This is a genomic window from Vibrio sp. E150_011, assembly GCF_053544015.1.
The window spans coordinates 1-57,671 of sequence record NZ_JBHFOL010000004.1 but is presented as its reverse complement, the minus strand read 5'-3'; the positions used below and the strand labels follow the sequence as shown (position 1 = coordinate 57,671).

52 protein-coding genes (1 of these 52 running past the window's edge) are annotated in these 57,671 nt (G+C 44.2%); 29 read left to right on the top strand and 23 right to left on the bottom strand.

Annotated features, from left to right (window positions below; genetic code table 11):
• On the top strand, positions 1-732 hold the 3' portion of the coding sequence (gene malG / locus ACE1OE_RS08565; protein WP_102532462.1) for a maltose ABC transporter permease MalG. The gene continues 159 nt to the left of window position 1, outside the view; the window shows 732 of its 891 coding nt (coding positions 160-891); its start codon lies off the left edge, out of view; it ends in the stop codon at positions 730-732.
• 194 nt (positions 733-926) lie between these two features.
• Here the strand turns inward: malG and ACE1OE_RS08560 are convergent, their stop codons facing one another.
• Positions 927-1,235, bottom strand: coding sequence for a hypothetical protein (locus tag ACE1OE_RS08560; protein ID WP_449210735.1), 309 nt, complete (start codon positions 1,233-1,235; stop codon positions 927-929).
• 312 nt (positions 1,236-1,547) lie between these two features.
• On the opposite strand from ACE1OE_RS08560, the gene ACE1OE_RS08555 reads away from it, so the two are divergent.
• Positions 1,548-2,471 carry a cation transporter gene (locus ACE1OE_RS08555; protein ID WP_102532464.1) on the top strand — a complete coding sequence of 308 codons (924 nt, stop codon included), beginning with the start codon at positions 1,548-1,550 and terminating at the stop codon, positions 2,469-2,471.
• On the opposite strand, the gene ACE1OE_RS08550 is transcribed toward ACE1OE_RS08555, so the two are convergent.
• Both ACE1OE_RS08550 and ACE1OE_RS08545 read right to left on the bottom strand, forming a co-directional pair.
• The gene (locus tag ACE1OE_RS08550; protein ID WP_198593795.1) at positions 2,449-2,712 is read right to left on the bottom strand and encodes a hypothetical protein; all 264 of its coding nucleotides are present in this window, start codon (positions 2,710-2,712) and stop codon (positions 2,449-2,451) included. The two genes, ACE1OE_RS08555 and ACE1OE_RS08550, sit on opposite strands and share 23 nt — an antisense overlap.
• Positions 2,713-2,800: 88 nt before the next feature.
• Positions 2,801-3,709, bottom strand: coding sequence for a LysR family transcriptional regulator (locus ACE1OE_RS08545; protein ID WP_449210908.1), 909 nt, complete (start codon positions 3,707-3,709; stop codon positions 2,801-2,803).
• Positions 3,710-3,862: 153 nt separating this feature from the next.
• Here ACE1OE_RS08545 and ACE1OE_RS08540 point away from each other — a divergent pair, with 153 nt between their 5' ends.
• Complete coding sequence (locus ACE1OE_RS08540) at positions 3,863-5,506, top strand: glycoside hydrolase family 13 protein (RefSeq protein ID WP_449210734.1); 1,644 nt, start codon at positions 3,863-3,865, stop codon at positions 5,504-5,506.
• Positions 5,507-5,621: 115 nt separating this feature from the next.
• Here the strand turns inward: ACE1OE_RS08540 and ACE1OE_RS08535 are convergent, their stop codons facing one another.
• The 5 genes from ACE1OE_RS08535 to ACE1OE_RS08515 form a co-directional block, all read right to left on the bottom strand.
• Positions 5,622-5,780 carry a hypothetical protein gene (locus ACE1OE_RS08535; protein WP_449210733.1) on the bottom strand — a complete coding sequence of 53 codons (159 nt, stop codon included), beginning with the start codon at positions 5,778-5,780 and terminating at the stop codon, positions 5,622-5,624.
• 489 nt (positions 5,781-6,269) lie between these two features.
• Positions 6,270-7,463, bottom strand: coding sequence for a maltose/maltodextrin ABC transporter substrate-binding protein MalE (malE, locus tag ACE1OE_RS08530; protein ID WP_449210732.1), 1,194 nt, complete (start codon positions 7,461-7,463; stop codon positions 6,270-6,272).
• Between the two features lie 200 nt (positions 7,464-7,663).
• On the bottom strand, positions 7,664-9,463 hold the full coding sequence (locus ACE1OE_RS08525; protein WP_449210731.1) for an alpha-amylase family protein: 1,800 nt from the start codon (positions 9,461-9,463) through the stop codon (positions 7,664-7,666).
• Positions 9,464-9,604: 141 nt separating this feature from the next.
• Entirely contained in the window at positions 9,605-10,090 is a 486-nt protein-coding gene (locus ACE1OE_RS08520; RefSeq protein WP_102532282.1) for an acyl-CoA thioesterase, read from the bottom strand.
• A gap of 198 nt (positions 10,091-10,288) precedes the next feature.
• A complete protein-coding gene (locus ACE1OE_RS08515; RefSeq protein ID WP_449210730.1) occupies positions 10,289-11,197 on the bottom strand; it encodes a DMT family transporter in 909 nt (302 codons plus the stop codon).
• Positions 11,198-11,296: 99 nt separating this feature from the next.
• Here ACE1OE_RS08515 and ACE1OE_RS08510 point away from each other — a divergent pair, with 99 nt between their 5' ends.
• Positions 11,297-12,085 carry an AraC family transcriptional regulator gene (locus tag ACE1OE_RS08510; RefSeq protein ID WP_102532284.1) on the top strand — a complete coding sequence of 263 codons (789 nt, stop codon included), beginning with the start codon at positions 11,297-11,299 and terminating at the stop codon, positions 12,083-12,085.
• Positions 12,086-12,215: 130 nt separating this feature from the next.
• Here ACE1OE_RS08510 and ACE1OE_RS08505 read toward each other — a convergent pair whose 3' ends face one another.
• From ACE1OE_RS08505 to ACE1OE_RS08485, 5 genes are all read right to left on the bottom strand, one after another.
• Positions 12,216-14,183: a DUF3466 family protein gene (locus tag ACE1OE_RS08505; protein ID WP_449210729.1), complete on the bottom strand. Its 1,968-nt coding sequence runs from the start codon at positions 14,181-14,183 to the stop codon at positions 12,216-12,218.
• Positions 14,184-14,337: 154 nt separating this feature from the next.
• Positions 14,338-14,580, bottom strand: a complete 243-nt coding sequence (locus ACE1OE_RS08500) for a hypothetical protein (RefSeq protein WP_449210728.1) — start codon at positions 14,578-14,580, stop codon at positions 14,338-14,340.
• Positions 14,581-14,839: 259 nt separating this feature from the next.
• Entirely contained in the window at positions 14,840-15,226 is a 387-nt protein-coding gene (locus ACE1OE_RS08495; protein WP_449210727.1) for an MmcQ/YjbR family DNA-binding protein, read from the bottom strand.
• A 70-nt stretch (positions 15,227-15,296) separates the two neighbouring features.
• Complete coding sequence (locus tag ACE1OE_RS08490) at positions 15,297-16,007, bottom strand: response regulator (RefSeq protein WP_449210726.1); 711 nt, start codon at positions 16,005-16,007, stop codon at positions 15,297-15,299.
• The gene (locus ACE1OE_RS08485; RefSeq protein ID WP_449210725.1) at positions 16,000-17,436 is read right to left on the bottom strand and encodes an ATP-binding protein; all 1,437 of its coding nucleotides are present in this window, start codon (positions 17,434-17,436) and stop codon (positions 16,000-16,002) included. Before ACE1OE_RS08485 ends, ACE1OE_RS08490 begins: the two co-directional genes overlap by 8 nt.
• Positions 17,437-17,665: 229 nt before the next feature.
• On the opposite strand from ACE1OE_RS08485, the gene ACE1OE_RS08480 reads away from it, so the two are divergent.
• Both ACE1OE_RS08480 and ACE1OE_RS08475 read left to right on the top strand, forming a co-directional pair.
• On the top strand, positions 17,666-18,439 hold the full coding sequence (locus ACE1OE_RS08480) for a hypothetical protein (RefSeq protein WP_449210724.1): 774 nt from the start codon (positions 17,666-17,668) through the stop codon (positions 18,437-18,439).
• Positions 18,420-19,211 (top strand): hypothetical protein, encoded by a 792-nt coding sequence (locus ACE1OE_RS08475; protein ID WP_449210723.1) that lies wholly within the window; start codon positions 18,420-18,422, stop codon positions 19,209-19,211. The genes ACE1OE_RS08480 and ACE1OE_RS08475 overlap by 20 nt, the downstream gene beginning before the upstream one ends.
• A gap of 173 nt (positions 19,212-19,384) precedes the next feature.
• On the opposite strand, the gene ACE1OE_RS08470 is transcribed toward ACE1OE_RS08475, so the two are convergent.
• On the bottom strand, positions 19,385-20,395 hold the full coding sequence (locus ACE1OE_RS08470) for a linear amide C-N hydrolase (RefSeq protein WP_449210722.1): 1,011 nt from the start codon (positions 20,393-20,395) through the stop codon (positions 19,385-19,387).
• Between the two features lie 164 nt (positions 20,396-20,559).
• Here ACE1OE_RS08470 and ACE1OE_RS08465 point away from each other — a divergent pair, with 164 nt between their 5' ends.
• Positions 20,560-21,435: a LysR family transcriptional regulator gene (locus ACE1OE_RS08465; RefSeq protein WP_449210721.1), complete on the top strand. Its 876-nt coding sequence runs from the start codon at positions 20,560-20,562 to the stop codon at positions 21,433-21,435.
• On the opposite strand, the gene ACE1OE_RS08460 is transcribed toward ACE1OE_RS08465, so the two are convergent.
• Positions 21,432-22,322, bottom strand: coding sequence for a LysR family transcriptional regulator (locus ACE1OE_RS08460; RefSeq protein ID WP_449210720.1), 891 nt, complete (start codon positions 22,320-22,322; stop codon positions 21,432-21,434). The two genes, ACE1OE_RS08465 and ACE1OE_RS08460, sit on opposite strands and share 4 nt — an antisense overlap.
• Before the next feature lie 146 nt (positions 22,323-22,468).
• On the opposite strand from ACE1OE_RS08460, the gene ACE1OE_RS08455 reads away from it, so the two are divergent.
• Entirely contained in the window at positions 22,469-23,476 is a 1,008-nt protein-coding gene (locus tag ACE1OE_RS08455) for a linear amide C-N hydrolase (RefSeq protein ID WP_449210719.1), read from the top strand.
• Between the two features lie 88 nt (positions 23,477-23,564).
• On the opposite strand, the gene ACE1OE_RS08450 is transcribed toward ACE1OE_RS08455, so the two are convergent.
• The 3 genes from ACE1OE_RS08450 to ACE1OE_RS08440 form a co-directional block, all read right to left on the bottom strand.
• Positions 23,565-24,458, bottom strand: coding sequence for a DMT family transporter (locus ACE1OE_RS08450; RefSeq protein WP_449210718.1), 894 nt, complete (start codon positions 24,456-24,458; stop codon positions 23,565-23,567).
• Positions 24,459-24,537: 79 nt separating this feature from the next.
• Positions 24,538-25,173: a 3'-5' exonuclease gene (locus tag ACE1OE_RS08445; protein ID WP_449210717.1), complete on the bottom strand. Its 636-nt coding sequence runs from the start codon at positions 25,171-25,173 to the stop codon at positions 24,538-24,540.
• Between the two features lie 172 nt (positions 25,174-25,345).
• A complete protein-coding gene (locus ACE1OE_RS08440; RefSeq protein WP_449210716.1) occupies positions 25,346-26,776 on the bottom strand; it encodes a sodium-dependent transporter in 1,431 nt (476 codons plus the stop codon).
• 701 nt (positions 26,777-27,477) lie between these two features.
• Between ACE1OE_RS08440 and ACE1OE_RS08435 the strand changes: the two genes are divergently transcribed.
• On the top strand, positions 27,478-28,062 hold the full coding sequence (locus tag ACE1OE_RS08435; protein ID WP_449210715.1) for a hypothetical protein: 585 nt from the start codon (positions 27,478-27,480) through the stop codon (positions 28,060-28,062).
• Positions 28,063-28,293: 231 nt separating this feature from the next.
• On the opposite strand, the gene ACE1OE_RS08430 is transcribed toward ACE1OE_RS08435, so the two are convergent.
• Positions 28,294-30,237: an alkaline phosphatase family protein gene (locus tag ACE1OE_RS08430; RefSeq protein WP_449210714.1), complete on the bottom strand. Its 1,944-nt coding sequence runs from the start codon at positions 30,235-30,237 to the stop codon at positions 28,294-28,296.
• 260 nt (positions 30,238-30,497) lie between these two features.
• On the opposite strand from ACE1OE_RS08430, the gene ACE1OE_RS08425 reads away from it, so the two are divergent.
• The 3 genes from ACE1OE_RS08425 (at position 30,498) to ACE1OE_RS08415 (ending at position 33,256) form a co-directional block, all read left to right on the top strand.
• Positions 30,498-31,433 (top strand): LysR family transcriptional regulator, encoded by a 936-nt coding sequence (locus tag ACE1OE_RS08425; protein ID WP_449210713.1) that lies wholly within the window; start codon positions 30,498-30,500, stop codon positions 31,431-31,433.
• Between the two features lie 243 nt (positions 31,434-31,676).
• On the top strand, positions 31,677-32,198 hold the full coding sequence (locus ACE1OE_RS08420; RefSeq protein ID WP_449210712.1) for a TetR/AcrR family transcriptional regulator: 522 nt from the start codon (positions 31,677-31,679) through the stop codon (positions 32,196-32,198).
• Positions 32,198-33,256: an alcohol dehydrogenase family protein gene (locus ACE1OE_RS08415; RefSeq protein WP_449210711.1), complete on the top strand. Its 1,059-nt coding sequence runs from the start codon at positions 32,198-32,200 to the stop codon at positions 33,254-33,256. The genes ACE1OE_RS08420 and ACE1OE_RS08415 overlap by 1 nt, the downstream gene beginning before the upstream one ends.
• Positions 33,257-33,368: 112 nt before the next feature.
• Here ACE1OE_RS08415 and ACE1OE_RS08410 read toward each other — a convergent pair whose 3' ends face one another.
• Positions 33,369-33,788, bottom strand: a complete 420-nt coding sequence (locus tag ACE1OE_RS08410) for a universal stress protein (RefSeq protein WP_102532590.1) — start codon at positions 33,786-33,788, stop codon at positions 33,369-33,371.
• Between the two features lie 597 nt (positions 33,789-34,385).
• Here ACE1OE_RS08410 and ACE1OE_RS08405 point away from each other — a divergent pair.
• A complete protein-coding gene (locus ACE1OE_RS08405) occupies positions 34,386-36,203 on the top strand; it encodes an ATP-binding cassette domain-containing protein (protein WP_449210710.1) in 1,818 nt (605 codons plus the stop codon).
• Between the two features lie 205 nt (positions 36,204-36,408).
• On the opposite strand, the gene ACE1OE_RS08400 is transcribed toward ACE1OE_RS08405, so the two are convergent.
• Positions 36,409-37,854, bottom strand: a complete 1,446-nt coding sequence (locus ACE1OE_RS08400) for a sucrose-specific PTS transporter subunit IIBC (RefSeq protein ID WP_449210907.1) — start codon at positions 37,852-37,854, stop codon at positions 36,409-36,411.
• 287 nt (positions 37,855-38,141) lie between these two features.
• Here ACE1OE_RS08400 and ACE1OE_RS08395 point away from each other — a divergent pair, with 287 nt between their 5' ends.
• The 6 genes from ACE1OE_RS08395 (at position 38,142) to ACE1OE_RS08370 (ending at position 44,923) form a co-directional block, all read left to right on the top strand.
• Positions 38,142-39,131: a LacI family DNA-binding transcriptional regulator gene (locus tag ACE1OE_RS08395; protein ID WP_449210709.1), complete on the top strand. Its 990-nt coding sequence runs from the start codon at positions 38,142-38,144 to the stop codon at positions 39,129-39,131.
• Positions 39,132-39,364: 233 nt separating this feature from the next.
• The gene (locus ACE1OE_RS08390) at positions 39,365-41,032 is read left to right on the top strand and encodes a glycoside hydrolase family 32 protein (protein ID WP_449210708.1); all 1,668 of its coding nucleotides are present in this window, start codon (positions 39,365-39,367) and stop codon (positions 41,030-41,032) included.
• 35 nt (positions 41,033-41,067) lie between these two features.
• Positions 41,068-41,994 carry an aminoimidazole riboside kinase gene (locus tag ACE1OE_RS08385; protein ID WP_449210707.1) on the top strand — a complete coding sequence of 309 codons (927 nt, stop codon included), beginning with the start codon at positions 41,068-41,070 and terminating at the stop codon, positions 41,992-41,994.
• A 667-nt stretch (positions 41,995-42,661) separates the two neighbouring features.
• Positions 42,662-43,585, top strand: coding sequence for a polysaccharide lyase family 7 protein (locus tag ACE1OE_RS08380; protein ID WP_102532540.1), 924 nt, complete (start codon positions 42,662-42,664; stop codon positions 43,583-43,585).
• A 288-nt stretch (positions 43,586-43,873) separates the two neighbouring features.
• Positions 43,874-44,398 carry an acyloxyacyl hydrolase gene (locus ACE1OE_RS08375; protein WP_102532541.1) on the top strand — a complete coding sequence of 175 codons (525 nt, stop codon included), beginning with the start codon at positions 43,874-43,876 and terminating at the stop codon, positions 44,396-44,398.
• A 177-nt stretch (positions 44,399-44,575) separates the two neighbouring features.
• Positions 44,576-44,923, top strand: a complete 348-nt coding sequence (locus tag ACE1OE_RS08370) for a DOPA 4,5-dioxygenase family protein (protein ID WP_102532542.1) — start codon at positions 44,576-44,578, stop codon at positions 44,921-44,923.
• A 171-nt stretch (positions 44,924-45,094) separates the two neighbouring features.
• Here the strand turns inward: ACE1OE_RS08370 and ACE1OE_RS08365 are convergent, their stop codons facing one another.
• Positions 45,095-45,466, bottom strand: a complete 372-nt coding sequence (locus ACE1OE_RS08365; RefSeq protein WP_102532543.1) for a hypothetical protein — start codon at positions 45,464-45,466, stop codon at positions 45,095-45,097.
• A gap of 366 nt (positions 45,467-45,832) precedes the next feature.
• Positions 45,833-47,101, bottom strand: a complete 1,269-nt coding sequence (locus ACE1OE_RS08360) for a DEAD/DEAH box helicase (RefSeq protein ID WP_449210706.1) — start codon at positions 47,099-47,101, stop codon at positions 45,833-45,835.
• A gap of 538 nt (positions 47,102-47,639) precedes the next feature.
• On the opposite strand from ACE1OE_RS08360, the gene ACE1OE_RS08355 reads away from it, so the two are divergent.
• The 10 genes from ACE1OE_RS08355 (at position 47,640) to ACE1OE_RS08310 (ending at position 57,381) form a co-directional block, all read left to right on the top strand.
• The gene (locus ACE1OE_RS08355) at positions 47,640-48,071 is read left to right on the top strand and encodes an Hsp20 family protein (protein ID WP_102532545.1); all 432 of its coding nucleotides are present in this window, start codon (positions 47,640-47,642) and stop codon (positions 48,069-48,071) included.
• Positions 48,072-48,321: 250 nt separating this feature from the next.
• On the top strand, positions 48,322-50,211 hold the full coding sequence (dnaK, locus tag ACE1OE_RS08350; protein WP_449210705.1) for a molecular chaperone DnaK: 1,890 nt from the start codon (positions 48,322-48,324) through the stop codon (positions 50,209-50,211).
• Positions 50,212-50,347: 136 nt separating this feature from the next.
• Positions 50,348-51,283: a DnaJ C-terminal domain-containing protein gene (locus tag ACE1OE_RS08345; protein WP_449210704.1), complete on the top strand. Its 936-nt coding sequence runs from the start codon at positions 50,348-50,350 to the stop codon at positions 51,281-51,283.
• Positions 51,284-51,582: 299 nt separating this feature from the next.
• Positions 51,583-52,125 carry an MAPEG family protein gene (locus ACE1OE_RS08340; protein ID WP_449210703.1) on the top strand — a complete coding sequence of 181 codons (543 nt, stop codon included), beginning with the start codon at positions 51,583-51,585 and terminating at the stop codon, positions 52,123-52,125.
• Positions 52,126-52,325: 200 nt separating this feature from the next.
• Complete coding sequence (locus ACE1OE_RS08335) at positions 52,326-52,778, top strand: DUF302 domain-containing protein (RefSeq protein WP_449210702.1); 453 nt, start codon at positions 52,326-52,328, stop codon at positions 52,776-52,778.
• Between the two features lie 303 nt (positions 52,779-53,081).
• Positions 53,082-54,098: a DUF1254 domain-containing protein gene (locus ACE1OE_RS08330; RefSeq protein ID WP_449210701.1), complete on the top strand. Its 1,017-nt coding sequence runs from the start codon at positions 53,082-53,084 to the stop codon at positions 54,096-54,098.
• Positions 54,099-54,986: 888 nt separating this feature from the next.
• A complete protein-coding gene (locus tag ACE1OE_RS08325) occupies positions 54,987-55,472 on the top strand; it encodes a hypothetical protein (RefSeq protein ID WP_449210700.1) in 486 nt (161 codons plus the stop codon).
• 222 nt (positions 55,473-55,694) lie between these two features.
• A complete protein-coding gene (locus ACE1OE_RS08320; RefSeq protein ID WP_449210699.1) occupies positions 55,695-55,997 on the top strand; it encodes a hypothetical protein in 303 nt (100 codons plus the stop codon).
• A gap of 341 nt (positions 55,998-56,338) precedes the next feature.
• On the top strand, positions 56,339-56,800 hold the full coding sequence (locus ACE1OE_RS08315) for a hypothetical protein (protein WP_449210698.1): 462 nt from the start codon (positions 56,339-56,341) through the stop codon (positions 56,798-56,800).
• A gap of 104 nt (positions 56,801-56,904) precedes the next feature.
• Entirely contained in the window at positions 56,905-57,381 is a 477-nt protein-coding gene (locus tag ACE1OE_RS08310; protein WP_449210697.1) for an Sbal_3080 family lipoprotein, read from the top strand.
• Positions 57,382-57,671: the final 290 nt, after the last annotated feature.

The window sequence follows — 57,671 nt, the reverse complement described above, 5'->3', positions numbered from 1 at the left end:
CCATCATTGGAGCACTGGAAGTTAGCCTTGGGTATTTCGGTTGTTAACGCCGATGGGTCTGTAACCCCACCTCCGTTCCCTGTGTTGTTATGGCTATGGAACTCAATCAAAGTCGCGGGTATTACCTCAATTTTGATTGTGGCACTGTCAACAACGTCAGCTTACGCGTTTGCTCGTATGCGCTTTTCTGGCAAGAACACCATCTTGAAAGCGATGATGATCTTCCAAATGTTCCCAGCCGTATTGGCACTTGTGGCGCTTTACGCTCTGTTTGATAAGTTAGGTCAGTATATTCCGTTCCTTGGTTTGAATACGCATGGTGGCTTGATCTTCTCTTACTTAGGCGGGATAGCACTCCACGTTTGGACGATTAAAGGGTACTTCGAGACCATTGATAATTCACTTGAAGAGGCTGCGGCTTTGGATGGTGCGACACCTTGGCAAGCGTTTAGACTGGTATTGTTACCACTCTCAGTGCCGATTCTAGCGGTGGTATTTATCCTGTCGTTTATCGGGGTAGTAGGTGAAGTACCTGTGGCGTCGTTACTGCTTTCTGATGTAAACTCGTACACATTAGCGGTTGGTATGCAGCAATATTTGTATCCTCAGAACTATCTGTGGGGCGACTTTGCAGCAGCAGCGGTGCTGTCAGCATTACCAATCACAATCGTATTCTTGCTTGCACAGCGTTGGTTAGTGGGTGGACTCACTTCCGGTGGTGTTAAAGGATAATAACGATAAGGGTGATCGCAAGATCACCCGTTTTTGCTTTGATTAGCGTCACATTGGTTTGGCCGCCGACTAGTTAATCAAGCAACGCTGGTGTTACGCGTAGCTGGCTGTTACCAGGATTCCTTACTATCACTATTAACAGTTTTTGTAACCAATGCCCGAGCTTGCTCGGGCATTTTCTTTTTGTGTCACGCTTAATTTAGAATCACGTTGATGTACCTATCGCCTTGGCGTTGGTAATAATGTCCCTCGACATTGGCGTAAGTAAAATTGCCTATTCTGATGTAGGTCGTTTGCCTAGGCATTGACTTGTAATGATAGTGTTTATGCTTTGGCTTCTTTTTCTTCGGTGATGGCTTGTGCTTCTTCACCACAATGACTTCTTTATGGTGCTTGTGCCCGTGCCCATGTCCGTGATGTCCTGAGGGGTGAGCAACGGCACTAAAGTGCGTTAGACTTAATGCCAATGATAAAAGGGTGACCACTGCTTTTGATTTATACATTATTTTACTCTCTGGGAAGTAGTCTCTAAAAAGTAAGGCATTCATCAATCTGGCTTGTCAACATGCCGTGGGGGTTGGTAGGAGCCGTGACAGTTTTTGTCTTGGCTTGTCAGAGATTTAATAAATGTTACCTTTATTCATATTTTGATAATGAATAGCTCAGACAATGAGTGTCATGCTGCTGATAAAAAAGAGCGGCTGTTTGCTTTATATTTCAGCAACTAGTGCATTGTGCTGTAGGTAATATTAGGTCTATATGGTATATATTTTGATAGTGGTGCATGACGCGAAGAATGTATAAAAGGAATTTAAATGATTAAAATTGATGAATCGAAAGCGCTTATTGGTTCGGCAATCGGCGCGAGTGTATTGGCGCTGTGGGGCGGGGTAATGGCCATGATTTCAGGGTCGAGTGCCATCCTCCTAGATGCATCCTTTAATCTGTTGTCCGCTGTGGTTTCGTTTGCGTCATTGCGAATTGCACAACTTGCGCAATCAGGTACGTCACGTCACTATCCTATTGGCTATTATGCCTTTGAACCACTGATTGTGGTGATCAAAGGAATCACCATTTTGATCCTGATTGCTTTTGCGGTAGGCAGTAATATTCCAGTATTACTTTCCGGCGGTCGAGAGCCCGCGATTACGCTAATGGCTATCTATGTGTTTCCGGCGGTGATGATTTGCGGTCTGATGTATTGGGTGTGTCATATAGGGTATAACCAGTCTCGGTCCGATATTTTAAAGGCCGAAAAGAATGCGTGGTTTATTAATGGCGTGATTTCGGGGGCGATTGGGGTGGCATTGATATTGGTTCTATTGCTTCAAGGAACCGCACTCGGGTTCATCGACCGCTATATTGACCAAATCCTCGTCGTGCTGTTTAGTTTGGCGTTTATTGGTGATCCGATAAAGCTCATTAAAAATGGTATGCGGGAATTGACACTAGCAACGCCACCTATCGAGCACACTAAGCCTATCTATCGTGGATTACGTGGATTAGCACAAGAGTACGATATTGAGCTGGTGGATATCTTTATTGCCAAGTTAGGGCGAAAGACTTGGGTCAGTATTTATGTTGACCCAAAAAGAGAGTCCATGACCTTTAAAAGCTATGAACGCTTTGTGGAAGACGTTAAGACTAAAATAGACAAGCCTTACACGACAACGGAGGTGGATGTCATACTCAAACGTTCTCCGTTGTCTCAGGGCGCTACAAATTCAGCTCTCGGTTAGAAGGCGCGCACCCTACGTATTGGAGCAGGACATACAAACTCTCTTGCTCTAATGCGACCTTTTGAAATAAATCAGCAAACACACCATCACCACCAAAACAAGTTTGAATATAGTGGTTGATTTCATCTCGATGATAGCCCTCCACATACATCGTTCTCACCCACTGGTACTCAACGGCCTTCAAATCACTGAGGGTTGTTTCACTTAGGGTAATGTCATTTACAGCCAAGGCAGGCTCCATTCAGTTAAATCTTATTCACTGCCGCGATTACATCAAACTTTAATGAAAGAAAAATGACAGATTGGTGACTTAACTTACTCCTGACAATTTAGGTCAAACCCTTAGCGTGCTGTTTTAGGTTGGAGCAAAAGGCACCAACACGGGTTTTAGACTCCCCGATTTTGGTATAAATCCCGATGTTTCCAACTTTGGCGTGGTCGATGTTGATCATCACTAACCCTTGAGAGGTGAGCCATTCATGCGCATGATTACTATAAGGCATCACCGCTGGGGTCATTTTTAACATATCAATACTGGCAGAGACGGAATCGACATCATAAATAATACGCTCATCAAGTTCCGTATTATGCGGTAACCCGTTGGCCAATACGGACTGATGTCTTGGGTGGCTAGGCGTGACTCTTAGTAGTGGATATTGATCGATAGTCTCCATGGCTAGGCCCGTAGATAGTTGTTGAGATTGGGCTAGGGGATGTTGAGATCCTACATAAATCGATTCATAGTCTTGGAATAGCGGCTCAAACATCACTCGGCAGTGTTCAGATAGGTCTAAAACCTCATGGCCAACAAATAAATCTATATCACCTTGCATTAAATGGCTCAGTAACGTCAGGTTATTACCAAACTCCAAATGAAAGGAGCTGGTTGGGTTTTGTTGCTGATAATAGGCAACGGTAGGTTTGACGATGTGCTCCCACCATACCTCACCAGTGCCGATTTTTATCTTACCAAATTGACGTTGCTGCATGTCGTTGAACTGATGTTTTAGTGCGAAGTATTGCTCTTGTTGTTCTTGTGCAAATGACCGAAATTTAACGCCGTAAGCCGTCAATTCGACACCTTTTGATAGCCGATTAAATAAAGGCGCACCAAGCTCAGCCTCCAATTTTTTGATTGCAGAGGTGAGAGAAGGTTGGCTGAGAAAGAGTTCATCCGAGGCACGTTTGATGTTGCCATGCTTTGCCACAGCGAGAAAATATTTTATGGATTTGTTGATGGCCATTGGATCCCTTATTCACGTTGCATTACGCTTAGTGAAATGGCTGATGATATAAATAAAAACTATATTATTATACGAAGATTCTATTTTATTTCCTAGTGATGTATCGCTACAGTGGCATAATCATGACTCATTTAATAAGGCATAACGATGGAACAAAAGTGGTGGTACGACTCGGTGGTGTATCAAATTTACCCAAGAAGCTTTTGTGATTCTAACGGTGATGGTATTGGTGACCTCAATGGTATTCGTTCAAAACTCGATTACTTAGCGCAGTTAGGCATTGATGTTATTTGGTTGTCACCTGTGTATCAGTCTCCTATGGATGACAACGGCTATGACATTTCTGACTATCAAGCGATTGCCCCAGAATTTGGCACGATGGAAGATATGGATGCCTTATTACAAGAAGCCAAGGCTCGAGGCATTCGCATCGTGATGGATCTTGTGGTGAACCATACCTCCGATGAGCACGAATGGTTTAAACAAGCTTGTCGTTCAAAAGCATCACCGTATCGTGATTACTACGTGTGGCGCGATGCTAACGAGGATGGCAGTGCACCGAGTGAGATGGATTCTATTTTCGGAGGCAGTGCATGGCAGTGGCATGAACAGACGCAGCAATATTATTTGCATATGTTCTCCAAAAAGCAGCCGGACTTGAATTGGGAAAACCCTAGGGTGCATCAAGAAGTACATGCAATGATGAACTGGTGGATTGATAAAGGTATAGGCGGCTTTCGTCTTGATGTCATCGATCTGATTGGAAAAGAGATCGATAAAGGTATCACGGGCAATGGTCCTCGCTTACATCCTCTTTTACAGGCCATGAATCACGCGACATTTGGCGACAAAGATCTATTAACCGTCGGTGAAACATGGGATGCCACACCGGACATTGCCAAGTTGTATAGCGGCGAAGACCGCGAAGAGCTATCGATGGTGTTTCAGTTTGAGCACATTACCCTAACGTGGAACCAAGGGGACAAATGGTCGCCGTTACCGCTTGATCTCCCAGCGTTTAAACAGGTTCTGACTAAGTGGCAACTCGCGCTGAAAGACACAGGATGGAATTCGTTATTTTGGAACAATCACGACTTACCACGGGCGGTCTCTAAGTATGGCCATGAGGGAGAGTATCGTATCAAATCCGCGCAGATGCTCGCGACAGTGCTTCATTGTTTAAAAGGCACTCCTTATATTTATCAGGGCGAAGAGATCGGCATGACCAACGTGAAATTTAATTCGTTGGATCAATATCGAGATATTGAGTCACTTAATTTTTACAAGGTGAAAACCGAGTCCGGGGTCTCCCATGAAGAGATGATGCGAGCGCTGCATGAGAACAGTCGAGATAACGCTCGAACCCCAATGCAATGGACTGATCAACCTCATGCGGGGTTTACTTCCGGAACCCCGTGGATCGAAGTGAACCCGAATTTTGTTGATGTAAACGTTCAGGCCGACAGCCAGAGTGATGTCTCAATTTATCAACATTATCGAAGCTTGATTCAGATGCGTCGAGAACACCCGGTCATTGTCCATGGCGACTTTGTTCCGCTGCTACCTGATAACGATAAAGTGTTTGCTTACTTACGCCGTGATGGTGAGCAAGCGCTCATAGTGGTGGCAAACTTCAGCGCTGAGACGGTAGCCATTGACTTGGCGGCAGAGCCACAGTTACATGCGCTGGCCTTAGGGGAAATGCTAAGTCATAACCAAGAGGTGCTGTTTACGTCGTTAGAAGCGATGACATTAGCACCGTATGACTGCTTTGCTGCGAGCTTAGAGTAACCAGCGGTTAGCAGCACGAGATAAAGAAACGAAATAAGAGAAGAGTCATCGGGCTACCGGTGACTCTTCTCTTTATTGAATAGGCGGTCAACTCTGAGTATCAGAATAAGCCGTCCTAATAAGGGTAATCTTGTTCGCTATCTAGCTCACTCTCAGATTCAAATTCATGCAGGCTAGGGGCGTAGGAGCATTCACCAATTTGATGTCTTGGGCAGGTTTGCTCGGCGTCTCTTACTATCATCGGTGTGCGGCACATGGGACAAGTACGATCCATCGTTAACCTCTCATATTCGATTCTGTGATTCTAATAGGGCTGTCTTTTCTGTTTTTGTTTCGGTTTCTTTGGTTGATGCCTTTCATTGACTTGCTGGCATCACCAAGACAGTTTTCTTGTCAAAATAATTCAATGACAGAAACCTGTTGGAACGTGTGATTTTTAAACAACGCCTAAATTTATAGGTAAGATCAGGGCAAAGATCAAAGGTGAGAGTGTAAGAAAATGCGACGCTGTGAGCCGCTGGGAATAAATGGAATAATGATGTAGTGGACGGTCTCACTATGACAAATTATGACTTTGCGTGACATAAAAATGCAAAAAAAGATGGGGGGCTTAGACTGGGTTTTATTGGGTTTTATTGGGTTTTATTGGGTTTATAATATTAAATGTATAAAATCAATTGGTTGAAACTTAATGTTGCATGGCTCTAAAAGCATCGCCTCAGAATGTGAATGTTAAATATTCCGAGGCGAGACCAAATTGGTATTAACGTAAAATTTGTTTCTCAGCAGAGGCTAGTGCTTCGTTGACCGTTTGCTTCTCGTTGAGCGCATTTTCAATAGCGGCACCCTCAGATATCCAATAAGTCATCATTTGTGGAATCGCTGGCATCACTTCACCGTTCTCAGCGTTGGTCATGGTCGACTTAATTCGGCTGTCTGCTTCTAGCTCATTTTGGTAGTTCTTGAGCGTCACTGCACCTAATGGTTTATCACTGTTCACGGTTTTGAGTGCTTCATTAGTAAATAAATAGTTCTCAATAAACTCGACAGCGAGATCTTCATTCGGGCTGGCTGAACTGATACCTGCACTGAGAATACCTACGAAAGGATTTGATTTTTTCTCGTCCAAAGTCGGGAAGGTGGCTACGCCGTAATTAATGCCTGTTTTATCGAGATTTCCCCATGACCAAGGGCCATTAATGGTCATCGCAACGTCGCCTTTAGCAAAGGCCGTTTCAGCGTTGGCATAATCCATGCCTGGGTCAACAATGCCTTGTTTCTTCATATTCAACAAAAATGCTAGGTTATGTTGAGCCTGTTTATTATTGATGCCTAAATCGCTGGCGTCGTGACCCGTTGATGTTTTCTTAAAGGAATAGCTGCCCGCAGAAACCAGTGGCCACGTGAAGTAGGCATTTTTGACGTCCCACATAATGGTTTGCTTGCCAAGTTTTTGCATATCGGCGTGAATCTGAGGCAATTGTTCCCAAGACGTAGGAGGCTCGGGTAGTAGGTCTTTGTTATAAATAAGCGAGACCGACTCAATCGCCATTGGATAACCAATGAGCTTGCCATCATAAGTAACCGCATCCCAACTAAAGGAAACCAGTTTGTCTTTAAATTCTTGGCTTGGATTGATGTCTTTTAATAAGCCCGCCTCGGCGTAGCCGCCAAATCGATCGTGGGCCCAAAAAATGATGTCTGGACCATCGCCTGTTGCTGCGACCTGTTGGAACCTCGATTCTAAAGACTCCGGAAATTGAACACTGACTTTAACGCCAGTGTCCGCTTCAAACTGGCGACCGACTTCTGCTAACCCATTGTAGCCTTTGTCACTTCCTATCCATATGAGTAGTTCCCCCTCAGTAATCGCATGAGCTGGTGCAGCCAATAGCGCGGTTAAAGATAGCGACGTTGTTACTGCTAAGGCGGTTAAGGATGTTTTTAGTGTTCTCATTGTACTTATCCTAGTGTTAACTGTTGAGGTCATTGTAGGGAAGTACGGTGGGAGAATAAAATAGAGAAAAATCGACATGTTATAGTTTTTTTCTATTTCATTGTGGCGAGTGTGATACGGTTAACATTCACGATTAACGGGTGAAAAAGAGGGCCGACATCCTATGACGCTGACCCCCTGTATATAGTGACGATATATGCTTAGTTGGTGATGTTTTCCGGGGTGATCTGTAAAAGATACGAACTTAACGGTTTGAGTGTTAGGTCAATATTTCCACCATCATGGGTAACCTTAAGCACAGCTTGAATCGTGTCATCAAGTAAGTCACTCAGCGTATATTGCCCTATGTCTAATTTGAGTTGAGTGATCACACTACCTGGAATATTGAGCCGATGTTGTGTGGATTCATTATGGCTAAAGTTAAGTAAAACAAAGACATGCTCTGATTGATGTTGACGCACATACCCATAGAGTTTACTGGCGAGCGCCCCATGACGTTCGTCTTGCTCAAGCTCCAAAGACGTGCTCGTCCCAAGGAAGGCATTGTGAGTCAGGACAACGTTCATTAGTCGCGCGTAGTAAGCGCGGAGTCTGCATTCTTGCTCACTGGATGCACCACCATCGAAGGCGCCATTGTTCATCCAACGTTGGTGGGTTGGCACTCCGATATAATCAAATATAGAGGTTCTAGAGGGCTGTCCAAAGCCTGCGTTTTCGGCACCAGGTTCACCGACTTCTTGGCCGAAATAGATCATGGTGGGTGCGTGACTAATGGTCGCAGAGAGTGTCATTGCGGGTATGGCAACCCAAGGGTCACCCACAAACTCTGGAGACGCGATTCGTTGTTCATCATGGTTATCTAGGAAATGCAGCATATGCGGCTGAATGTCGTGTAAATCTTTTTGAATTCTCGTGATGTCACTCGTGTGACCATGACCTTGCATAATGCCTTTTAACGTATCGTAGAGATCGACTTTATCGTAAAGCGCATCCATCTTACCTAATTGGATATAGTCCCGATATAAATCAGGTTGGTAGACTTCAGCTAATAGAAAAGCATCAGGATTCGCCGTTTTGATTGAGGCATTCATGAAACTCCAAAACTCAACCGGAACCATTTCAGCCATGTCATAGCGAAAGCCGTCAACCCCTTGAGACAACCAATATAAAGCGATATCCCGAAATTTCACCCATGAGTCGGGGATGACTTTGTCTTGCCAAAACGCAAGGTGCTCGTCATGATTTTTATAACGATACGCTTCAGGAAGAGCGGCGAAGTCTTTAGTGCCATCAGGGCGAATACCGTAGTTGATCTTTACCGTTTCATACCAATCATCGGCATTGGGCTTTGCTAAACGCGACCCGTTACCTGTCCATTTAGCGGGATACTCGATGAAGGGGCTGGCAAGCGTCTCATGAGGACTCCCACCTAAAGGCGTAAGATGTGGAGGGAGCTCGGGGAGTATAAATGCCTGATTTGGAATGTAATAAAAATTGTTATCGCGGTGGTATTCAATGTGGTCATGATCATTGGCACCAAAATCCTCGGTGCCTGGGGGATTATTAAGGCCTTGGTAATGACGGGCGATATGGTTCGGCACGATATCAATCATCACCTTAAGCCCTGCCAAGTGAGTTCGCTCGATAAGTGCATGAAATTCTGCGTTTCTGTTGGCGGGGTTATCGGCCAAATCTGGATTAACGGAGTAGTAATCTTTGACCGCGTAGGGTGAGCCGGCTCGGCCTTTAACGACGGAAGGATGGTCGTTGCTGATACCAAAATCGCGATAGTCATTTGTTAGGGCATGGTGGGGGACACCGGTATACCAAACATGGGTCATGCCAAGCTCACGAATGGAATCTAATGCGGTGCTGGTGATGTCGCTGAACTTGCCTACACCATTCTCAGCCATTGTTCCCCATGGCGTGTTGATGGTGTGTTTGTTACCAAACAAGCGAGTAAAGATTTGGTATAGGTGAATATTATTTTTATTGTTCATAGGGTCACTATCTCTTTAACCTTGGTATAGTAAAAAGCTATAAGGTGAGGGTAGTGTAAATGAACAAAGGATGAGGTGAATCATCCTTTGTTCGGATGTCCTAGGGCGTAGAACACCTGAATGTTGAAACCGTTATTACCGTTACTTGAGGTATTTAACGTGGGCTTCCATTTCGTCGCCAATTTGCTTACGCATGTTCATCAGCTTGATGGCCGACTCTCGTAACTCAATGTCTTCTGGTGTTTCAGGAACCCACTCGCGTACAGGGGTTGGCTTGCCAAATTCGTCGACGGCGACCATGATGACAATACAGTGTGTGGTTAGGCGGTTATTGAGTTCTTTTGGGTCACAAGCTTGCACGTCTATCGCAATATGCATGGAGGATGAGCCGGTATAAATGACTCGTGCTGTAACTTCGACTAGGTTACCTACATGAATCGGCTCAACAAAGCGGATGCCGCCAGCATAAGCGGTGATACAATATTTACCACTCCATGCGGCCGAGCACGCATAGGCAGCTAAATCGATCCATTTCATGACGGCGCCGCCGTGTACTTTTCCGCCAAAATTGACGTCACCGGGTTCAGCAAGAAAGCGAAGCGTCGTGTCTCGTTTGCCGCTACTCATTATAAAATCCTTATTATCTTTGGGCATGAAATGAGTATGACAAAATTGTTAACAACAAGCTACAGCGATAACCATTCGCATTATTGTTTTAATGGTTGTTCCGCTTTCTTGAGCTGGTTTCGTTGCATCGTGAAAGTGGTCATGTTTTACCACTTACCACTTACCACTTACCACTTACCACTTACCACTTACCACTACTTAGTGCTTATTTACGGAGAGTTCATTATCGCTAATCGGGACGACAGGTTTGCTGCGCTTGACTTGAGACAAGATGACGCCTGATATCACCATTAATCCACCAATGAGGTGAAACTCAGTGATTGTCTCTCCCAATAGTGTTGCCGCCAATGCTACGGCGATAACCGGCAATAAATTCATGAACATCGCACTGTTCTCAGCACCAATCAAGTCAATCGCTTTCACCCAGCACAATGGCGCGATGAGAGAAGCAAAAAGCCCTGCATAAGCGATTAATGGCAGCGATGCTTGGGTGGGCACAATGTGGTTGCTGGTGAGCAATAGCGGTAACAACAAGATCACCGCGAACACGGCTTGGCTATAGATCAACATCCAGCTTGACAGGTTCATCTTCCAGCGTTTTAGCAGTACACAATAGGTGGCATAAATGATGGCCGCGAGCGCCATTAACCCGTCACCTTGTGTGATACCTTGATTAAAAAAGAACGCGATGTCTCCCTGTCCTAACATGAAAGCGAGTCCGGCTAATGAAATGACGCCCCCGACAATGCTGAGCATTGAGATTCGCTTTTTTAAAAGAGGGACAGAAATAAACACACTGATTAAGGGCACTAACGAGGTGATAAGCGCCATGTTTGATGCGGTTGTGGTGAGTGCCGCGTAGTACCCAAGAGACTGGTTTAGCACCATCCCCAACAGGGCGAGGAAGGCCAGTTTACCACTGTTTTTTCGGATCTCAGGCCAGTATCGTTTTAGCTTTGGTAAGCAAAATGGTGTCATCACCAATACGGCTAAGAACCAGCGATAAAAGCTCATTGCACTAGGTTCAATCGCATCAGCCGCGAGCTTGTTGATAATGGCATTGCCACCCCAAATGAGTACGGTAATAAAAGGAAGCAAATAAACCACTGTGAACCTCGTCGCAATACGTGTGTTGGGGTATAGTGTGACAGGTCGTTATAAATACATATATCTCCATTAGGACATTAATCGCGATAGGAAGACAACTTGAAAAAAAACACCAGAAACCTGCATCCTTCATTGTCGATTGAAAAAATGCCGTCGGATGTATTCATGAACTTTGACGCCTTTCTTTCAAACACTGAAACCCGAGTGCATTGCCACCCGTGGGGTCAAGTACAGCTAATCAGTGGTGGGATTTTAGAGATGGAAGCGCAGGGTACGCGCTTTCTTGCGCCGCCTCACTTAGCGATTTGGGTGCCTGCGGGTGTAATGCACTGCAGTTATAACCGCAGACCATTAGAATACTGTTCACTTAATATCGCGCATGAACTTACGGCTACCTTCCCCCAAAAGACCAGCCTAATTAAAGTGACGCCTATCGTCTCAGCAATCATTGAAGACTTTCGCCACCGCGACATCAACATTGGTGATTCTGAAAAAGATCGTCGCTTAGTTCAGGTGCTACTTGATCAACTCAGTGAGCAAGAAGAGCAACACCATTTCTTGCCAACCAGTAATCATAAGTACCTCGCCCCAATCTTGAGTGCGATGGAAGAAAATCCAACCAATGATCTCTCTTTACACGATTGGGCTGGGCAAGTTCACACCACAGAGCGGACATTAGCTCGCTATTGTCAAAGTGAGCTAGGCATGAGTTTTACTGAGTGGCGTTTGCGTGTGCGATACTTGTATTCAATGGACTTACTGCGTAGTGGTCATTCCGTTAAAGAAGTGGCGTTTACGCTAGGCTACAACCAAGCAAGCCCGTTTATTAGCATGTTCAAAAAGTACGCGGGTCAAACGCCAGAGCAATACAAAAGTCGCTTGTTATGATCGAACCCTCTAATGAGAAGGCGAATATTAGCGGGGCAACCGGTATCGATAACCAAGGAGGTTGTCAGCTTCAACAGCCTGATTCACCGTCATTATGCGGCTTAAAAAGGTGACCCGCTAAGAATTAGTATTACTTGTGAAAGGAACGTCGACGATAAGCGATTAGCAAAAATAATGCGACAAGCGTTAATGGGTGAGTGCTTGCGCCTTGCCTGTCTACGGTTGAGGTATCGTCTTCTCGTGATGAGATGTCCGCGCTGCTGGCCCCATTTATTGGGATCAATTTAACGGCAACGACGGTTTCAGTTGTCGTGCCTTCTCCACACGTTGAGAAGTGGTCAGTGGTATCGTAACCGGACGCACATTTTATTGCGGTGGCGGAGATGACGCCCGCGTCGTTAATATCGGATGCGGTGACGATTCGATATGCATTGTTGTCGGCGCTGTATTCTCCGCCGTTGGTTAGATCATCCAACCACCAAGCCTTTGAAGCAAAGACAGACCGACGATCTGAATCACTACCAGTTCCGTTATATGGATAAATAAACCCTCTTCGTCTGCGTTGTTTACCGTCGATTTCTGAGCTGTTTTCTGCATCGACCTCGCCGACAATTTCATTGAACCCATTGATGGCGTTTGCTTCACCACCTGCGCTGCTAAAGAAAATACCTTGCGATTGGTTGGTAAAGTAACTGGCCGTCGGGGTGCTTTGATTCGCATCTGCGATGAACATTCGGTTCGCTGCTGTGCCATTTTCTGGAACGCTACCAAGTCGCTTAGCTTCGCCAATGACTAATAGATTTTTGTTGATGTCTTTGGCAATTGAATTGCTGTAAATATACGTATCATCAGATTCTAGTTTTGCATTGCTAATAAATACCGAATCCCAGGCATTTTCACTGACGGTAAAGTTGTCGGTGTTGATAGGGCGGAATACCGCCGCTTGCATCAACATACTGTCGTCAGCCAACTCAGTATTAAAGCCAACCAGCACTGGAAGCTGGTCGTACTCGCTCCCTGAATGGTCGATGATTGCCGATGCCCTGATGCTTGCTTGCGCAGTGGCATAGCTGTAGCTGTCGTAGCTGGTTTCCCATGATGCGACAGAAAAGCGGGTATCGCCATTATCTTCAAGCGACCAAATAAAAGCCTGGCTCGAAAAGCCGAAGTTTTGACAAGCGCTGTTGATCATAGGCTGATCAAGATCGACACAACCGCTAAGGTCAAGCCCTTCGTAGTACTTGGAAGAGTCTGAGTAATCAAAGGTGGCAACGGCCGCATTGCCCACAACGTAGACTTGGCTGTCACTGCCGCTGGCAGGGTAAACGAATGTATCAAAGGCAAGCGTCCCACCCATCTCTTCAACCATAGCTTGTTCACCTGTCGAATCTGCAAAGGACAGGCTGCTGTTAGCTGAAGGCAGTAAAGTGGTGACCGTTGAGCCGTTTATCACGACTCCGCGACGTCGAAAAGCGAGGGCATAATACCCTTCATAATCAAAGTACCCGCTGCTTGCATTGCCTATTACATTGCCTGAAGTATCGCGCTTCAGTGCTTTAAATTCGATGGTGTCGTCGACAATACTCAATGTCGATGTGTAATTATCAGGGACGACTGCGTCGACACTCAGTGAGGTTTGGGTTTCATCGAAAGAGCGATAGAGTGGCGTGTAACTGGATGAGTAATAAGCCTCTCGCTCGTTTTGCAAGCCCCCGATGTCGTTGTCAGCGTCACCGTACCAACGATTACTTGCCCATGCATCGCACGTGGCATAGCCAAGTTCACTTTCACAATACGATGATAAATCATCATAATCTAAGTAGTAGAAAAACTTGTCCACTCCGAAAGCCACCTCATCATCAATCGGCACGCCTTCTAATCCATTCATACTGTAACCGACTACGGGATGATCATTGGAATCGCAATCTTGTTCAAAACATGAACCTAGGTCTGACGACTGAATACTGGATGTGTAAAACTCAGACGCATAATCGAATGCAGAGGTGTCGACTTCAATAATACGATAGAGCGCTGCAGAGCTTGGGTACGCCACGATAATAAGCGAAGATAAAACGGTAACTGGTAGGCCTTTGATCACAGGTCGTCCTTGATATTAATAAATAAAATTGTGCGCAAATGAAAATAAAATGAAGAAATAAAAATAAAGTGAGCAACTAACGCCAAAAGAAACGGAAACGGCCGTCGTTGATGTTTATACACATCAACGACGGCCAGAATTGGTCACCATAGAGCTAACGTTTTCTTTTGGGCTCTGGCAGTTCACTTTCGGTAAGTGTTCCGTTGCTATCCACATCAAATTGGTCAAAATCCTCGAATAACGGGCCTTTAACTTCGTCTTTAGTCAGTTCGCCATCACCATTAACATCGAGCTCATCAAACGAAGGGGGGCGGCGGTGGTCGCGCTCTTCGCTGGCATGCACGGGTAGTATGCTAGTCGCGAGTAGTAAGGTGGTGGCGAGAAAGATCTTCTTCATAACAGGTTCCTGAATTCAGTGGACATAAAGCCATTGCTCTATTCACCAGTAGTGGTGACGAACACGACCATTATTGATAACTAAATTGGAGGAAGTATGGATAAAATGTGGAGATGGGGAAGAATTGAGAGGGTACAATAAAGCGGTGTGCCGAGGACGTTGTTATTTGTCCTCGGGATACGAGTACCAGCGTCTAATGACTCGTCTGTGTTTTCTACATTGAGTATACGAACCTGACTACTGAGAAAGTGGGTGTGTTTTATTCGGGCTGATTAAGGCCTAAATCTTTCTGCTTTTTTTTCGTAAGCCCAAGTGATACCAAGCGATAAGACTCTTTGAGGTAATAGACAAGCTCGTCTTCTGAGCTAGCGCTACTGTCTTCACATTGAATCCATTTCATTCCGCGAGAAGCGAAATAGGGTGCAGGCCTATAACCGGATTTATCACTTAAAAAGTCGAAATTCAAATCGGACGTTTTAAACGTAAAAGCAGGAGGAGTGTTTTTACCTCGCCATTGTGTTTTTCCTAAGCCACCAATAGCGAATACTTTTCCGCCAACCTTCCAAACATGAGATTGATTCCATTGCATCACATAAGTGGTCGCAGGCAAGCTTTTGCAAAAGTGGTTAAATTCATCGTAAGTCATTTGAATATTCGCCCATTAATGATGATGTACCTACCTTATCTTAATCTTCAGTAAGGAATAGATAAGTGCTTTAAAACTCGAATTTATAGCCGATACCGTAGACAGACTTAATGCAATCACATTGTTTATCGATGGCTTGAAGCTTCTTTCTTAGATTCTTAATATGACTGTCAATGGTGCGGTCAAATACCAACCGATTATCAGGGTATATTTGTGTCATGAGCTGCTCACGGCTATACACAAAGCCTAAATTGTCGTAGAGAAACGCCAGTAATTTAAACTCAGCGGGTGTTAACGGCAAAAGCTGTTGTTGATAGGTGACGGTCATTTTTTCTGGGTTAATGACCAACGCAGGCGTGTTGGATTGTGCCAATTCATCTTGGTCTAGCTCAGTATCTTGCGAGTGGTTGACTGCTTTTGTTCGTCTTAACACATTCTTGACGCGTACTACGACCTCTCTCACACTGTAAGGCTTACAAATATAATCGTCCGCCCCAAGCTCAAGCCCTACCAAGCGATCAATTTCGTCTACGCGTGCTGTTGCCATAATGACAGGGACCTGCGTAAAGGTGCGTAGCTCGCGATAAATATCTAACCCATCTCGATGGGGTAGCATCAGATCCAGAATAATGAGATCGGGATGCGTGCGTTTTACGTGCTCGATCACCTCTGCCCCATCGGTTATTAGCTGTGCCGACATGCCCGATTGTTGTAGATATTCGCAGACGATTTGCCCCAGTGTTGGCTCATCTTCGACAACTAAAATACAAGAGTTATTCATATTTATCTGATTTCTGTTTATTGAATGAAACAGTGACGATGATACCACCAAGTTCGGAAGGTTGGGCTTGGATCTGGCCTTCATGCATGTTGACAATACTGGCACAGATCGACAACCCTAACCCTGCTCCGCCATATTGACGACTGCGAGATTTATCGATGCGGTACAAACGGTCAAATAATCTTGGAAGCGATTCAACATCGACGGTAGGCGCAGAGTCTTCAATATGAAGCTCGATATGATCGGTCATATCGTGTAATGAAATTTGAATCTGGCCGTTTGCATCCGTATAGCGAAAGCTATTTTCTAACAGGTTACCAATTAACTGTGACAGGCTTTTATCATCCCCCCAGACAAAAAGGGGCTGCTGAGGATCATATTGTCGAATTAATGTGAGCCCCTTATCGGCAATTCGATATTCAAAGTTTCGTGCTTGCATATCAATCAAATTTGTTAGGTTGGTATTGGCAAACTTCATGTGAAATGCCCCTGAATCAGACAACGATAGTTGATATAAGTCTTCCACCAATTTTCCTAGAATGCGCACTTGATGATGCATCGAGTCAATGTGTTTGGGCTCCGGCTGACGAATACCATCTTGGATGGCTTCTAGCTCACCTTGTAAAACGGAGAGAGGGGTTCTAAGTTCGTGAGAAATGTCAGTAATCCATTGTTCTCTTGTTTTTTTTTGCTCGCTTAAGCTGGTGGTTAATGAGTTGAAAGCTCGACTTAGCTTGGAGAACTCATCATGCCCGTGTGTGGGTATCTGGTGACTATAATCGCCTTTAGTCAATGCAACCGCGGTCTGATTGAGTTGCTTAAGTGGCATAAGAAAATGACGAACTAACCATATCGCAATGAGAAAAGACCCTAGGCCTGCTAGCGAAATAATCCATGCCATATTTTGCATTTGTTGTGCGTAGAAGCTCTTAACTAATTGGTCATTGATAGTGTTGGGTTGGATGATGTTGAGCCATCCAACGATGTTACCGGATACCATTAAAGGAATGGCGGCTATGGGGGTCTTATTTGATTCCAGCGGAGGCTCGATACCGATCACCCATTGGTGATCTTGGTCAGTGAGGTAAATGCGATGACTCAATGGTCCCGATTTGTTCGTGGTTTTTCTCGGACGGTGATCGTCAAATACCATAAAAGGTCTCGGGCGAGGGATAGGCTCACCCCAAGATGTGAAAATCTCATGCCACAGGAAAGGGTCGGACGCTAAGTCATTCCAGCCGTCTTCCAAGTCATAGTATTGGATGATGTCACTCGCTAGAACCACGGCTTTTTCTTGCTCGGTATCGTTAATGTAGGATTGTAGTCCAGACTTAAAGCTGTAATTGATCATCAACGACATACCGACCACCATGAACAGGCTACCGAACAAAATGGAGATAAATAGCTTTGAAAATATCGTTAACCGCACACTACACCTTTGAATGAATATGGCTTATTACTGTCATTATATGACGTATTTTAGCGCATGAATGTGGAGGAAAAATGGAAGCGTCATAACGGCATGAAAATAATAATAAACAGATTATTTATGAATCACACAATAATTATTCACTAAATCGCTGTTTTTTGCGTTGTGTTAAGGAATGCTGGTGGTATATCGGTATAAAAGAGATAAAGGATGTGACTGTAACTATTATATGGCAATTAAAAAAACACTATTTAACGTATTTCTTATCTTTATCTATACATTGTTGCTGGGCTGTATTTATCACGTGATGACATTTCGTGAAACGTTACGTGACGACGTAGAGTATATAGTTTCAAGCATTGATCACCACCTTAAGTCAGTGGAAGATGAGTTACGGCAATTGCCGATTCCAAAACAATGTGATGAGCCTTACATGACACGACTTCGTCATCAGGTCTTCAGCAGCGTGACGCTGCGAGGCATTGTTGTGGGCGACCCCAATGGGGCATTTCCAAACTTATGCAGTAATTTTGGATCTTATGCGCGCAGAGTAGATGAAAAAGATTGGGACTATTCATCACAAGGGGATCTGCTTTTTGGCAAGGTGAAGTTTTCAAAATATCGCCGTGATAGCTCCTATGCGCTAGCGATAAGAAGGGCGAATGGATTGGTGATAGGACTAGTTAACCCTAGGGCGATTTTAGGGTGGTGGGTGAGCCCTGTCAGCGAAGATATAAATATTACGCTTTTGTTCACAGAGGAGGAAGATATTAAACTAGAGCGTCTTAATTTACCTGTCAACGAAGATACGTATTTATATAGCGAAGAATCAGAAGCTTATCCCTATGAAATATTGGTACATAAATCGACTTCAGAAGTGAAGCATCGCATTGTTACGTTTGGATATCGCTTGTTGGGTTTATTTGTTGTTTTGTACAGCATCGTATTGATTTATTTTGTTATTAGATACCAGGTGCGGAGAGATGATGTCGAAACGTCTTAGTAGTAAAATAGTCATTTCAATTGCAGTCGTTGCTCTTATTGCCATTGTGAGCGCCTTTTATGCACGAGCGAACATAAAAAATGAAATGCAAAACAGTGCGAAACACAGCGTCGAGATGATTGAGCGTAACATTGTCCATATTAGTAATGTTGTGAAAGCCAACCCTTATGATGTGGAATGCTCGACGGCGTTGCAAGCAGAGCTCGCCAATTTGACATATGAGCATGAAGAGGTCAGAGCGTTAGGTTATGTCGAAGATTATTTAAGCTCTTGGCATGGCTGTAGTCTATTTGGTCAAACTCGTAATACGGCAGATTACTGGCAAGGTGATGAGGTCTCGGGCATCTATCTTGGTTGGTCGTTACTGACAAATTACTTTCCTGAGACCTCCTTTGTCATTGCCGTCTCTTCTGATGATGTTTCGAGATTTGGATATGTAAATCCGCGACGATTGGTCGGTTCTTGGATTGAACCTACGTTGGATTTTGCTGACTATACCCTAACCTTAGAAAATCAACCGTCTCGTGTTTACAATCGTGACTCGACACGGCTTGATGCCTATTGGACTTCTTCTACTGTTCATGAGCGTTATCGTTCCGATGCCTATCAGTTTGAGATAGTGGTAACGGCAAGCTATGAAAGTGTCCTTGTTAGAGCGGCCATTTATTTTTTATCTGGTCTCGTGACGCTAGGGTTAGTTAGCTTGACCATATGGGTGTTGAGCACATCGTTTTTTCTCATAAAAACCAAAGATATGCGTGTAGAACTGTAAGCAATATGCGAAGAGCTATAAGTAATACGCGAAGAACTATAAGCCATACACTGTATATTCTGATTAGATTAAAGGCCTAGCTCGAAAGCTAGGCCTTTGCACACTTATTTTCCGTCTGAGATCGCCCTCAGTGTCGTTGCTGCAAGCTTATTGTTACGCTTAAAGGCTCAAACTTACTGTGTCACGGTAACGTCTTGGAACGCAGGTTCAATGCCGTAAATAGTCGTTGAAGTATATTTCACCGTCGAGAAGTCAATCTTATCTAGGTCAACTTTGCGAATTTGTTGATTATCTGCGGTGCGGAAGTAGTAATCTTTGTTCGCGATGTCGACAACGTTACCGTAACCGACCATTTGTGGGTCAGGTGATACCCATTCCCAGTACATCGTACCTGGGACGATTTCCATGTCATTAAGCAGTGCGAATGCTCGTGCAACCCCATTGTCACGAATGTCACCCGCTTTTGGGTTCTGATCCATAGCCGCTAGGACCGTTGCAACGCGAGTGAAGCGACCGTCTGGACCTGAATCGCGCTTGTCGAACGTATCAAGTGTTTCGCTGGTACGTGCGTTCACTTCTTTGATGGCCGCTTTAGCAAGCTCAACTTGAACGGGGTAAGCGGGGTCGTTGGTCATTGTGCCGAGGTCGTTTTCGTAGATCGTTGGGTAACCAGAATCATCAACGTATTCAACCACGATGGCACGTTTTGCGTCGCGGACGGCAAAGTGCATTCCGATTTCTAAATCGTGAGCAACGGCGATCTTTGTTGTCTCTACTTTGGTTTTCTTAAGTATTTTTACCGCTTCATCTACAGACTTAGCGTTGGCTAAGATGAAACCGGTTACCTCAAGGTAGTTGACGTCACCTTCACCTTCAGCGGCGTATTTAGATTCAACTAATGCTAAGGACTCAACGTTGACACCGTGTTCGTTCAAGCCTGAAGAAATCCACTCCGTGTCGCCGTGGCGCATACCAACGAATCCTACATTGCCAGATTTACCATTGATAGCGTACCCTTGAGGTACCGTCATTAGGTGCTCTTGCATAAAATCAGGTGCTTCCATTGAACGGGCAACAAAAGCATTACCATCCATTTCGAACGTTGCGTAAGAGCAAGCGTTAGCGGTTTGAATTGCACCAAACGTTGCTGCAGCCATCGTTAAAGCTAATAGAGTTTTATTCATGTTGATACCTTTTAATTAGTTTAACCAACGCTGCGTGGTCATCGCTGGTTTGCATTAGATGGTGCTAGTATGTCTGTAAAAAATGAACGTAAAAACACACATGATGCACCCTTTGGTTGTTTATAGCATGATGGGCATCTGATGATTAATGACAGGCATTCGACATGGATTTTTCACTTGCTCAAATGGAAGCATTTACTGCGACTTATGAATCTGGCAGCTTTAAAGCCGCCGCTGAACAGCTCAATAAACGCCGCCAAGTCATTACCAAGCTAGTTTGCTCAATGGAAGAGAGCTTCAACATCACTCTTTTTGAGCGTAAAACGAGGCACTTAGAACCTACAGAAGTCGCTCGTAAGCTTTACCCAGTGATGAACCGAACGTTAGTTAATAGCGGTAAAGTGCAAAGCACCATTAGACGTTTTGAACGAAAGGAAACCACACGTTTGAGTGTGGGAATCGATAGTATGTTGGTTTGCCCTGAAGTCATGGCGTGCTTTCGAGCGCTATTGAGTGCGTCCCCTGAATTACAATTAGATATACATACGGGCAGCACAACAGAAATGTTTGATTGGTTGACAGAGAAGAAGGTGGAAGTGGCTCTGCGCTTCTACCCCTTTTCAGTAGAAGGCGAAATGGTAAAGATAACGGCTTTCAATTTTGAAATGATCAATATTGCTTCTTCGCAGCTAGTGAACAACGGCGCTGTGATATCGGAGGATGAAGCGTCACAAATGGCTCAGGTTGTCCCTAAGTTTGTTTATCACTATAACCATCAAAAACAGCACGTCTTTAGCGACAAGCCCATTATCTCAAATAACCTTCAACAGACCCTTTCTATTGTTGAAGAGGGCATGGGTTGGACCGTCGTTCCTAAGTTCATGGTACGGGATCAGCTTGTTAATGGCACCTTTGCTAGTTTTACGATTGAAGGTGCCTCCCCAATTTATTGGTCTGCAGAGCTGATTTATTTAAGTGAGGAGGATCTTAGCTTAGCGGGGGACTTACTCACCCAGCAACTACAAAACCTCAGCTTTTAACGGTTATTGATTTCCTGCTCTAGACCTTGAACGTGTTGAGTAAAAATATCGCCTGCAAGAGTGAGTTTGTCATCGCTTTGGTAGATGATCTCAGCGGTCCAAACAACAGAAACGGACCCTTCAATATAGAATTCAGAAATGTTTTGTTCTGCAATGAGCTTCTTGACGCTAAATCCAGGCACGACTGCCCAGCCAATTTCAGCATTTGCCATCTCAACGGTTGCTTGCAAGTTGTTTGAAATGATAACCCTGTCACTCTGTACATGGCCTTTATCAAGCCCATATTGAAACACAAACTTAGGCACAATCTGGCTCAGGCTCGATAGCTCTTGACCGGTGATAACGGCGCCGCGTGGGATAAGGTTATTATGAGCAATGCAAATGGTGGGAAAATTAAATGCGCTGACGGTGACAAGGTCATCATCTAAGGAAAAAGGTGAAGCCCTAAGTCCCATGTCGGCAGTGCCATCGTGCACCCACTGACTGATCTGCTTGGTGTTGCCTGCTAATACTTCAAGATCAATGGTTGGGATCGCGTCTAATACCGCCTTGTAGCAACGTGTTATTTCAGAGCTCATTAACTGGCTGTCTATTGCCAGCGTAAAACTGGTGGGTAGCTCTTCTTCAAAACTCTCTAGCATCTCAGCGATTTGTTCAGAATCTAACAGTACTCTTTTCGCCAATTTATACAGCTTTTGGGCTTGCTCGGTAGCTTCTAACCGACGTACGTGCCGCTCAAATAGTAAAACCCCACAGCTTTCTTCCATTGTGGCCACTAGTTTTGCAATCGCTTGGCTACGTTTCTCTAAGCGAATCGCCGCACTTTTAAAGCTTCCTGTTTCGTACGTTAGAACAAAAGCTTGTAATTGTGATAATGAAAAATCCATAGGCATCTCTTAATCGTTTTCCTTATTATAGACTACCTAATGTTGTTTATTGCGATTTTATGAATTGATTTTTCGAGTGCATGATAGCTCCATCAAACGACTTAGAGTGATAACACACTCAAACCAAACACCATTCGGAGTATCTCATGAAAAAATCAATCATCGCATTAGCACTTGCTGCTACCACCGCCGTGGGTCTCACTGCCACAGCACAGGCTTGCTCTTACTCTTACATCACCGATGCTAATGGTCATCATTTTATCAGCCGTACTAACGAACTGCCGATGGAAACCGAAGAAAACCTAATTGTGGTCCCACGTGGCCACAAATTCCGTGACTCAACCTCAAAATACGGTTTCGTTGGCATACGCCATGGTGACACTCAAATGATTTCTTCAGGTTTAAATGAACAAGGTGTCAGTATTGAAGCCTTGGGTTTTTGGGCGGCCGAGTACTCAGACACAGAAAAAGGCGATGCAACGTCACTTTCTATTGTGTCGACCATGTTAGGGAACGCGAAATCAACCGATGAAGCGGTTGAGATTGCGAAGTCGCTGACAGTTGTATACGAAGACATGAAGCAATTTAATGGGGTAACGGTTGCTTTCCACTATGCGATTAATGACGGTGAGCGTGCAGTCGTCATTGAACACGTCAATGGCGAAGCCGTGGTTTACGAAAACACGCTCGGTGTAATGACCAACGATCCAAGTTATCCTGAGCAAGAAAAACTGGCTAAGGCGGCCATTGAAAAAGTGAATGATCGCGATTTAGAAACCTTAGCCATCTTTCCTGGTTTTAGTACCAGCTCTGAGGACCGTTTCTCACGAATAGCGGCGTTGAATGCGGCCTACGATAACAATAAACCCGCGAACGACCGTCGTGATGAAGGGATTAACCGAGTATTTTCTATGTTAAATAACATGGAGTTAGTGTCAGGTTCAATGTATTGGGAATTCTTGTCGCCACTCCCACAAATTGTCGCATATGGCAACGTGGTTGACATTGAAGACAAGGCTTACTACTTCCGTACTTACGACAACCCAACCATTCGTAAACTGGATTTAGACACGATTAACTTCGATACCATTACCTACTCAGCAACGCCGATTTATGGTGTGGAAGCAACCTACGCCGAAGTGGCGATTAAATAAACTCGGCCAAAGCCGTAATATCGTTGAAAGCCAGTAAATGCTGGCTTTCAACTTAATATCTTCAAGCCCAATTACCACGCTCTAGGCGCTACTTTCTAGGAAGGGATGCGCTCTTGCCAAAGACGTTAATTAACGCGCCGACAACAATCAAAATGCCACCCGCATAGGTCCACCCTGATGGGCTTTCATTAAATACAATGACGCCAAGAATAATAGAAAAGACAATCTGGACATACGCATAGGCGGAGGCTTTGCCTGCCGCTTGTGTTTGCATGGCCTTAGTTAAGCCGAGTTGGCCAATTTGTGTGAAAATACCAACAAGGATGAGCAAGAACGTCAGTGTCAAATCCGGCATGACAAAGTTATCGCCAATTAGAAGCAACGAAAGCGGGAGCGCAACCAGCGGGAAGTAAAAAATAATGACGGAACTGTCTTCGGTGACGCTCAGTTTTTTAACGATAACGTAAGCGATGGCGCTACCGAATGCACCTAAAATCGCGATGCCAACGTTAAATAGGGGGAGCTCACTACTACCACTCGCGCCAAGTGTCGGGTATACCATAACGTATAAGCCTAACAAGCATAAAAGTATGCAAACAATCGTAGAAAACTGTACGCGCTCCTTTAAAAAGAGAAACGCTAGGAGGGCCGTGAAAACAGGGTGGGTGTATTGCAAAATCGTCGCTTCTGCAAGCGGCAGTGTGGTAATGGAATAGTACACACACATCAAGGCCATGGTGCCTACCATACCCCTAGCCAATAACAGTTTTTTATTGTTTCCCCATATGGAGATGCCCTTACGTTTTACATCGCCATAGCTAATGATCAAAGAAACGAGCGCCCTTGCTGCAACAATTTCAAAAACGGGAAGCCCATAGCTACTGACATATTTTACACAAGCCGACATTAACGCGAAGCCAAGGGCCGACAACACCATAAAGCGCACGCCAATAGGAAACATTTCAGCTAAACGAGAATTCATAGGGTACTCAATGGTTAGTGGTGGATCTGACAAATAACATGGTTAATGGTTAATGGTTAATGGTTAATGGCTAATGGCGTTAAGAGTGAGCGACGGAGTATTTGTCTAAGAAGGCCTTTACCGATGCTTTAGGCGTTTTTGACAGTTTTTGCATCAATGAAAACGTTGGGTTGGTGAATTCATGTTGGGATTGAAGATCGTCTAATAAGACCAGCCATAATGAAGCCGTGACCTCAGCGTCCGCTAACGCTCTGTGAAACACACCGTCGTTGTCGATATTATGATAACGAACAAGGTCACCCAATTTATGAGAGGATGCCTCTTGTGTCAGGCGACGAGATACCAACAACGAACATGCAAAACTACCATCATAGGTTGCTTGAATATTGGCAAGCTCTGCGTCTAAAAAACGTTGATCGAACGAAGCATTATGCGCCACAAGGTTACTGCCTTGGATCCAATCAGAAAACTCAGCCATGACTTCTTCACAGCTTGGTGCATTGACCAGCATACTGTTAGTGATACCCGTGTAGTTTTCAATAAACCCACTAACACGGAACCCCGGATTCATCAGCGATTGAAAACGATCAATGACCTGTCCGTTCTCTAGTTTCACTGCCCCGATTTCAATCGCTCTGTCACCTTGATTTGGTGATAAGCCCGTTGTTTCGAAATCGAGCACAATAACGGAGTCGGCGAGGGGGTTTATTGGCATGGTGCTATCTCTAGTTTACAGTGTGAATAATGCGAAGCAGGCAAGTCTAACGTGTAATGGCAAAGACCAAAAGAGCTAATTAGCGTGGTGGTTTGAATGGTAGTGCATTGCTTGAATAAATAGCATAAAAAAAGGAAGCCTTTTGGCTTCCTTTTTCGGTGTTTCTTTAGAGTTATAGCTTCTTAGAAGCAAACCCTGCTAGCGCGATAATAGCAATACCCATTAGCATGATTGGGCCTTTACCACTATCAAATCCGCTTAAGATACCCGCCATTGCAACAATTGCTACTGCTACAGGGATAACGAACTTAACCAGGTTGTACCAAAGACCAAATAGTGGGAAAGAGACCTTACCATCGTTGGTGATTTCTTTCTCAAGCTCTTCACGAGTCAGTCTCCAACCAGCGAAGATACATACCAACATACCGCCAACGGCAAGGAAGATCTTATCTGTTAGTAAGTCAAAGATGTCAAAGGCTCCGGTATCAAACAGAGTTGGACCTACGCCACCTAGAGATAGAGATGCAAAGACACATAGCACCGCCATTACGGATGCAGCAGACAGTACCGCCACAGAGCGCTTCATGCCTTTCTCATCGATAAGGTAAGACACAACCACTTCTAATAGAGACACAGAAGAGGTTAGAGCGGCAACCGTTAGACCGACGAAGAACAGTAGTGCAAATAGAAGTCCCATGCCGCCCATTTCAGCAAACAGCTGAGGAACAACAACGAAAACAAGACCAGGACCAGCAGCAGGTTCCATGCCCAGGGCAAACATCGCTGGGAACATAGCAACACCCGCAAGGATAGCAACACTGGTATCCATTGCTGTAACCATAGCGGTAGTTTGAACGAGGTTTTCTTTCTTCTTCAAGTAACTGCCGTAGGTAATCATACAACCCATACCAAGGCTGAGAGAGAAGAACGCTTGTCCAAGTGCCGCTAGTACAACACCGCTGTCAACTTTCGAAAAGTCAGGGCTGAATAGGAACTCAACACCGGCCATTGCTCCAGGAAGAGATAAGCCTTTTACTGATACGATGATAAGAATCAAGAATAAGATAGGCATTAAGATCTTGCCTGCCTTCTCGATACCACCAGAGATACCACGACTTACGATAAGAACGTTAAGGAAGAGGTAAACACCCATCCACATCAATGGCTGAAGTGGATCAGTAATGAAAGCACCGAAGCTATCGCCAATTGCATCTGGTGTGCTAAGCAGTCCAGTCGACACTTTTGACACATATGCAAGTGCCCAGCCGCCTACTACTGGGTAGAAACCCATAATCAGCAAGCCACTCAATACACCAATGACACCAACGAAGGTCCAGCGACCATCAGTTGATTTAAAAGCGCCTACAGCTGAACGGCCAGTCTTACGACCAACGGCAAATTCAGTCAACATGACACTAAAGCCAATAAAAATAACGAAAGCAAGGTAAATAGCGATAAAAGCACCACCACCATTTTCACCTGCTGTGTAAGGGAACTTCCAAATGTTTCCTAGACCTACAGCAGATCCTGCTGCGGCCATTACGAAGCCAAGCTTCGAACCCCAATTATCGCGGGGTGCTGCGTTTGTGTTGCTCGTTGCCACGGGTAACTCCAAATTTTGTTTGTTGTGTTTGCTATTCTTGGCGCCGAAAAATGTGTGTGTATTTTTATGTATACACTTTCTAAAGTTTTTGTAGGCGCTACGATCGTGACAAGTAAACCAGTTTGTGATTATAGATGGAAGTGTGAATAGTGCATTTTTCTAAATTTTGTCATCAAAATGTTGTTAAGTGCTGATTTTTTGTTCTCATTTACCTCATGCTTCTAATTTGTTAACAATTGACAGAACCTTGAGTGGTCGGATCTTAATCACGTAGGTGCATATTTTGTGTTGTTGGAAATATACTGTGCGGGAATTTGTTGAGGAAGATTGATAGATCTCACGCAAAGCATTTTGTTAATAATTTGTTATCGTGATGAGTGTATTAGGTGTTTATGATAACTGAAGCAATAGAGTCGGCATGATTTGTTGGTTTTTTATTATGATGATAAAAGTGTTTTTCATTAGGCTGAGCTGTCAATAGGTTAAATGAATAAGGAGTGCTTCTATCTGTAATGTTTTCTTTGCACCTGTAGGGTGCTTGTCATTCATTTTAGCGGGTTGAATAACTGTTTTGACGATTGCCAAGGACGATATAATCGCCCCCTTATCGATAAGTCATGAGGAATACTCGATAGAGGAGGCACTATTGGTTAAGATGGGGCCCTAAACCGAGCCACACTGTATTTGAGAAGATAAACGAAATGAGCAACCTGACTGTAGAACAAGAAAACGCTATCGCGACATTCAAAGCCGCACTGCACCTTCCTAAAGGTGGCTTTCATGTCTTAATTGTGGATCTTTGCCAGCAATACCAACTGCCATTTCAAACTTGTCGCTCTGTACTGAAAAAAGCTCAGAAATCGATAGAATCAAAAATCCGTGACCAGTATGCCGAGCTTGAACCCGCTGACCTTACACAAGCCTGTTGGCTAGCTTTGATTCACCAATCACTTTCTGAGTTAGCAGCACAGACCCAACCACTCATGGTGACAATGACCAGCAGCGAACGCTACACGGCGATAATGAGTGCGATGGAGTCTCCCCATTTAGAGGCTAGTGCTCGCGATGAGCTAATCGATAAACTTATGATGGTCTATGAATTAGACGTATATAAATCATTGGGCGCAATGCTGCATACATCGGCATTATATTGGGAGCTTCGAGATGATCTGTTTGAGATGACGGCTGATCGTTTACAAAAATTTTCTGATTACCCACAACATGTAGAAGCCACTTTACATCTACTTGATCTGGCCGACAGGGTACGATCGCCGTCCGTTAAGTAAGCGATGACTGTGGATTAGAAGCTGATTTGTGGATTAAACGCGTACTTGTGGGTGACGAGCAGTAATCCCCCTTTCTTAATCGATGCCTTAACCAATAGGTACGGATAGCTAGTAGCTAGTAGCTAATAATTAATAGCTAATCACTAATCGAGAGTGTGGTGTTAGCCATAACCACCACACTCTCCATCGATATTGATGCTTACTGAATAATTAGCACCTTGTTGATTTAAGTTACAGCGGTGTTCTCTGAGTTTGTTGTTGTAGCGCGCGTATCTGTGGTACGGATAAGGATTGCTTGAACGTAATCAGGTCAGCAACGCTAATTTCTAGCTCGGTACCACTGTTGTATGTGCCTGTACCGTCTTCACCGACATTAACAGGGTATTCCGTTGCTAATGTTGTAAGATTACTCAAATCAAGTTCTGCAAAGTTCGAAAAGTGATCAGATTCAGGTTCGTAAAGGTATATTCCAGAGGTAGAATCATCGTCTAGATTCATATTAACAACCACGTAGACCCATTCATCATTAGTGAAACTTAATTTACGGGTGTCATTGCGGGTATTTTCATCACTTGCGTTTAACTTTATGGTTGAACCTTCAACCGCCACCGCAAACCCAGGATTGCCACCTGACGCCCATGATTTGTTCGCAATTACGGCTGGATCACCACTTGAATTGGATGCTTTCATCCAAAATGCGTAAGCAAGCTCGTTAACCCCGTTGAGATCATCATCGATTGAAACGTATCCTTCATCGCTGTTTATTACCACGGCTTTATTTTGATTAAATTGGTCGGCATCGTATCTTTCTGATACGGCTTCTTTTGCTTGCCATGTTGCGCTGCGTAAGCTTTCATCAAAGGAATGAAAATTGTCTGAAAGCGCTAGAACGTCATCTAAGTCGACTTCTTGCCCTAGATACACGTTGTTGACGCTGCTGACAGGGGTGCCTACATTACTCACCACTGTATAAAGAACTTGATGTGTACCTTCGCCAATATTGTCAATGCTTACCGTGTCTTCAAATTCAAGTGTCCCTGAAGGTAATTCTGCTAACAGAACGTCGTTGCGATATACCTTAACGTTGGTTGTATTGGAGGATTCTTGCCATTGGATCTGGATGGTTTTTTCTTCGGTACTGGTGTCATCAGTAATGCTAGAAAGAACTTTGTATGCACCTAACTCAGCAACCAACGACGGAGCTGAAAAGGTGTTGCTGTCGGTAAAATCATAATTCAGATAGCTTAAAGCTGTTGGGATTACCGTAGCAATACTTGGGTAGGCCATTAGCTCGTTTTGATCTTGGTCGTCAGTAATATCAATGACGTCTGATGGTGAATAGAAAAACTCATTCATTAGGTTTTCACGATTCGTTCCAATAAACGCTTTTCTTTCTTCGATGGTATCCCCTCCGTGGCCACCGGCTTGAGTATGCCCATGATCGGTAACCAGCAATACCAGCCATTCTTCGTTGAGGTTCTTCTCTCGCCATTCAACCGCATCATAGACAGCGCCAATTTCAGCATCGAGCTTGATCAGTGCTTGTTCATATTCAACGCCCCAACCACAACAATGCCCCGCACCGTCGACATCATCGAGGTGCATAAAGACAAGTCGCTTATCATAACTACTTGTCATTAAGTCATTTGTGACGGTTTGCGCTATGAATTCATCAGCACCAATCCCGTCCGGTCGATAACTACTATCAACTCGTTTGTCGACATAGATGAGATCCTTTGAAATATGACCAGTATTAATGTCGTTCCAAGAGGTGTACGAAGCCGCTTTAGAGTCATTAAATTTTTCATGAGCAAACGCGAATACTGAATTTACAGCAACCGGAGCGCCATTATTTGAGGTAACGTGGTGTTGGTCGTGCCAAACACCAGTCAGGATGGTACTCCAAGATGGACCTGACGCGGATACTTGGTGGCTACCCGTGTTTAGGTATCCGCCTACAAAGGCTTTTGTTGTTGAGAAACGATCAAAGTTGGGTAATGATGGCTTATTGATCTCATCATTTATTTCATCACTAATGTAGTCATAATAAACGCCATCGACACCTAAAATAAGGACCTTTTTCTCTTTGTTAACATCCGATATTGTTTCGGATTCAGAGCCACAGCCAGAAATTATTGCAATTGATGACAGAACTAGAACCGTTTTTTTAAACATGATATATCTCACTTTGTTTGGTGTAGTCCAAATGTAAAGTGAGTCTTTTAAATAAATGTGAAATAGAGAGTTATATTTACTTTACGAATCAACAAGGAACACTTCACCGTTATTGTTATGTCTTATGGGATTTTTATTGTTATGTCTTATGGGATTTTTATTGTTGTTTTTAATATATTTATCGTAACATTTATTTAATTATAGGTAAGTGTGATTTGTGATAATGTCTTTGAAATACAATGAATGTATGAGGATGCATCATGCTTGATAAATGCAACAAGAGAAAAAGCAACCGAGATATTCCTCCACTTGGTTCACTGCGTGTATTTGAAGCCGTTGCTCGGCATGGAAGTTTAAGCAAGGCTGCAGTTGAGCTAAATGTTAGTCGCTCTGCAATAAGTCAACAAATAAAAACGCTAGAGTCATTTGTTGATTCAACATTATTGACAAGAACAGGGAATAATATTGAATTAACAGAGCAAGCTAGATTTTATTTACCTATAGTGACGGAATCATTAGATAATTTACATTCTGGTGCGAGGCAAATTTTTTCTGAAAAAGAAAAAGGGAAAATAACAATTAGAATATCACATTCGTTTTGTTATGCGTGGCTGTTGCCAAGATTGTCTGACTTTAGACGTAGATTTCCACTAATTAATTTTAAATTTATTACAACAACACGTAATTATCCAGAATTTTCTAAAGATATTGATGTGGAGATTATAAATGGATACGGAAATTGGGATCATCCATTAACAGAAAATATCTCAATTAAAGAACAGTGGATCGCAGTCGCAAGCCCAAGCTTTATTCGTCAATATGATTGCACACAGCCTATAGAAATACTTGCGACATATCCAAAGATTCAAACTTACAGCTACAACGAGAGTTGGAAAGACTGGCTGCATTCGATACTTTTTGGTGTTCCGTTTACCGAACCAGAGCTGCAGTTTGACAGCACTCACTTATCTATGGAAGCGGCGATCCAAGGGCATGGCATGCTCATCGCTAAGAGTTTACTTATTGAAGATAGTCTTAAGCAAGGAGACCTAGTGCAGATACACCCTAAAGTTCTAATGAGTAAGAGCAACCACTATTTAGTTTCGAATCCAATGACAGCGAACCGTTACGAGGTCGACATGTTTTGTAAATGGCTGAAAGCTGGCATTCAAGCACAACACCAATTGGCGTCTTGATATGTACTGGCACGGACAAATATCACGGATATATTGGACGGTATTCTACGCCATGCCAATGTCCGCTCAGGGATTGTAAGTAAGTCGTACTAAAATTTTCACACTTCGCTTTTCTCATGTGCTTCGTCACGCTCTCTATTTCTTTGAAGGCATTATTTTGCTATGCCACGAAAAATATTGACACAGGTAGAGCGAACGCTCTACCATTAAGTGGAACAAGTATTCTACTTAATGGTAAATCAGATGCTTAAAGAACAAATAGCCGCGAGTTTGGAAATGGCGTTTAGCCAACACGGGTTTGCAGAGCCCAGCGTTGCTCAACTTAAAGTCGCGTGTAACGTCAGCCTTCGTACCTTGTACAAACACTATCCATCTAAGGAAGCGATGATTGTTGGCGCACTTGAATACCGTCACCAACGTTACCTCTCTTTCTTGCTTGAAGACGCGCCTTTTTCATCAAATGTTGAAGCTACCGTTCACGTTTTTACCAAGCTAGAGCAGTGGATGCAGGCGTACGCGCAACATGGCTGTTTGTCGATGAATGCCATTGCGGCATTTCCTGATAACGCCCTCATTGCTGGTGCGGTAATGAATCATAAGAAAGCCGTGCGTCATTTTCTAGGGCAGCAAAGTAAGCATACTGAGCTGTCTACTGTGCTGTTTCTATTGCACGAAGGAGTGTCGAGTGCGTGGCCAGTCTTGGGGGCAGAGGCCGTGGTGTCAGCCAAAACAACCGTCATACAAATTTTAGAGGAAACCGCTTAATGAACACAATATCAACGACGATGAAAGGGGTGCAACTTATTGGCCATGGTGGTCCGGAAATGCTTAAATATCGCGACGATATTACTGTCCCAACACCCAAACCAAATGAGGTTCTTGTTCGAGTATCGGCGGCTGGCATTAATAATACCGATATCAATACTCGCATTGGTTGGTACTCGAAAAATGCGGGAAATACATCAGATGCAAGTTGGTCGGGTAACGCGCTTGAATTGCCACGAATTCAAGGTGCAGATGTTTGCGGTATGGTGGTAGCGGTGGGTCAAAATGTATCGGAGTCGCGTATTGGTGATAGGGTCATCATCGAGCCGTGTCTATCGGAGGCGAATGGAGCTCTACAAAACCCAGCATGGTATTTTGGGTCAGAGTGTGACGGCGGTTTTGCTGAGTACACAGTCGTGGCTGAAAAGCATGCTTATACGATAAATAGCTCATTGACTGACCGTGAACTTGCTTCGTTTCCTTGTTCCTATTCTACGGCTGAAAACATGCTGACCCGAGCTGGTGTTACATCATCAGACCGTGTACTGATTTCAGGTGCATCCGGCGGGGTAGGTTCGGCGGCGATTCAACTAGCCAAAGCTCGAGGGGCGATGGTTATTGCTATAACTAGCCAAAGTAAGTATCAACAAATCTTAGATCTTGGGGCGGATCAGGTCGTAGAAAGAAACGATGATCTTGTCGAAATATTGGGTGAAAACAGTGTCGATGTGGTTATCGATTTGGTTGCGGGTTCTCAATGGCCGACTTTTTTGCAAGTACTGCGGCCCAAAGGGCGTTACGCGGTGTCAGGGGCGATTGGTGGCGCGATGGTGGAACTGGATGTTCGGACCTTATACCTAAAAGATCTTAGCTTTTTCGGTTGTACCGCACTTGAACCTGAGGTTTTTCAGAACCTAGTCGATTGTATTGAGCAAGGAAAAATTAAACCGCTTGTGGCGCAAACCTTTTTGCTTGAAGACATCGCTCTGGCGCAACAAGTCTTTTTGGACAAAAAGCATACAGGAAAAATTGTGCTGCAAGTCGCTAGTAATGAGTAGCGGTACCATCACTACGTTACGGTTACGAATACGATGCCGGGGTAGAGCGCCTGAAGCGCTGAACTAAAATTAAGGATGAACGTTTTGCGTTCATCCTTATTACGACATTGACCTAGATAGGGACAACAAGTATATCAACCGGTGATTTGTTGATGAGGTGGCGAGAGTAAGACACGATGCGACTCCAAAAATCGTGGTGGTGGCCACAAATTAATAGATCCACTCCATTATCATTAATGGTGGCATTTAGCTTGTCACCTAAATCTCCGGTACCGACTAAAAAGCGCTTAATTGGAAAGTCGGTGTATTGTTGAAATGTCACTAGCATCTCATTGGCGTGAGCATTTAGCGGCTGCCTGTCAGGTTCCGCTTGTATGTCCACTAGGTCAGGATATATCTCCCCATGCGTGCCATCGATGTGGATAAACGATACTTCTGCATCGACGAGTTGGGCAATAGATACTGCCTTATCAATGAGTACATTACTGTCTTCCGACAGTTCTAACGCGACTAAGATATGTTTATATTTCATCACTATGCCCTCATGTTTGACTTCTAATCTAAGGATAGTCTTCAATCTTCAAAAATAATACTGCCAAGATCTCAGAAAGTTGTTAATGGTCAAAAAAACTGCGAATAATCATATTGTGTTGGTTATTGTCGCTTCAAGACGCGTGTCGTTGTCAAGAGTAAGCCCATGGTGATAAGTTCAAGTGTCCGACTGGATTTTGGGGCACTTTGGTATAGAAAAACACAACGTCATAAGCCGACACAACGACTTGCACTCCACTTAAGCCAATGAGGCAAGGGTAGCAGCGCCATATTGACTTCTTCATTCGTTTGTCGATAAGATTGGGTCATCATCTCTTAAGGAATTAACGCCATAATGAAGTACTAACATCTCGATATCCAATGAACATCATATTTTTGGACTCTCGGGGTTAGTGGGCGTTACTTCGTCATATCTATCTTGCACTACGGTATTATTGTGACCTTTGATTCATGCTATGGATCGTCCGGACGTATTTAATCAGCAATACGTCAACACAATAACACCAGCTTAAGTAACGCTCTGCCATTGTAAAAAATGGTGACCCCTTTTACTGATATTCGTAAAAGGAGGGCATTCATGCCTAAACAATCAACAAAAACACGATTTACTGGTAAAGCACTATCTGCTCGTAAAGCGCTATCTACTCGTAAAGCGCTATCTACTCATCAAAAGCCGGCGACTCATAAAACTCGGTCGATTCACAAAGCAAGGCTTATTCACAAAGAAGCACCTGCAGATAAAACATTAGCCGCTCATCAATTGTCATTCCAATTAGAGACAGGGGAGTGGCTGTTCAAAGATCTCAGTTTTAGTCTCAATGACCGGTTTACGGGGCTAGTAGGGCGAAACGGTGTCGGTAAGTCGGTGTTGTTTTCTTTATTGGCTGGCTTACTAGCGCCGACGCAAGGGGTTGTTAATCGCCCAGGGCACCGTCCCAGTGCAACGCCAAATTTAGATGAGATGACCAACCGAGTGAACCTAACTCGCACCGGCGTTGCGGCACGAGAAAGTAAGCTAGGCTATTACTCTCAGTTACCCTCGTCTTTACTCACTCAAACGATCACTGTTGCAGAGTTCTTAGGCATTGAAGAAAAACGTCGAGCCTTACTTGCTATCAGTGAAGGTCGCTATGAACAAGCGCATTTTGACCTAGTGGATGAGGATTGGCATTTAGAAGAGCGCGTAAAGGCTCAGTTGGAAACGTTGAGAATCACGCCTGATCTTGATGCCTTGTGCCATACGCTTAGTGGTGGTCAATTGGCATGCTTGCAGTTACACCAATTGTTTGAATCAAATTCGGCGATCTTATTGCTTGATGAACCGTCCAATCACCTCGATGACTTAGGCCGTGAGTGGTTAATTGAGCAGTGCTTGCAATTTGAGGGGCAAGTCTTTGTCATCACTCATGACCGAAGTTTGTTGCGTCATGTTGATGCAATCTATCGACTGACGAGCCTGGGTATTGACTACTTTAAAGGAAGTTATGACGATTACTTCGCGCAGTCCACTGCTCAATCGGCGGCGTTGAATAAGCAAATATCGCACCTCTCTTCAGAACAAAAGAAACTCGAACGCCAAGCGCAGGTGAATCAGGAAAAAGCACAGCAACGTGAAGCAAAAGGCAATCGACTCAGGAAGTCGGGAAGCCAGCCAAAGATCTTAATGGACGCAATGAAGGATAAAGCGGGGCGGACTAAAGGGGCCGCCGCAATAACTCAGAGAAACCAGCAAGCTCGTAATGCCGAGAAACTGCAGGCATTAAAAGCAAAAAAAGAGCAGCTAAAACCGCAAGCCATGTACCTATCGCCTTCTGATAACGGCAAGAAGCGAACTCTTCTGTCTATTGAGCAGTGCTTGTTGAAGTATGGTTGCGGTAACCTCGTGTCGTTTTCCATGACGCAAGGAGAAAGAGTGCGCTTACAAGGGCAGAATGGCTGCGGTAAATCAACCTTGCTCAAATCCATTGCCAGTGGCGCGGCACCAGAGTCTGGCGATATTCGATGCTATGACAATACGGTGTACCTTGACCAGCATTTCGGGTTGCTGGATAACGAGACCTCGTTGCTGGAAAACCTGCTTAGGCGTAGTGATGGGTTAACCGTTAGCACTGCAAGGGTTTTGCTAGCAGGAATGGGCTTTCGGCGAGACACCGTTCATCGCAAAACCAAGCATCTCAGCGGGGGTGAAAAAATGAAGTTGTCGATGCTGATTGTGAGCCACATTCCTAAAACACCGCTGCTATTGTTAGATGAACCAGATAACCATCTAGATATCGAATCAAAACAGATGCTTGCACACGCTCTCCGTCACTATGAGGGCGCGTTCATTTTAGTGAGTCATGATCATGACTTTGTTGATGAGGTAGGGATCAGTCGGATCATTACCATGGATTGACTCAGGCTAGTGTATTAGATAAGCGACGCAAAAACGGAATGTTCACTTATTGTAGAAAATACGACTACCGAAGCCTGCTATCTCGCTGTTGGTGGAGTATACCTGCGGACACTTTAGTGGCAACCTTGGACGTGAAACCCATAAAGCGAGTTTATCGCGCTTTATGGGTTTTAGGAGGTAAGTGTATTGCGTTTAGACGCGGAGTTTATACCGTTGCAAGCTTGGCTGAGCGCTCTTTCGCATTTTGGCGAGCACCAAGAATAACGGTCAAACCAAAAGCAACAACAAATGCGATGACCATGCCTACGACGTAATAAATCAGGTCGCCAGGGCGAATCGAAATAATACCTGGTAAGCCCGCCGCCCCAAGCGCAGAAGCTTTGACATTAAACATGGTAATAAACGCGCTTGAGATTGCTGCCGCACAAATTGCTGCAATAAATGGATAGCGTAGTTTCAAATTGACACCAAACATTGCAGGTTCCGTAATGCCGAGTAACGCAGTCACGCCAGATGGCATGGCAATGCCCTTCGTTTTGGTATCTTTTGTGGTGAATGCAACGGCGATGGCTGCTCCGCCTTGGGCAATGTTAGACATTGCTGCGATTGGGAAGATAAATGTGCCTCCCGTAATCGCGATATCCGCTAACAGTTGGGTTTCGATAGCAATGAAGCTGTGGTGCATACCCGTGATGACAAAGGGCGCATAGATGAAACCAAATAAAGCACCGCCCACGAAACCGGCTGAGTCGTACAGCCAGTTCAAGCTATCGCCGAGTAAAAAGCCAATATCGCGAGTGAAAGGTCCGACGACCGTGAACGTTAAAAAGCCCGTGATAAAAATAGCCAGCATTGGCGTCAATAAGTTATCAAGTACCGACGGAATGAACTTACGCAGTCCATTTTCTACTTTCGCGAGAATAAATGCCGATACTAGGACGGGCAGAACCGAACCTTGATAGCCCACTTTTTGGATCTCAAAACCAAAGATATTCCAGGTCGGGATCGTGCCAGAGACACTTGCTCCACCGAAGCCCCAGCCATTTAGTAAGTCTGGGTGAACCATCAGCATACCCAGTGCGGCGCCAAGGAATGGGTTGCCACCAAACTTTTTAGACGCAGAAAATGCAAGCAAAACAGGTAGGTAAACAAAAGGGGCATTCGCAAACGTGTTAATCATGCTGGCTAAATCAGCCATACCAGGGTAAGCATCAATCAACGATTGCCCGTCAATGAAGAGTCCCTTAGCGGTGAGCAGATTGAACACACCCATCAACAGGCCACCGGCGACAATCGCCGGAATGATTGGAACAAAAATATCGGATAATCCTTTGACGGCCTTCTGAACGATATTTTGTTTTTGCGCGCCAGCGGAAGCAACTTCACTGGTCGACATGTCACTCATGCCAGTGAGTTTAGCGATCTCAGCGTGTACCTGATTGACAATGCCAGAGCCGAAGATGACCTGATATTGACCTGCGACCTTAAACTGGCCCTTTACACCATCCAAGTTGTCGATGGCGTCTTCTTGAATCAAAGACTCATCTTTTATTGCCAGACGAAGACGCGTGGCGCAGTGGGCGAGGGCGGCGAGGTTATCTTTCCCTCCAATTAACGCTAACAGTTCTTTTGCTACAGCAGGGTAATTCATCATTCACTCCGAATATCTTGTATGTATTTCATTGGTACTGGATGTGGTTATCGTATTGATTATTCTTTTTGGAATAGATAGCCGCTTCTTTTTTTTGGGAACGTTTGCAAAATGGATTTTTCGGCAAAATCGATCGTTAGTCAAAATTTAATGGTTAAAAACATGACAAAGATCGACTTATTTGGCGTCTAACGAGATTGAATGTGATCACAAACCCCTATCTTTCAGGGTTATTAGTTGTCAAACTTGCAATCAATTGCAGGAAAGACAGAAAGGCTGATGAATTCATGGCAAGTCTACACGATGTGGCAAAATTGGCAGGCGTATCGAAGTCCACGGTGTCCCGCGTTGTCAATGATGAGTACGGCGTAAAAGAGAGCACCAAAGTAAAGGTAAAGAAAGCCATTGAAGAGTGCGGTTATTTTGTTAACCAAGTTGCTAAAGATCTGAAATTACAACGAACAAACCTCATTGGTGTCATCGTGCCTACGGTCTCTTCAGGCGCGGTGTCACAAGGCGTTGATGGCTTGAGTCAGGTGTTTGAGCAAGCCGGGAAGTACGTGTTGTTGGCAAACAGCCAGCACAATAATGACAAAGAAGTCGAGTTTATTCGCCTGTTTAATCAGAAGCGAGTCGAAGGCATTATTTTATACGCGACGCACCTTGATAAAGAACTCGTCAAGGTCATCACTCAATCCGATGTGCCCGTCGTATTGGTGGGTCAAGACGGATCGCTGTTCGATATTCCCAGTGTGATTCATGATGACAGTCGTGTTGGGTTTGTTGCAGGGCAACGCTTAGTTGATTCTGGGGCGAAGAATATTGGGTTTATCGGTGTGGCGAGCCAAGATATTGCCGTAGATTCAATGCGTTACCAAGGATTATTACAAGCGACACAGTTTGCAGGTCTAGGTGAACCTTTGTTTCATAGCCGAGGAGAGTTTTCGATCGATTCAGGTTATGAGCAGATGCTATCGATACTCGACACTCATCCAACGGTTGATGGGGTATTTTGTGCCACAGATAGAATTGCTTTGGGTGCCATGAACGCGCTAAAACAAGCCGGTAAAGTTCCCGGCAAAGATGTGAAAGTGCTTGGTGTTGGGGATGACGAACTCAGTAGTATTTGTACCCCATCTTTGTCGACCTTCCATTATTCTTTTGATTCTGCTGGAGAATCTTCTGCGCAGGTACTTTTGGATTTAATCGATGGTAAACAACAGTATATGAGCAAAATGGTGCTCGGATTTAAGAGTGTTGACCGAGAAACATGCTAGTGTTCATGTGACAAATGACATGGATAAGAAGCGAGCGGACCGAATGAGCCGCTAACACGAATACATGAACGCATTTGTGTATTCGTGCCGCCTTGTTTGATCGCGAATCCTTGTGTTTTTACTTGTGTGGTCACAGATTTAATGGGGTTATTCTAAATGAACTTGTAATTTTGGTTCGTTGCAATTAATGTTGCAATCGTTCCCAAGAAATTAATATCTTTGTGAGTGTAACTATGTCGTTAACTGGTTTTATAGAAGTGTGTGGTGGAATAGAGAATGTAACTCGCATTCTTGTTCCTGATGATTGCCTGCTGTTTGAGGTACGCGAACTGGCCTTAATTACGATGCAGGATGATAAACTCTCTTCATCTATCCGCGAATGTATCGGCATTGATACTGCGCTATCACAGCTCGCTTTTAATAAACCAACCTCGTTAAGTGACGCTGATCTTCTCGACGTAGGTAAACGGATTGCGTTGCGTCAAACAGAAATGGCGAGTCATTGTGCCCTGCCAACGGAGTGTGAATATCGACCTCAATGGCATATTGCGCCGCCGCAAGGGTTGCTCAATGATCCCAATGGATTTGTCTTTCATCAAGGTCAATACCATCTGTTTTATCAATGGTCGCCGTATTCGTGTCTGCACAAAGATAAGTATTGGGCACATTTAACCAGCACTGACATGGTGAACTGGCATACTCAACCGCTGGCGTTAACTCCGTCAGACTGGTTTGATTCACACGGCGTATTCTCAGGCCATGCGGTGAGCCATGGTGATGAGTTGATGTTGTTCTACACAGGCAATACTCGTATTGGTGAGCAACGAGACCGCCACACCACACAATGCCTAGCCGTTTCTAAAGATGGCGTGCATTTTGATAAAAAAGGCCCAGTGATTGCCACGCTTCCTCCTGAGGTCACGCCGCACTGCCGAGACCCCAAGGTCATTTATCATAACAACGAGTGGTTAATGCTACTTGGTGCTCAACGAGAAGATTTAATCGGTCGTTTGGCCGTGTACAAATCGAGCAATTTGCATGATTGGTCTTTTCACGATTTATGCGGTGACGAAATGGGGGAGTTCGGTTACATGTGGGAGTGCCCTGACTTATTTGCACTCAATGGGCAATGGCTCGCGGTGATAGGCCCGCAAGGGATTCAATCTTCAAATCCTCACCACACGGTTCCGCATCACAATGGGATTTTTCACGCGCAACTATCTGCAGCGGGTGACATCACGCTGTCTGAGTTTAGCGCACTTGATCATGGCTTTGATTTCTATGCGCCGCAGACGCTAGAAACCCCCGATGGGCGACGCGTTCTGGTTGGATGGATGGGACTGCCTGATGAAGTAAACCAGCCTAGCGTTGTAAACGGATGGGTCCATCAACTTACTGGATTGCGTGAGTTAACTTATCAGGGAGGTCAGCTCATTCAACAGCCAATTCGCGAGCAACAACAACAGCGGCAAGCTCGACAAGAGATGACGCTAACAGACTCGTCCGTTGATCTGCACACCAAGTCATTTGAGTTAAAAGTAGACCTAGCATGGGACAGCGAGCTTGCTCTGTTCAAAGACGACAATAATGAACTGTTGATTACATTAGATAGGGCGACTCGTATCCTACGACTGGATAGAAGCCGTACTTTGCTTAGAGAAGGTGACACGGTGCGTGAGTTGGTGATTCCTGAGCACAGCTTGCACTTAGCAGGGGGGGATATGGCTGACAAGGTGGCACTGCACATTTTAGCGGATGCTTCGTCGGTAGAAATATTTATCAATCACGGTGAGTTTGTTATGACGAGCCGAGTGTTTACCCCCAAAGCGGCGACTCGTGTCTCTGTCACAGGACAGGCCACACTGGAAGTTTGGGCATTGTCAGCAATGCACTCTCAATAAAGTAGTCTTAATAATGAATCAAGGTGGTACTAATAGTGAATAGAGTATGGTTGTCTGGCGACGCGGTTGTTGACCTCATCCCCGATGGGGAATTGAGTTACCTCAAATGTCCTGGTGGCGCGCCTGCTAATGTGGCTGTCGCGGTGTCACGGTTAGGTGGGGATAGTGCCTTTTTCGGCCGAGTTGGTAACGATCCGCTTGGTCGATTTATGAAGCAAGTATTGTCGGACGAAGGTGTCAGCGCTGACACCTTAATCCTCGATGACAAGCAACGCACATCGACGGTCATCGTTGATCTTGATGAAAATGGCGAGCGCAGTTTTACATTTATGGTAAAGCCAAGTGCTGATCAGTTCTTATCTCAAGGTGATGTGCCTGAATTTAGCCCATATCAATGGCTTCATTTGTGTTCCATTGCTTTAGCGGGTGAGCCAAGTCGTAGTAGCAGCTTGCATGCGATGAGACAAATAAAAGCAGCGGGTGGGTTCGTGAGCTTTGATCCGAACCTTCGCGATGAGGTGTGGAGCGATCCCTCTGAGATTCGTTCCGTTGTGATGTCAGCAGTACAGCTAGCTGATGTCGTAAAGTTCTCTGACGATGAACTGATGTTTCTTACTGAGACCGACACCCTGCAACAAGGAGTGGACGAAATATCGCTATTGAATATCCCTTTGGTACTGGTGACGCAAGGTGCAAAAGGCGCACTCGTTATTCATAATGGTAAACAACAGTTGATTGCCGGTAAGAAAATGCAACCAACCGATACCACAGGAGCAGGCGATGCGTTTGTTGGCGGGTTAATTTGTCGATTGGCACAAGCGGACGATTGGAATCGTATTGAGACCATCGTTGAAGCGGTCAAATGGGCGAATGGCTGTGGCGCATTGGCGACGACGCAAAAAGGCGCCATGACGGCACTTCCTACTAATCAAGCATTACTCAACTTTATCGCTGGCGAGTAAAGCATCTAAAAAATCACGAGTAGAAAGAAACCGCATATCATCGAATATTGGGACTGAGCAATTGGCCTCATTCACGTCACTTGCTCGAACATTGAATGACTTCTCTGCTCATTTTGCGCAGAGAAGTCAACCGTACTCCCTCCCGATTGACCCATCATTCGTCGCTCTTTCTTATTTATAGGTCATCGTCCCTTTCTTTGAGCGTTGGGGGTACCCATCCGAGTATGGTTACTTTTTCGTTGAATGTGATCTCAATGAGTGGATTATATCGTTTTGTTTAGCGCAGGCTTAAATAGTATTGAAAAGATGGCTAGCTGATGGGAGCTAATCGCGGTATTGGTCAGCGCGATGGACTCGAAACGGATTTAAAAATCAAAAAAGTATCATTCCACAGAGAAAATCAAAAATTATCGACAATTATTGGCGGTATATAGACAGAATATGTGGCGATAATAAGAAACCATACTATCTCTATTGGAAATGTTTAGTAACACCAAGACATCTTTTGTCGCTATTTTATGATGATCTATGACGATTTTAAGGTGAATAGTGCTGGGTCATGTCACATTTAGCCCTCTATTTCATTGACCCCTTTTTATCGGATTAAGTAGTATGGGTAATATTGTAATACAAATCATTATTCAAACTTGAGTAACAAGGAAATAGAATGAAAATTACCCCATTAGCTTTGGTTATGGTCGGTGCATTAGCCACGTCAAGTGCATACGCTGATAAGACAACACCTGCCGAGGTTCTGGATCTTTCGTGCTGGAAAGTGACATTGCCAGTGTCGTTGGACAACGGCTCACGCCCAACAGAATTTAGCGAGCAAGACATCGCCAAAGGGGTAATGAATGACGATTACTTCTATGTCAATGAAGCGAAAGACGGTGTGGTTTTCCGCTCTCCGATTCAAGGCATCAAGACATCAGAAAACACAAAGTATGTTCGTTCAGAACTTCGTGAAATGATGCGTTGTGGCGATACAAGCCATAAAACAAAAGGTGTTGCGCCAAACAACTGGGTATTCAGTAGCAATGTATCTGAAGACTCGCTTAAAAATGCTGGTGGTGTTGATGGTAACTTGAAAGCAACGCTTTCTGTTGATCACGTGACAAGCACAGGTGAGATCTGGCAGCAAGGCCGAGTCATTATTGGTCAGATTCACGCGCCAGATGACGAGCCGGTTAAAATCTACTACAGAAAACTACCAAACCATGAAACAGGTTCGCTTTGGATCAGTCATGAGCCAAATGGCGGCGATGACATTACCTTCCCAATGATAGGCCCTACGACACCGAATTATTGGAAACAGAGCGGAAAAGATATCCAACCTTCTTACGATGACGGTATTGCTCTGGGAGAAAAATTCTCTTACGAGATTGATGTTGTGGGTTCGGACATGACAGTAACGGTTAGCCGTGAAGGCAAGCCTGATGTCGTTCAGAAGGTTGATATGCAGAACTCAGGTTACGAGTTAGCTGACCAATGGATGTACTTTAAAGCAGGTGTTTATAACCAAAACCGTTCGGGTGATGCGGACGACTACGTTCAAGCAACATTCTACAATCTTGAGGTTTCTCACAAGTAATTGTTGAGACACCGATGAGATACCAAAAGCGAGCCTACGGGCTCGCTTTTTTGTTGGCTGAGATAGCGATAGATTAAAATGGAGATAGGTGGAAATCGCTCTAGGTTGAAATATATATAGCTTTAAATAGAAAACGGCTGATAACGTGAATCGACCGCTGTCGGTCATCCCTCCATCTCATTTATATGTGAACATTAGTTTGGTTTATTTATCACCAAGGCGCTAACCAATATCCTTGTTAAATACCGCACAAGGACGTGAGTTCTTTTAAACTAGAGGAATTCGCACATGAAAAATATTCGTTTCATTTCTATCTTGGCAATGTTCGCCCTACTTTTTTCGGGTATCACTCATGCACATGAAGAAAACGCTGACCTGAAATTTCGTGGGGGTATTGGTTATACCTCATTAGGAGGGGATGAATCCGCGGCGAATGTCACTGTGGGTTTAGAGCTAAACCAATACATAGGGCTAAATTTTGATATGTACAAGGGGGCAGACAACGATCTTGATTACACGGGCGGTGGCTTTGCTTTGGAGTTGGGTTATAACTTTGCCTTATCACAAGGCTTTGAGCTCCGTCCGTTTGTTGAGGCGGGGATGACCGCAGGCGTAATGGAGAATCCAAATACCATCATTCCTAATAACAACAAAGATGCGCATTTAGGATTCAGCTCAAACGTCGGTTTGCGTCTTCAACATGATGAAGTCCCAGTATACACTGAGTTTAAAACGGACTTGCAAACCTCTCATTCCGATGCTCGGTATTTACCAGAGAATACGTTTTTAGTGGGTTTTCGATTTGCACTTTGAGCCTTCTATGACTTGCCTTCAGTCTGAGTTGGAGAGAAAAATCATTCACATAGCCGCTGCTTTAATCCACTATATTTCAGTTAGTTAAGCGGGTCATAGGAAGAGAAAGTGTTGTTTGACGCGGCACTTAACGTTAAGCTCCCGCACAACGTAAATATAAGAAAACAGGTACTAAACATGACGGCCTCTAAACGACCAATTAATAGCCATGATAATTACCATGCGCATGTATATTTCACTCACGAGACGTTAGAGTTTGCTTCTGGCTTATGCCAGCAAGCGGGGGCAACATTTGGTTTAGACATTGGTAGAGTGAATCAAAAACCAGTGGGCCCGCATCCAATGTGGAGTTGTCAGATTTTGTTCACAAGCGCTAACTTTGAAGCGTTAGTGGCTTGGTTAGAACACCATAGAGAAGGGCTGAGTGTCTTAGTTCACCCTGTGACGGGTGACGATTTGCTTGACCATACCGAGTATGCGTATTGGTTAGGTGACTCGGTAACGTTAAACTTGGCAGGGTTTTAATCTCGGTTATCGCTAACCTGGTCACCTTTTTGCAGTGATGAGATGACATCTTGAGTGTTAAAAAAACAAAGGCGAGCCGTAAGGTTCGCCTTTGTTTTTAATGATCACGTTTAACTGCAGATTCACATCTTTAACCGCAACGCATTAATAGGTTCGAATACCGTATTATGACTAAAGCTCTTTCATCGCAGAAACAACAGAAGGGTCATTTATCAGGTTAAATAACAGACTCTTTGCAGAAGAACGTTGAGAGTCAGACAGGACTTTTTTAGGGTTCTCTCTGGATTGGGTGAGGATATTCTTCACGAATCGGCTGTTAGTACCAGATAATTCATATACAAAGCGCAGCGTATCTAATAATTCGTCTTGAGATAGGCTATAAACTGCCATCTCACAGCTAAGTTTATCCATGGCAAGGAAGCCGTTGACGACAACCGTTCGCTCAGAATTAAACTTCTCTTTAGCTTCAAAGGCATCAATCAAAGCCTGCACTCTATCTGCGATTGCAACAGGCACTTCCATTGTTTTGGTTTCATGAGTCATTACTGATTCTCCTTCTCTAGCGGGTCTTTAATCTAAGGGTCAAGTTTACTCGCTGGGGCCAGTTTTCGCATTAACTTTAACGATAATGTGAGATTAGAGCAGAGTATTGCGACGGGATTTAGTGGAGAGGCGAAAAAATACGCGCTATATGCTTGAATATCACACGCTGGAATGTCATACGGTTTTAGAGATAGAGATAGAGATAGAGATAGAGATAGAGATAGAGATAGAGATAGATCAAGGCTTTCGGGCTCTGTGACCAAAATTACTGCTGAATCGCCTAAATAACACCGAGCGTGCTATTCAGGCGATGGTCTTACTCAGTACGGGGTAACCGTACTAACCGACCCAACAATGACTTACCTATTAAAGATTATATAAGTAATTATTTTTCTTATGCTTCTTACCGGTACCTGCTGGTTTGGCGACAGGCTTGGTTGCGGCTAATAATGCTTCAACCGCCTCTTCATCAACCTCAAACCCTTCAACTTGCTCGCGCTCTAACCGGATCTTATTCTTCTTTTCAATGACTTTGAAGTGGTGATAATCTTCGTAATCGATCAGCGATAATGCTAAACCAACTTCCCCAGCACGACCACTTCGGCCAATACGGTGCATATAGTCAGATGGGCTTCTTGGCAGATCAAAGTTAATCACAACTGGCAGTTTTTCAATATCGAGACCACGAGCGGCAATATCAGTGGCAATTAATACATCAATCTCGCCCGCCTTGAACGCTTCAAGCACACGACTACGAGCGCCTTGGCCTTTATCACCGTGGAACACCTCGGCAGTAATGCCGCGTTTTGAAAGTTTTTCTGCCAAGTGATTGCAGCTGTTTTTGGCGTTAACAAAAATAAGCGCTTGTCGCCATTGGTGCTGTTCAATTAAATGCGCTAGCAATGCCGTTTTTTCGCCTTTGTTTACCGTGAAAACACGTTGAACTAGGGTGCTTGCATCTGCGCTTTGCAACTGTATTTCAATAGGGTCGTTCAATAGTGCTTGAGTCAGTTCTTGTACTTGCTCAGGGAAAGTGGCTGAAAATAACAAGGTTTGCTTTTTCTGCGGGACTAACGCCAACAATTGAGCCAGCTCTTCGGTGAAACCAAGGCTTAGCATTCGATCAGCCTCATCAAGTACCAAGGTTTTAACGCGATCAAGCTTAATCGCATTACTTGAAATCAAGTCGAGCAGACGACCAGGGGTCGCGACCAAAATATCAGTGCCACCGCGCAGCGCCAGCATTTGTGTGTTAGCGGAAACGCCACCAAAAACCGCAACGGTTTTAAGCGCACCGTTAAAATGCACGGCGTAAGATTTAATGTTATCAGCAACCTGCTTTGCAAGTTCACGGGTTGGGACTAAAACAAGTCCAGACACGTAGTTTCCCTTGCCTTGTTTACTGCTGTTTTCGGTTTGTTCAAAAAGCTGCTGCAACATAGGCAATGCGAAAGTGGCGGTTTTGCCTGAGCCCGTATTTGCCCCTGCAATGAGATCACGTCCAGCTAATACACTCGGAATTGCTTGTGCTTGAATAGGCGTTGGCTGTTGGTATTCCAGTTCTGTTAGTCGCGCGACTAACGGTGGAATGAGGCCAAGTTCTGTAAAGTTGGCAGGCATAGTGATAGCGGTCATGAATATAAAAGACTCAAGCAAAGAAAATAGCCGGCTATTTTAATCTATTTACTCGAATGAAGTTAGTGAAATCGGCTAAATCCCTTATTAACGTTGTTCAACAGTGGGTTACTGCTGTCAAAGGCGGTGATATGTACCAACTGAGACTGCGTGAGGAGGAGATATATGCGTATTGCTAGCATTCAATCGTTAACATTGAGACTCTTTTATTGTATGTTTGATTGGTTGTAGCTATTGATTTGTGCCTTTTGATGGTTTTGTTTTAATTATTATTACTAATGCTGTTGACAACGCTACACCGGAAGCATATATTGATTACACGAACTGCAAAATGGAGTTCACTTGCGACAATGTTCGCCTCTTGTAGGGAACAAATAGTCGTGGCGCGAAATGACCATTCTGAAGAACCAGAAATGTGACTTTCGTTTTTTAACTGGTAAACCGTATGTCCAACGATGCCTATTCGGCTAGGAGTATGTGTTTGCTCTCTTTGCTTTAAAAGCATTGAGAACTATTGCTTAACTTAAAGGATAGTATTATGCGTAATGTAGATTTATCTCCCCTATACCGTCATGCCATTGGTTTTGATCGTTTGTTTAATCTCGCTGAGAGCAATACAAACAAAAATACCTCGAATGGATACCCACCCTATAACATCGAGCAGAAAGACGAACACAACTATCGAATCACGATGGCTGTGGCCGGATTTTCAGAAGATAAGCTGAGCCTTACTCAAAACGAAAATATGTTGATTGTGTCTGGTGAAATAAAACCAGCCGACACTAAACCGAACTATGTCTATCAAGGCATCGCTGAGCGTAACTTCGAGCGCAAGTTTCAGCTTGCTGACTATATGAAAGTATCAGCGGCCAGTATGGAAAACGGCTTACTTCATGTTGATTTAGTCCGTGAAGTACCGGAAGCCATGCAGCCTAGAAGTATTGCTATTAGCCAGCCCGGCGCGCAATAAGTCACCCCGGACAAGCAAGGTACAACGCGTTTTTTGTTAAAAATAGGAATTATTTCACAATTACATTTGAATTCATCAAGTGCAATCCTTACCTATTAAATAACGGAAACGCAGTCATCAGATTTTTATTAACTTTTCTGAGTAATGATGCAGCGATTGAAATACTTCACACTGCATCTAGGGAAATTTTCATCAAATTTAACAGGTTTTGCATTATAAAAATTAATGCGAAATCGAAAAGGGTATTATTATGAGTAGAATTATTGGTATTGACTTAGGTACAACAAACTCTTGTGTTGCGGTTTTAGACGGCGACAAACCACGTATCATCGAAAACGCGGAAGGCGAGCGTACAACCGCATCGGTTGTTGCCTATACCGACGGCGAAACATTAGTTGGCCAGCCAGCAAAACGTCAAGCGGTCACAAACCCAGAAAATACGCTATTTGCCATCAAGCGTCTTATCGGTCGTCGTTTTGAAGACAAAGAAGTTCAGCGTGATATCGAAATCATGCCTTATAAAATTATTGAGGCAGATAACGGTGATGCATGGGTAGAAGCGAAAGGCCAAAAAATGGCCGCGCCTCAAGTCTCGGCTGAAATCTTGAAAAAAATGAAGAAAACCGCAGAAGACTTCCTTGGTGAAGAAGTGACAGGCGCCGTCATTACGGTTCCGGCTTACTTTAACGATGCACAGCGTCAAGCAACCAAAGATGCTGGTCGTATTGCTGGTCTAGAAGTTAAACGTATCATCAATGAACCTACCGCCGCGGCTTTGGCATACGGTTTGGATAAAAAAGGCGGCGATCGCACTGTCGCGGTGTATGACCTTGGTGGTGGTACATTCGATATCTCAATCATCGAAATTGATGAAGTAGAAGGCGAGCAAACCTTTGAAGTACTGGCAACGAACGGGGACACACACCTAGGTGGTGAAGACTTTGATAACCGTTTGATCAACTATTTGGTTGATGAGTTTAAGAAAGAACAAGGTATCGATCTTAAGAACGATCCACTTGCGATGCAACGTGTGAAAGAAGCGGCTGAGAAAGCAAAAATTGAGCTTTCGTCTACTTCTCAAACGGATGTGAACCTACCGTATGTAACGGCAGATGCAACCGGTCCTAAGCACATGAACGTGAAAGTGACGCGTGCAAAACTAGAATCTCTAGTGGAAGACCTAGTACAACGCTCGATTGAACCACTTAAAGTGGCACTCGCTGATGCGGATCTATCAGTCAGCGACATCAACGACGTTATCCTAGTGGGTGGCCAAACGCGTATGCCGATGGTTCAAGCTAAGGTCACTGAGTTCTTCGGCAAAGAACCACGTAAAGACGTGAACCCAGATGAAGCAGTTGCGATGGGGGCGGCGGTTCAAGGTGGCGTACTTGCTGGTGATGTGAAAGACGTATTGCTTCTTGATGTGACGCCACTGTCTCTTGGTATCGAAACCATGGGCGGCGTAATGACGAAGCTGGTTGAGAAGAACACAACGATTCCAACAAAAGCGAATCAGGTTTTCTCTACGGCTGAAGACAACCAAAATGCTGTGACGATTCATGTCGTGCAAGGTGAGCGTAAGCAAGCGATGCACAACAAGTCACTGGGGCAGTTTAACCTAGAAGGCATTCAAGCAGCGGCACGTGGTATTCCACAAATTGAAGTGACTTTCGATATCGATGCGAATGGTATCTTGAACGTGTCGGCAAAAGACAAGTCGACAGGTAAAGAGCAGAAAATCACCATTCAAGCGTCTGGTGGCCTGAGCGATGCAGATATCGAGAAAATGGTTCAAGAAGCGGAAGCGAACAAAGAAGCGGACAAAAAGTTCGAAGAGTTAGCAACGGCACGTAACCAAGCAGACCAATTGATTCACGGTACACGTAAGCAATTGCAAGATGCGGGTGAAGCTGTGGCTGCAGAAGATAAAACGATGATTGAAGCGGCAATCACTGAGCTTGAAGAAGCAAGCAAAGGTGATGACAAAGAAGCCATCGATACGAAAGCTCAGGCGCTAATGGCGGCGGCTCAAAAACTGACGGAACAAGCGCAAGCTGAACCGAATGATGCGAAAGCAGACGCTAAGTCGAATGCCGACGAAGACGTTGTTGAAGCAGATTTCGAAGAAGTGAAATAACGCCCAAGCCCAGCAATAAACTCACGGGTTTACTGTTGGGCATGTTTCATAAGTACACCACTTATTAGTCATTAGGGCGTATGGGTTACTCATACGCTCTTTTTTTATCTTGAACAAAATTAAGTGAGGAGCTGACATGTCCAAACGAGATTATTACACCGTATTAGGTGTCTCAAAGACGTCCTCAGAAAAAGCAATCAAAAAGGCTTATAAAAAGCTGGCGATGAAATACCATCCGGATAAAAACCCGGACGATGCAACAGCAGAAGAAAAATTCAAAGAAGTTAAAGAAGCGTACGAAATTCTAACGGACAAAGAAAAGCGCCAAGAATATGATCAATTTGGTCATGCTGCCTTTGAACAAGGAGGACACCGTCAACAAGAGTCTCACTCACACCACGCTGGTTTCAATGGCGGCGGTTTTGGTGGCGGCGGAGGCTTTGACGATATTTTCGGCGGCGCTTTTAGGCAACAAGGGCAATCGTTCCATTCGTCCCAAGGATTCGGTGGTTTCGAGGATATATTCTCACAAGGCCGCGGTGGTCCGGCTCGTCCACGCAAAGGGCAAGACAGTGAGTTTACACTGACCGTAGACTTTGTGGATGCCGTACAAGGTGCGGAAAAAGTGGTTGAGCTTCCTATCCAAGGCGAGCAGAAAAAAATCAACGTGAAGATCCCTGCGGGCATCAAGGATGGAGAGAAACTAAGGTTTTCAGGTAAAGGCGGTATTGGCATCAATGGCGGACCCGCTGGCGATCTCTTTATTGCGATTAACACCCGTCCTCACGCTTATCTGCAACGTGATGGCGATAACCTCAGTCGCACCACGCATATCGACATGGTAACGGCGGCATTGGGTGGCGACGCAGAAGTACAAGTATTAGACAGCCGCTTTAAACTTAAGATTCCAGCTGGGACTCAGACTGGCCGCAAGTTTAAAATGACAGGCAAAGGTGTGACGAATCGCAAAGGGGTTACCGGGGATCTACTCGTGACTATCCAAGTGGATACGCCCACTGACTTAACTGAGCAGCAGCGAGATTTATTGCAACAGTTCAGCGCCACGCTTTAAATCTATTGTTTGGTTAAGAGGTATGGACACCTTTTTTGACAATCGTGTCTTGGTTGAGCGTTTGCTTCCTATTAGTGAGTACTGCCGTATTTTATTGTATTTATTATCATTATTTAAACGTCATTTGTTTTTATGCTCCATCCCCTCGAAGAGTTAACGTGAAATCGTTGACTCTTTTTTGATCCTTGCGCAGAAACTGTAGACACACCTCACATGCATGCTCATTCGTGTTGAGAGACTTAGCTTGTACGGCTTTAATTATGATTAGGCCTTAATGAAAGCCGTTCTATATTGAGGACATGATGGCGTTATCAATTAAGCAAAAAGGCGTTTTTAAGGGCATGGCAGCAGCAATGTTGGTGTCGGTCATTGTGATTTTTATGGCGATGATAGGTGATCCACTTAACTACTCTCAGGTAAGTCAAGTACAAGAAAGATTGTCGATTTTAGCGGGCGCGTTGATATTGCCGGTCTTACTTCTTATTGTTTCCATTGGTCGCCTGGCAAAATTTCGTTTTCTTAGCCCAGAAGACATTGATGGGAGTGGTCTGACCTCCGGCTCTGAAGAAGCCAAGGTACTGCAAAGCCTGCTTCAAAATACATTAGAACAACTCGTTATTGCGGGCGGGGTCTATACAGCGTGGTGTTTGTTAATGCCTGCGTCGTGGTTATCTGTTGTACCGCTATGTTCAATACTATTTGCTATCGGGCGTGTGTTCTTTTTCCTCGGTTATCGTCACGGCGCGCCCGCAAGGTCGTTTGGTTTTGCACTCACGTTTTATTCAACGGCGGTAATGTTCTTCGTGATGGTGGTCTATCAATTAATAGCCAGCATGAACTAGGGGCAAGAACTCAACCTAAATAATTAACTCACTCAGTGCGGCGTGACCGCAATGGTGATATTGACGGGTAAAAGACGTGCCAGTTTGTGGCATATTTCTCGTTTTATTCGACAAAGTACGGCTAAAGTTTGGGCAGTAATCAGTGCATCAAGTACGCTTTACGATGGACACGAAACGAATTTAATCAGAGAGGGACGACAATGAAAAAACAAATCACACTGGGTATCGCTTTACTGGCCGCGTCATTCTCGGCGGCTGCGGTAGAGGGGTTGATGACATATGAAAGCCCTTATTCAGCTAAGGAAACCGCGGACCGTTTTGAGAATATTGCGGCAAGTAAAGGGCTGACATTATTTGCTCGGATCGATCATCAAAAAAATGCCAGTAAGGTTGACCTAGAGCTGAGGCTAACGGAAGTCATTATTTTTGGCAACCCCAAAGTGGGCACACCTTTGATGCAATGTGCGCAGACTGTTGCCATCGATCTACCACAAAAAATCATGGTCAGTGAAGATGCCAACAACAAAGTGTGGCTGTCTTACAACGATCCTAACTACCTGAAAAAACGCCATAACATTACGGGTTGTGATGAGGTTATTAACAAAATATCAGGGGTATTGAGCAACCTATCTAAGGCTACGATTGCCAACTAAGCGTTCATGATACCGAACCTGTAATACTGCTTATTAAAGCGATGACCAATAAGTCGATGTAAGCAGTGAGAGTGAATGCTTCTTGTCGTATCGTCAATTAATGATATGTGTTATGCGCATATCATTAATAACTAAGAGTCATTTGAAAACATATCACTAACGCCCTAAATTTGGACATGTCGCGACGAGTTAGACTGCTAATAATCGTTGATGCGGCAAGACAGAATCAACATACGCCAGGTATCTGAAGGACTCGTCTCATTGGCTAGCTGTTGAAACCCTAAATAAGCACGGTGAGAGACTATGACGACTATAAAACTGACAACATTATCCCTGATGGTAAGCACGCTACTCGTTGGCTCCACTTTCGCCAATGAAACAATGACAACCCTTGAGGTCACTCAAGACAATTTTACGCATGCTGAAACGGCTCGTAATTATCGCAATTGGGCGAGTCAGGGTGCGACCGAACAGTTTGTCATCATGCAAGGGCTACCTCCGCGCGGCAAAGCGGCCCCAACCGTTCAAATGAATGACGACACCTTGTACGGCGTTGCCATTGTCAAAGCGACCAACGGCAACGTGACGTTTGATATTCCAAAGACCAATAATTATATGGCCGTGCAAGTGGTCACAGAACGCGGCCATGGCCAGCATTATGTCGTGGAAGATGGTCAATATAGCTTGCCTGTCGAATCTGATTACGCATTCGTGATTTATCGTTCAGGCACAGAAAACGGCATTGATAATGCGGTTAAACAGTTAGATAAAGTTAACGTTGATGAATTCAACTTCGCGACCGATTATCAGACTCAACCTTATAACTATGATGACGTTGAAGCATGGGTAAAAAAATACACCGCAGAAGTGAACAGCATGGAAAGGTTTACTTATACCTTCCCACGTACATCAGACAAAGTGACGGACCTACATCAGTGGAACTTGGAAAACGCAGCAGGGTGGGGTGGCGCTAGCCCAGAAGCTTTTGTCGGTAATCAGTACGCCAATAGCCCAAAAATGAAAGCCACGGTTTGTTACACAGCAACGTTTAACGACCCTGAAAATAAGTTCTTCACCTCAATCACCGCCTATGACAGCGACAAATATTTGATAGAAGGCGCAAAGAACGTCAATTCTAATTCATGGGATAAGAACAGTGATGGCACGATCACCGTATCGTTTAACTGTGGCGACAATGGCCAAAATAATATTGATACACAAGGTCATGACTTTACCTTCACCACTCGCCACTATGGCGTGAACCCAAGAGTCATGGAATCTTCTAACGACCCGATTATTGCCGCAATCAAAGTGCAATAACCCAACGTCTGCACAGTGAATGCCTCGGAATCAATAGTTTCAAGGCATTCACTGCACAGGAGCTAGCAAAGCAATCGTCATCGCCTTGAAAAAGGAGGCCTACCAAAGCGTGTGACTTTCATTAATAACCGGCAGAAACCCGCTTCGAAAAAAAGCCACTTTTCGCTTTCATCACCACCCACACCACACTTCACAATAATCGTCATCTCCTTGAAAAAGGAGATCTTCCAAAGCGAGTGACTCCCATTAATATTCGGCAGAAACCCACTTCGAAAAAGCGCCACTTTTAGCTTTCATCACCACCCACCCCACACTTCACAATAACCGTCGTCTCCTTGAAAAAGGAGATCTTCCAAAGCGAGTGACTCCCATTAATATTCGGCAGAAACCCGCTTCGAAAAAACGCCACTTTTAGCTTTCATCACCACCCACACCACACCTTAAAATAAACCGTCATTTCCTTGAAAAAGACGATCTTTCAGAGCGCATCACTCTCATCAATATTCAACAGAAATCGACTTTGAAAAGAGTCCGTTTTTAGCTTCCATCGACTCCCACACCACACCTCAAAACAACCGTCATCTCCTTGAAAAAGGAGATCTTCCAAAGCGAGTGACTCTCACTAACATTCTGGTTGAAATGTGACTAGAAAAAGCGTCATAGGTTTAAATGAAATCGTTGAATGCGCCTCGTGATTCATTCCTAATTGAGTTAGCTCTGATGGCAGGATGTTCTATGCGGAATATCGCCACAATCTATTCTTAATTGGCATACAAAAATCACATAACACTCTGATGTGGTTTGAGTTTCATAAGAATGAAGCGCAGAATAGACGGATTGCGATTACGGATATATTCCGTTTATAAAGCTAGGCTTCTCGGAGGGAATTTGGAACTAAAGTACGCTAAATCAGAAGATTTGAATAAATTCGCAAAGTATGTGCCTATAAGCGATGAAGTTACAACGCAATTACTCAAGGGACACTTATTGGTCGAGGAGATTACTCGTGACTTGTTTGATACCCTCTTGAGTAATCCAGGCGCTCTAAGAAGAAATGGCGGTGCATCGTTCGATTGCCATCAAGTAATCTGCTTGACGGAGTCACTGCTTTTCCGTTGTGAAGATACCGAGTGGGTTTGGCGCGCAGCTAAAAAGCTTAATAAGATCCGTAATTCTCTAGCGCATCAATTAGAGCCTAAAGGGCTAGATCACATGTTGGATGACTTTTTGAAGCTTGTGCAAAGTTGCTCTCCTCACTATCAGCAGATCGAACGAAATTTAGATGTCCCTAGGCGAAGTCAGATCTATGCTGCTCTATTGGCACTTTGTTCCGAATTATCAGCTTTGGTAGAAGAAATTGAGACTAAAGCCTAACAAGCGCTTCAAGTTGATTCGTAACGCTTGGCGGTTTTGGCGTTAATTTTGGTTTGGGTGATTACGGTTAAAAATTTGGCTTCAGTGGTGCGTAACTCACAACTTAAGCGGGCGTTATGTTTCTAGGCGAAATTGACAAGAATCATAGCATTAAATATAGATAATGATAATCTTACGGTATTCCATTTTGTTTGAGTTAAAGGCACTATATTTGAGGTTGTTATGATTAAAATCGAACTTACAGAAGCACAATTTGAAGCGTTATCAAAAAAGAAATTAGGCGACGTTGTTAATCTTATTAATGTTGTAGAAGCTTTGAAATCTGAGTACCCTAACTATGTTTCATTTTTGGAACATTTCTTAACTAATGAGCCTATTGATATTGTCTACAATGGTGGCTCTAATGCTGGTGCGCAGCGTAGAATTGTTCCGCAAAGTATCAAACCTGATGGTTCATTTAGAGCTTTTTGCGTAGATTCTGATTCATCGAAAGCCTTCAAGCTTGAACGTGTCGAGCTAGTTTAAGTACATGGTTTCGTAGTTGCAAGAAGCCAAAACATAACAAACGACTATGGCGTCAATGATTAAATTTTGGCTGTGTTTTCATCCCACATTGCGCCATCTCTTAAGGATTAAAAGGACACACACCAAAAGTATGTTCTTCAGCGTGTACAGAGTCACTAAGGTACACATAGTGTCATGAAAGGGAGTCCATATCATTCGTTTCTCCTACTCCCTTAAAGCGTTGCCTCTTAGAACAAATATTGGGTGCTTCTACAGGCTATTAAAATATATTGGTTGGTTTGCGCTCTCGTTAACGGTATGATGTTCCGTATGTTGTTTTATCGAATTAAAGGCATATCAAAGTGAACAATTTAACGCTTCCTAAAAACAAAACTCAGTTAGCAGAATTAATGGGGATTAAACTCCAACCAGGTATAGACCTCTATACCTGGGATTTGGAATCCGATGACATCATTATTTTTTTGGTGGCTCAAGACGAACTAAAAGAGTTGGAAGGGATTGTCGAACTTTATTATCGGGTGGAGCGAGACTCGAATCATGTCCGTAAGCAAAACTGTTTGGATCGACTTGAGCGCGTCAACAAAGTTTTGTTTGGTGAAAAAAAAGGATATCTTTTGGTTCGTGCAGATACATTATCAGCTGATACACGAGACTCCCACCAGTGGAAGTTAGTTAATGATCTAATGGTATATCCTGTAATCAAAAACGGAATGACAATGGCTAAAAATTGTAAAGGTCAAGGCTGGGTTGGGTGGTTAGAGTTTGACTACTTCGCAGGCGTAAATTTAAGAACCTTAGTTTAGTTGTCTAGAAACTAAGCTTACCAATATAACAAATGCTTTTAGTGTTTTCGATGCTTCATTCGGGAATACACTAGGCACCGTCATAATAAAATGGATTAGTTTAAATGAAAAAAATCATATTATTGCCTTTAGTGGCTATCACATTAGCTGGTTGTGGATCACCAAGGTATACGGCAAGTGCAGTGCCAATAACAAACGTAAAACCAGACGTTGTGATTGTAAACGACAGTGCTACTCGTTCCGGTTTTCAAGAAACAATGGAAGATTGGTTACACGAACATAATTACTCTTATATCGTTGTACCAGACCGTTCAAAACATGATCTGAATAAACTGACGTTAGAATATGAAGGACATTGGGGCTGGGATTTAGCGTTGTATCTAAAGAATGCAGAAATCAATGCTTATCAGGGTGGGCAGCGGGTTGGTGAAGTCGATTTTAAGGTTCCTTATACCGCGAACCCAAATAAATTTGGAGACGCAAGTAAGCGTATCGGATTTATGATGGATACGCTATTTGGTCAAATGTCTCCAGAACAAGCGACCAAGGCTGCGAACTCTTCATCATCAAACGTTAAGTAACACATAACAAATAACCCAAACAAACGCGTGACGTTTGGGTTGAAGTTTTGAACTGTAAAAGGCGTTGTTGCCTAAATTAGTTGAACCTTTTCCAAAAAAGGATTAAAAAAGATTAAAAGGACACACACCAAAAAGTATGAAATTAGTTTGATTTTGCCCAATTCGCCGACTCACCAACAATCTCATTAAAAGAGAACTGCTAAGTTATTTAAAACCTTCATAGCGGACCTCATTTTGACAACAGCCAGAAAACAGCTTATTTCCGTGGATGCGACTTCGTATTACCACTG

Bases quoted from the DNA above. Each gene is read 5' to 3' on its own strand.
- ACE1OE_RS08560 (WP_449210735.1), bottom strand. From the start codon at position 1,235: ATGTATAAATCAAAAGCAGTGGTCACCCTTTTATCATTGGCATTAAGT.
- ACE1OE_RS08555 (WP_102532464.1), top strand. From the start codon at position 1,548: ATGATTAAAATTGATGAATCGAAAGCGCTTATTGGTTCGGCAATCGGC.
- ACE1OE_RS08550 (WP_198593795.1), bottom strand. From the start codon at position 2,712: ATGGAGCCTGCCTTGGCTGTAAATGACATTACCCTAAGTGAAACAACC.
- ACE1OE_RS08540 (WP_449210734.1), top strand. From the start codon at position 3,863: ATGGAACAAAAGTGGTGGTACGACTCGGTGGTGTATCAAATTTACCCA.
- ACE1OE_RS08535 (WP_449210733.1), bottom strand. From the start codon at position 5,780: ATGGATCGTACTTGTCCCATGTGCCGCACACCGATGATAGTAAGAGAC.
- malE (WP_449210732.1), bottom strand. From the start codon at position 7,463: ATGAGAACACTAAAAACATCCTTAACCGCCTTAGCAGTAACAACGTCG.
- ACE1OE_RS08525 (WP_449210731.1), bottom strand. From the start codon at position 9,463: ATGAACAATAAAAATAATATTCACCTATACCAAATCTTTACTCGCTTG.
- ACE1OE_RS08520 (WP_102532282.1), bottom strand. From the start codon at position 10,090: ATGAGTAGCGGCAAACGAGACACGACGCTTCGCTTTCTTGCTGAACCC.
- ACE1OE_RS08500 (WP_449210728.1), bottom strand. From the start codon at position 14,580: ATGAAGAAGATCTTTCTCGCCACCACCTTACTACTCGCGACTAGCATA.
- ACE1OE_RS08495 (WP_449210727.1), bottom strand. From the start codon at position 15,226: ATGACTTACGATGAATTTAACCACTTTTGCAAAAGCTTGCCTGCGACC.
- ACE1OE_RS08490 (WP_449210726.1), bottom strand. From the start codon at position 16,007: ATGAATAACTCTTGTATTTTAGTTGTCGAAGATGAGCCAACACTGGGG.
- ACE1OE_RS08480 (WP_449210724.1), top strand. From the start codon at position 17,666: ATGGCAATTAAAAAAACACTATTTAACGTATTTCTTATCTTTATCTAT.
- ACE1OE_RS08475 (WP_449210723.1), top strand. From the start codon at position 18,420: ATGATGTCGAAACGTCTTAGTAGTAAAATAGTCATTTCAATTGCAGTC.
- ACE1OE_RS08470 (WP_449210722.1), bottom strand. From the start codon at position 20,395: ATGAATAAAACTCTATTAGCTTTAACGATGGCTGCAGCAACGTTTGGT.
- ACE1OE_RS08465 (WP_449210721.1), top strand. From the start codon at position 20,560: ATGGATTTTTCACTTGCTCAAATGGAAGCATTTACTGCGACTTATGAA.
- ACE1OE_RS08460 (WP_449210720.1), bottom strand. From the start codon at position 22,322: ATGGATTTTTCATTATCACAATTACAAGCTTTTGTTCTAACGTACGAA.
- ACE1OE_RS08455 (WP_449210719.1), top strand. From the start codon at position 22,469: ATGAAAAAATCAATCATCGCATTAGCACTTGCTGCTACCACCGCCGTG.
- ACE1OE_RS08450 (WP_449210718.1), bottom strand. From the start codon at position 24,458: ATGAATTCTCGTTTAGCTGAAATGTTTCCTATTGGCGTGCGCTTTATG.
- ACE1OE_RS08445 (WP_449210717.1), bottom strand. From the start codon at position 25,173: ATGCCAATAAACCCCCTCGCCGACTCCGTTATTGTGCTCGATTTCGAA.
- ACE1OE_RS08435 (WP_449210715.1), top strand. From the start codon at position 27,478: ATGAGCAACCTGACTGTAGAACAAGAAAACGCTATCGCGACATTCAAA.
- ACE1OE_RS08430 (WP_449210714.1), bottom strand. From the start codon at position 30,237: ATGTTTAAAAAAACGGTTCTAGTTCTGTCATCAATTGCAATAATTTCT.
- ACE1OE_RS08425 (WP_449210713.1), top strand. From the start codon at position 30,498: ATGCTTGATAAATGCAACAAGAGAAAAAGCAACCGAGATATTCCTCCA.
- ACE1OE_RS08420 (WP_449210712.1), top strand. From the start codon at position 31,677: ATGCTTAAAGAACAAATAGCCGCGAGTTTGGAAATGGCGTTTAGCCAA.
- ACE1OE_RS08415 (WP_449210711.1), top strand. From the start codon at position 32,198: ATGAACACAATATCAACGACGATGAAAGGGGTGCAACTTATTGGCCAT.
- ACE1OE_RS08410 (WP_102532590.1), bottom strand. From the start codon at position 33,788: ATGAAATATAAACATATCTTAGTCGCGTTAGAACTGTCGGAAGACAGT.
- ACE1OE_RS08405 (WP_449210710.1), top strand. From the start codon at position 34,386: ATGCCTAAACAATCAACAAAAACACGATTTACTGGTAAAGCACTATCT.
- ACE1OE_RS08400 (WP_449210907.1), bottom strand. From the start codon at position 37,854: ATGAATTACCCTGCTGTAGCAAAAGAACTGTTAGCGTTAATTGGAGGG.
- ACE1OE_RS08395 (WP_449210709.1), top strand. From the start codon at position 38,142: ATGGCAAGTCTACACGATGTGGCAAAATTGGCAGGCGTATCGAAGTCC.
- ACE1OE_RS08390 (WP_449210708.1), top strand. From the start codon at position 39,365: ATGTCGTTAACTGGTTTTATAGAAGTGTGTGGTGGAATAGAGAATGTA.
- ACE1OE_RS08380 (WP_102532540.1), top strand. From the start codon at position 42,662: ATGAAAATTACCCCATTAGCTTTGGTTATGGTCGGTGCATTAGCCACG.
- ACE1OE_RS08375 (WP_102532541.1), top strand. From the start codon at position 43,874: ATGAAAAATATTCGTTTCATTTCTATCTTGGCAATGTTCGCCCTACTT.
- ACE1OE_RS08370 (WP_102532542.1), top strand. From the start codon at position 44,576: ATGACGGCCTCTAAACGACCAATTAATAGCCATGATAATTACCATGCG.
- ACE1OE_RS08365 (WP_102532543.1), bottom strand. From the start codon at position 45,466: ATGACTCATGAAACCAAAACAATGGAAGTGCCTGTTGCAATCGCAGAT.
- ACE1OE_RS08360 (WP_449210706.1), bottom strand. From the start codon at position 47,101: ATGACCGCTATCACTATGCCTGCCAACTTTACAGAACTTGGCCTCATT.
- ACE1OE_RS08355 (WP_102532545.1), top strand. From the start codon at position 47,640: ATGCGTAATGTAGATTTATCTCCCCTATACCGTCATGCCATTGGTTTT.
- dnaK (WP_449210705.1), top strand. From the start codon at position 48,322: ATGAGTAGAATTATTGGTATTGACTTAGGTACAACAAACTCTTGTGTT.
- ACE1OE_RS08345 (WP_449210704.1), top strand. From the start codon at position 50,348: ATGTCCAAACGAGATTATTACACCGTATTAGGTGTCTCAAAGACGTCC.
- ACE1OE_RS08340 (WP_449210703.1), top strand. From the start codon at position 51,583: ATGATGGCGTTATCAATTAAGCAAAAAGGCGTTTTTAAGGGCATGGCA.
- ACE1OE_RS08335 (WP_449210702.1), top strand. From the start codon at position 52,326: ATGAAAAAACAAATCACACTGGGTATCGCTTTACTGGCCGCGTCATTC.
- ACE1OE_RS08330 (WP_449210701.1), top strand. From the start codon at position 53,082: ATGACGACTATAAAACTGACAACATTATCCCTGATGGTAAGCACGCTA.
- ACE1OE_RS08320 (WP_449210699.1), top strand. From the start codon at position 55,695: ATGATTAAAATCGAACTTACAGAAGCACAATTTGAAGCGTTATCAAAA.
- ACE1OE_RS08310 (WP_449210697.1), top strand. From the start codon at position 56,905: ATGAAAAAAATCATATTATTGCCTTTAGTGGCTATCACATTAGCTGGT.